This window comes from Legionella maioricensis, assembly GCF_023618015.1.
GTDB classification, from domain to species: Bacteria; Pseudomonadota; Gammaproteobacteria; order Legionellales; family Legionellaceae; genus Legionella; species Legionella maioricensis.
In genome coordinates, this window is record NZ_JAJKBJ010000003.1 from 171542 (window position 1) to 229072 (window position 57531).

Genomic DNA, 57531 nt, shown 5'->3' on the forward strand with positions numbered 1-57531 from the left:
TCGAGGGGAAAGTCCTCGCTGGTTAAGCTGGCGTGTAAATCACTTATAGGTATGGTAAGAAAGCCATCATCATTAATGGCATCGATAATGGTAGTGGCAATTACTCTATCTATGTCGCTCATAGGCGAGAGATCAAGCTGCCAGCGTAAATGATCTTGTAAATTAGTCGTGGTGCAATGTAAATTATCAAAATTGTAGTCGTTATCTTCAAAGTTATTGCGTTTGTTCTGATTATTATAGAGTTGCGACCATTGAAAATCGGTAAATTCATCACTGTCTTGTTGGTGATTTTCCCGTTGAGGCTCTTCTTTTTCTTCAATTGGCGTCGCCTCAAGCATAGGGTTAGATTCAACTATGAGCTGGATCTCTTGTTGTAGGTCTATGGTTGATAACTGCAAGAGTCTTATTGCTTGCTGTAGCTGTGGGGTTAGCGTTAGATGTTGACCGATACTAAGCTGCAATGACGGTTTCATTCAAATCCTCTTTGTTTTCACTGCTATTATTTATCAGTTTAAACGATCCATAAGGATTATCCAGTCTTTACAAGGGTTAATTTAAATTTTAAGAGGTATTAAGCGGTTATTTTTTTAACAAAATGAAGAAGTTAAAGTGTTAAGTAGAAAGGGGAGATTTATTTTAGAGCAATCTGGATAAATATGCCCCAATTCTGGGGCATATCCAATTATTTTACTTTTTTCTCTTTAAAAAGCACGTGCTTACGTACTTTGGGATCGTACATCATAAGCTCCATCTTTTCCGGATGGTTACGTGGGTTTTTAGTAGTGGTTTTATAGTATCCAGTTCCTGCTGTGGATTCCATTTTCACTTTTACAGTAACAGCTGCCATGGCTTATCCCCTTGAATTATACTTTTTCGCCGTTAGCTCTGATTTTATCCAGAACTGCTTTTATGCCTAATTTGTCTATAATACGCATACCTTTGGTAGTGAGTTTCAATGTGACAAATCGGTTTTCTTCTTCAACCCAGAACTTGTGGTTCTGAATGTTAGGCAGAAAGCGTCTTTTAGTTTTATTGTTAGCGTGCGACACTTTGTTACCAGTCATGGGCCGCTTGCCAGTTACCTGACATACTCTAGACATTGTGTTACTCCAAAATAAGTTCTATATCGTGTTCGTCTTTGTAAAATTCGGGGCTTTCGTTAAACAAAATAGCCGGATGTGTAATACAAGAGCGGTTTTATAACAAAAAAACTCAAATATTGCAATATTTTTACTTTGCTTTCCTAAAGAAAGATGTTCATTAAGGAAAAATTAGAAATACCGAGAGAGGTAATTTATCAAATAAATGACTAATGGGGAAGCGTGGATATTGTAAAAAAAATCGAAACATGCTCCATTGTTGCCATGATCGAGTCTTAATTTTTTAAGCAAAAAACTTGGGGGGTAATAAGGGGCTGCACTTTGATTGATGCCGCGTGACAGTTTTACGGCAAAAGAACGCAAAAAAAATTCCTGTTATTCTTTGTCCAGTCTTTAGTAGAAACTTTAAGCAAAACCAGTATAATTTGCTGCTTTTAAATTTGAGTAATTACCATGCAACGTCGGATTAAAAGTTATGTTTTACGTGCCGGGCGAGTAAGTAACCGACAGCAACAGGGGCTGGATCTTTGGTTTAAAGATTATGAATTGCCTATGGGGAATACGCCCTGGTCTTTTTCAAAAGAATTTGGTCGCTCTGCTGAAACGGTAGTTGAGATAGGTTTTGGCATGGGTACTTCTTTATTAAGTATGGCTAAAGATAATCCTCATCTTAATTACATTGGTGTTGAAGTTCATAAAGCCGGTGTGGGGAGCCTGGTGGCTGATTTGCATGATCACCAGTTGTCTAATGTACGGATAGCTGCTCATGATGCTGTAGAAGTATTCCAAACCCAAATAGAAGATAATTCTTTAAGTGGGGTACAGATTTTTTTCCCTGATCCTTGGCATAAAAAACGCCATCATAAAAGACGTTTAATTCAACCCGAATTTATTCAATTATTAGTTAAAAAAATCAGGCAAGGTGGTTTTATTCACTGTGCTACGGACTGGCAGGAATATGCTGAGCACATGTTAGAAGTCTTATCTGCAGAACCGGCCGTACATAATCAGCAATTGGCAGGGGGCTATTCGCCAAGGCCAGAGTCCAGACCACTTACTAAATTTGAACAGCGAGGTGAGCGCTTAGGGCATGGAGTATGGGATCTTATTTTCATTAAAAAGTAGAAAAAAGGGGCTGGTAGGACAGTATCTTTAAGAAAATTTATTCGGTAAATTAACACCGGAAGTAACCACAAAGGAAGTAACATCATGGATTTTGCAAGTGAGATAAATGAAGCAATAAGCTTGGGGCTTGATGGATTTAAACTTTTTATCCAACATAAAATTAGTGAAAATAAAGACTATCTGAAACAATTTTTTTGGTTACCTCAAGACGGCACACAAATGACTGTTTTAAATTATTTGATTGCGGCGCATCAAGAGCAGGAGGGAGAGTTAGAGGCTGAGGAGTGTGAGAGCGATTTGACTGAGTTCATTGATTACGTACTGGAGTTATCTGAGGATAAAAATGTGGGTGAACCTTTGCATCAAGCCATTGTCGCCGGGAAACTTCAATTAGCTTTTCATTTGTTAGGCATTGAACGATGTATAGAAGAAAACAGCAGAGCAAATGTTATTGCCTTATCCGAAGAGATGAGAAAAAAAGCCAAAGCTAATAAATATGATATGGATAGGCGTGATAGTGAGGGGCGTACTTTAATATCATTAATTTTAAATATAAAAAACATAGCATTATTAATAAATATATTAATGAATAAACTTAATATTCACGCCACAACGTCCATGACAGATGCTCGGGTGAGGTTTCAACCAATACATCAGGCTGTAGTACTGGATTTTGCGGACGGGGTGCGTTTGTTGGCTGCTGAGGGAGCTCAATTGGCTAACCCGCTAGGGGTAATGAAAGATACCCCTTTAATCTTGGCTGCGCGTTTAGGAAAAATCAATGCCATGGAGGCTTTACTGGAGTTTCCTGGAGAAAATCTGCAACTGGAAGCAGAAAACAATAATTTATTTGAAGACAAAATGACTGGCCATACCGCCATGGAAGAGCTTTGCGAGCGCATAGCCAATAATAACGAAAAAAATGAAGCTATTCGCGGAGTCGCAATGTTATTGTGTCGGGGCGCAGAACCTCCACTCCGAGAAGAAATGCGTCAATTATTAAGCAGTAATCGGATTGCTTTATTAAAAGCAATCGATAAGTATCTGGAAGATAAACCTGGGCTGGTTGATGCTTTTGTTAATCGTTGCCATGTTACTGACGGTCCTTTACACAATATCGTCTACGCGGATCACTCCTGGGGAAGCTCTATTCGTCATCTATTTGGTACGCCTAGCGAGGCGGCATTTATCGTTGAGAACCTGGTCATTAGAAAATATAATGATTCACAGGTTGAGCAGGCCAATGGCACTCCGCTGTCATTTGCCACAGCCGAGAGTCTAGCACGAGAGAGAAATCATCTTAAATTATATGCTGAGTTTGTCAGACGTTATACCCAGGCCTATGATAGTCAAATATTTACCAACCGCTGGAGTACGATGAGGTGGATGATCGCTGAAGGTCGTTGTGATTGGGCAACGGTTGTAAACTATGCACGAAACCATCCAACAAGTCGAACACGAATTATCTGGGGCGAAATGTTCCATCCCATGCCTAAACTCCATGAAGACATTGAGGAGACATCTGAAAACTCTTCAGAACATACAGTCCGAATGGCTTAGTGACGTGAACCCCTTGCTATATTAGAATACAAGGGGTGTTTTCTTAATCTAATTTATTCTCAGAGTGAATACTCAAAACAGTATCTACTTGCTTAAACTTAATATACCCCCTAGAATTCTAGCTTTCTTAGAAATTGCCAGGAGTAGTAGATGGGGTGGAATGAGCCGGAAAAAGGCAAAGATCCTTGGAAGGGTAAAAATCAACCTCCAGATTTAGACGAAGCCTTTAAGCGTATCCATGAAAAATTAAAGAAGGTTTTTGGCGGCGCTTCGGGGCAAGCGAGTAATAAATCACCCAGCAGTTCAAATGGTGGTTTGTTAGCTGGGGTGGTGATTTTAATCGCATTTGTTCTTTGGGTTCTTTCAGGTATATTTATAGTTGATCCTGCGGAGCAAGCTGTGGTGTTGCGTTTTGGTAAATATGTAGAAACTGTTGGACCAGGACCTCATTGGATACCAAGAGTTATTTCCTCAAAAATAGTAATGAATGTGGATAGAGTTTTAGATTATTCTTATTCTGCTCAGATGCTTACAAGTGATGAGAATTTAGTGGCTGTTTCATTAGCGGTACAATACCGTATTAATGATTTACAACAATATTTGTTTAACGTGGCTAATCCTGAAGAGAGTCTTCAGCAGGCAACTTCTAGCGCATTAAGACAGGTTGTTGGTACCACCACTTTAGATCAGATCATCACTGAAGGACGTGAAGTCTGGGGTAACAGGGTGCAAGATTCTCTAATCAAAACATTAGGCATGTATAAAACGGGTATTTTAATTGTCAATGTGTCTCCTCAACCAGCACGTGCCCCTGAAAGTGTGCAGGATGCTTTTGATGATGCAATTAAAGCACAGGAAGACGAGAAGCGTTTTAAAGAACAAGCTTATGCCTATGCTGCCAAGGTGGTTCCTATTGCCGAAGGAAATGCAAGTCGTATAGAACAAGAGGCTAAGGCGTTTTCCCAACAAGTAGTTTTACGCGCACAGGGCGAAGTTGCTGAATTTTTGGCATTACTTCCTCAGTATATTGCCGCGCCCCAAGTTACTGCCAAACGCATGTATTTAGATACTATGGAAAAAGTATTAAATAATAGCAGTAAAATCATTGTTGATGGTAAAGCAGGTAATTTGCTGTACTTGCCATTAGATAAATTATCCATGAGTCAGTATGGTTCTCAACCTGACAGTTCCAAGGTGAAAAAAGGCGGTGCTGCTGATAGTAGCGACGAAGATAATGAGATGTTAATTGGGCGTAATCTCACCAGACCTACTTATCGCCAAGGGAGGGATTAAGAATGAATGCGACTAAAACAACTTTGGGCATTGTCACATTTTTTATATTATTGCTGTTTTTTACGAGTGTCTTTACGGTGACGCAAGGACAGCAAGGCATTATTTTGCGTTTAGGTCGATTGGTCACTGATAGTCAAACCGATCAAGTGAAAGTATTAGAGCCCGGATTGCACTTAAAAACTCCTTTTATTGAAAATGTACGTATTTTCGATACACGTATTCAAACGATGGATATCAAATCAACTCGTATTGTTACTAAAGAGAAAAAGGATGTCATGGTTGATTATTACGTTAAATGGCAGATTACTAATTTAGCGCAATACTTTAAGTCTACCGGTGGCAATGAATTTAAGGCTGAGACATTGCTAGAGCAGCAGTTAAATACTTTGTTGCGGGCGCAGTTTGGTAAGAGGACTATTTCTGAAGTGGTTTCCGGAGGTCGGGATGACGTAATGGAGCTATTACGTAAAGCAGCGGAAAAGCAAGCCAGTGAACTAGGTATTACTGTTGTTGATGTCCGTATCAAGGGCATAGAGTTGCCTGCCAATACGAGTAATGCAATTTATCAGCGGATGAGGGCTGATATGCAAAAGATTGCCAACAGACATAGAGCGGATGGTCACGCAGCTGCAGAGCAAATTCAGGCTAAGGCAGATGCTGATGTTATGGTTTTATTGGCTAAAACTAAAAGTCAGGCGCAACGTGTTCGAGCAATTGGACAAGCTGAAGCCGCTGCTATTTATGCTAAAGCTTATAGTCAAAATAAAGATTTTTTTGCTTTATACCGTAGCTTGCTTGCGTATGAAAACAGCTTCCGTAGTAGAAAAGATATTTTAGTTTTAGACCAAAGTAGTTCTTTTTTTGATTATTTCAGGCAAGCAACACCAAAAAATGATGGTGTAGCTGCTAAAAATTAATTATAATGTTCGATTTTGCTGAAATTGGGTTCAACTTCAGTCAGCACTGTAAACTAAGAGTAGATCATGGGTAAGAATGTTGTTGTTTTAGGTACACAATGGGGTGACGAAGGCAAAGGTAAAATTGTCGATTTGTTAACTCAAGATGCACAAGTTGTTGTCCGTTACCAAGGCGGTCATAACGCAGGACATACTTTAAAAATTAAAGGGGTGAAAACGATTCTGCGTTTAATTCCTTCCGGTATGCTCAGACCTCATGTGACTTGTTATATTGCTAATGGCGTAGTGCTTTCACCTCAAGCCTTACTCTCTGAAATAAAGGAACTCGAAGATAAAGGGATCAACGTTAGAGACCGTTTACGCATTAGTTTGGCGTGTCCTCTTATTCTTCCTTATCATGTGGCTTTAGATAAGGCACGAGAAGGGCATATGGGCAGTTCCGCCATTGGAACAACAGGGCGGGGTATCGGTCCAGCTTATGAAGATAAAATTGCCAGACGTGCGCTCAAGGTAAGTGACTTATTCCATCCTCAACGTTTTGCTAAAAAATTGACTGACCTTTTGGATTATCACAATTTTGTTTTAACGCAGTATTTTAAACAACCTCCTGTAGCGCTACAGCCTATACTGGATGATGCATTGGTTTGGGCTGAAGAGTTGAAGTCTATGGTTTATGATGTCTCTACATGCTTACATGAGCATAGAGAAAAAGGTGACAACATTTTATTTGAGGGTGCTCAAGGTGTTTATCTTGACATCGATCATGGAACCTATCCCTTTGTTACTTCATCAAATACCTGTGTAGGTTCTGTAATCAATGGTGCCGGGTTTGGTCCCAAATATCTTGATTACGTTTTAGGTATCACCAAGGCCTATACTACGCGTGTAGGCGGCGGTCCTTTTCCCACAGAACTCTCTGATGAGATTGGGAAAAGAATTGCTGAGCGTGGCCAGGAATTTGGCGCTGTTACAGGTAGACCCAGACGATGTGGTTGGTTTGATGCGGCCCTATTAAAGCGTTCTATTGAACTGAACAGCATTACTGGTTTATGTATCACTAAATTAGACGTACTCGATGGTTTGGATGTGCTTCGCATTGCAGTAGCTTACAAAGACAGAAACGGTACTCTTTTATCTCGCCCACCTCAAGCGGCGGATGATTTTGAAGGTTTAGAGCCAGTATATGAAGAAATGCCTGGATGGCAGGAAGATACTGCGGATGTCACGGTAATGAGTGATCTACCCGCGAATGCTATTGCCTATCTAAAGAGAATCGAACAATTACTTGGTATTCCGATTGATATGTTGTCAACAGGGCCAGAAAGAGATTCAACTATTATCTTACGAGATCCTTTTACTGTTTAAGGATGCTTTTAAAAATCAATAACGGGTATAGGGCTGAGCAATAGCTCAGCCTTATACTTACCTCTCATTATTATGTTCGTAAGCGTTGTCAACATAAGGCATCAATCCTGGGTAACATCATTGCAATCAGGAAAGTGATTCAAAATTTGATCCCGGTTGCAAGCAGCTGGGATACAGGCCCAACAAAAAACTCTTCAAAATACTGCCGCAGATTTGCAGAATAGAAAGGAGTTAAATAATGTTTTAGCTTACTATTTTTTACAACTCAATTTGAGCTGATCTCGAATATAGCTATAGGGCTTGGGTTAGTATAGAATTTCGAAAATACTCCCTCTTTCATAATCATAAAGGATTGTTTATGTACGGTAATATAGAACAAGAGCAATTAATATCTCATTCTACTTCAACCCAATCCGTAGAAGTTACCGTGCAAAAGATTGCCGCCAGAATAAAAAAGCAAGGAGATAAACCCTACGCAACAGTAGCTCTACAATTGAAGTTACTTGAACAACTGACTGAGTTTGCCTTTGGTCGTTTTTTAATCCTGAATCAAGGGATCAACGGTTACTGGACGCATTATATGTTAACTCATCCCTGGTTTGGTCGGAAAACTGGAGAAAGTGCTCCTGGAGTTCCATTGACTGAATTAGAGGTCTTTATTCTTGACAAGGCACCCTTGATGCTGGCCACACAAGAACGTTTTGAAATTTTTCTGCAACAAAATCAAGTTGCAGTAAAAAACGATGCCGCACTTTCTTGTATTCCTTGTGGAATGATGGGGGAGCTTCTCTATCTTGATTTTACGGATATCACTCATATTAAATTAATAGGTTATGATTATGATCCCGTTACTTTAGATGAGGCTAAAGACCTTGCTGCAAAGCAAAACTTAGCTCATTTCATAAAGCTTAATCAAGGTAATGCCTGGAAGCTTGATGTGGAAAGCCAATTTGATCTGATTTCCAGTAATGGACTTACAATTTATGAGCCGGATAATCAGAAAGTTACGGAGCTATATCGCCTGTTTTATAATGCCCTAAAACCTGGTGGAAAATTGGTTACCAGTTTTGTTACTCCTCCACTATCCCTGACTAATGAATGTGAATGGGATATGACTAGGCTTAATCAGCAGGATTTGTTACTTCAAAAAATTATTTTTGCAGATATTCTTGAGGCGAAATTTCAATGTTATCGGTCGTCGGCACAAAGTAAACAGCAACTGGAAGTCGCAGGTTTTAAAGACATTCAATTCATTTACGATAAGGCAAAATTATTTCCTACGGTCCTTGCCTATAAATAAGGCGAATCCAAAATATTGATGCTCACTTCCGGATGCGGTAGGGAATGAGTATATTACCGTTTTTATCTAAATGTTCTCCGGATCTTTTTTCTGGATAAGCTAAAAATACCTATTGCTGTTCAAATACCTTTATTCCCCCCTATATCCAATTCCTATTTTTTGACCATATCCAATCTGTTTTCTTCTGAAAACAATAAAAATGCCGTTTTTTTGTCCACATTGTTAATGTTTTGTTAATGTTCGGCTTGTATAATTACGCTAGTTAAATACACAAGAAGGGAAGCTACATCATGTAAAGAGGTAATAAAATGAGAACAGAATATAAAATTGGCGTATGCGTAAAGGAAACTAATCAAGAAAATGGACCTGGGCACGTTTCAGCTTTACTGATCAAGCAAAAAGAAGGGAAAACTAAAGTGTATCACACGAGCTTTTTCCCTTCTATGTTGGGAAGTATCGTCAATGGAATAACTATAGGTTCCATACCTGTTAAAGGACTATTAGCTCAAGACCACATGCAAGATGTAGAGGAAGCCGATCATGTTTTAGTTACTTCTATACCTAAAGAACAATTTCAAAAAGCAAAAGATGGCCAAAAAGAATTTAGTAATGATGTACAGATCGGACGTCGAGTTTATTCGGTTTTTCGTAAGGCAAATCCACTCGCTAACCTTCTAAGTAAGGTGATTAATGGTGCAGGTGGCGCCCAATCAGTAATAGAAAAACATAAGAAGGAAGGTTATTATCCGCCAGAAGATTACTGCGGTATCCATGTATTTGATGACGACCACCCAAAAATTGAAAAAATTCGTGTCGACAACTGTACTAGTTCTGTAACTCATGTTCTACGCAAAGCCGGTTATAACAATTTTCAGAATCCTGGAATACCAACTGACTTTACTTCTGAGCTGGAAAAACACGGCTTTACTAAAGTAGACAAAGAAGAGTTTGTGAAAGAACATAGTAATTCCTTCGAGTTATAACCCCAAATCAGGTACATCATATTTAATAATATTAATGTGGTGTACCTCATTATTCACTTGATTAAAAATTTCATACCTGATACTCAGTAAGCCATAGGCTCCAGTTTTTCTAATTATAAAAGGATTGTAATGTTTTCATTTCTAAAATCTAAAAAAAATAGGGAAGTTAGTACTCCTCCCTTGGATTTATCTGTTAAAAAAAATAAAGAAGGTAGTCTTGATATTTCTGATTCACCCTCTCCTGCACAAGAAATAAAACCCGCTGAAGGGCCAAAAGATAAAGATACTTGGGTATTTATTTGGAGTATGACTGCAGATAACGTGGGGCATGTCGCAGTACAAATAGGCGGGGCTCAGCCCAAAATGAAGGAGGAGGATCCTGGAGAGTATGCCAGCATTCATCCTGATAAAATCCCATCGATGGGATTAACATCAGTATTACCTTTACCGGCCCATATTGCTACAAATCTATCTGAAGATATGGAGAATTTAGGGGGGGAAAAAAATACAGTTTTTATTGATATGGATGGACCTCGAAATGTAAAACCACATAAAGATTCAGGTCCTTTGCAGCCTGACCGGGTATATCATTTTAAAAATCTTGATACTCCTGCAATGAGGGAGCACATTCATAAAACCCATGAAAAGGTAAAAACGGGTGAGGTGAGTTATCAATTATTTCCGAATGTGAATTTGATTAAATTTTTTAAAGACAGTTCAGCATTTATTGCTCAAGACCCAGTTGACATTGAAATGCACCGAAAAATATCTGAGAAAAAAGAAAGTACTGAGCAAGCTTATAATTGCACTACGCTTGTTAGCGACATTTTGAATAAAGGTGGATTGCCCATTAAACACTCTAAGACAAAACCATGGGGTATTACTCCGAATGGATTGGCAGATGAGATAGAGAGAAAAGGCCCTGGAATTTAATATTAGCCAATTAGAGTATCGTAAGGTACAAATTGTACTTGTACCTATAGGTTGAAAGATTTTTTATACTTATAAATCGATAGTTGCGAGTGCATATCAAACCCTAGAGCAGCATCCAGCGCGGATACCATTGGCGTCGCTTGTAAGGCGGTATGTTTCATAGCCTTGTTTTTTCGCTTCGTTGAGTCTGGCATAGTATAGTGCTGTGCCTATACCTTGTTTTCTGTATTGGATTAAGCTGGGATCAAATTGCTGCTCAGCACTGTACAACAGCCAATGGGGATTATTAACCAGGGTAAACCAATTACCTTCGTTAGAGACAAATGGGTAACCAAAATAATTAATCCCAAAATGTTCTAACAAAGGTTCGGCTAGTCGTTTAAATAAGCCAGAGTGCTTGATGCTGGTTTGTTCCACATATCATTGATGGCGTTCCATATGTTCTTTGATTAAGAGATGCTGTTATTGTATTTATTTTCAAAAGAGATTAATTTTTGCTCCAAATTCCATTGTAATGTTGCTTTCTCATTATGAGTAATAAATTCCTTACAGCTATCACTATTTAAATCCGCACACTCTTGAATCAGTTTGGCCTTGCTGGCATCAGCCCATATGCTTTTACCAGGAACAAAGGCATAGGTTAAGGTATTTCTATTGATTTGTTTTAATCCTTCATAATCCAATCCCTGCTTAAGAACCGCCGCCACATATTGACGAGTTAGATTTGTTCTTAATACTCCTTCATCGTCAGTAGATAAAACTACAGGAACACGATGAGAAAGATAAGAATTAAGGGGATGATCGGGACCTGACAGATTAAGTATTTTTAAATTGCTTATGAGATTAATTTCCACAGCTAACTGATGTTTTGCCATATAGTTTAAGGTATCCCCAGCTTTGTCTTCATGGGCTATGGCCGCACCATGGCCGATTCGTTGGGCATGACCTGTAAATAATGCATCACGAATATGATAACCTAAATCTTTAGGTTTCACCGGTCCAGGCTCTAATTCTCCCGCGTGCAGAGAAATGTTTACATTAGGGTATTGTTGATGAAAAAATTGAAAAATAAGCATTTGTTGGTGGTAATCACGCAAAGAGATAATGCCATCTTCTGGTTCTACTAAATTAACACCTACCAAATTACCTTTAGAGCGTGACACTGCTTCAAATGCATTGAGCGTTTGGGCAAAAAGATTATCCTTAGATTGTTCACGAAGAGAATAGTAAAGGAATTTTATTTCTACTTTGCAGGGTTCAGCCTGAGGGTTAGTCTTACATCCTAAATGTTCCCGGGCTTGAGTCAGGGTGCGCTCACTTTCTTCAACGGTCTGGCTAATGTTGTTTTGAAAATCCTTATTAGCCAATAATAACTTTTTCTTTTCGGCATAAGACGGAATATTCTTTATTAAAGTGCCAAAAAGTGTTGATTGAGCATTATCTGGAATGTCCATTATTTCCAAATATTGCTCTTGTTGCGCTGCTGCTCTTTGAATGACATTGGCCAGTAATGCGGAACGATAATCAAACACTATAGGCATATACTTCATAAAGCCATTGAAAAAATGATCGTGTCCTGATTCTTTTCCAGGAATAAAATCCTTCATAGACCAATCTTTTATAATCTGAGAATAAAGCTCCGGTTGATTCAGTATGTCTTTAGATTTAACCCCATTGCAGTTGCGGGCAGTTTTGTTCATTGCCAATGTTTTTTTATCTAAACAATAGTCGCCTTTCGAAGCGAGCAACAACATAGTCTCTGGATAGGGGCCTCCTGCTAAATGATAGTGCAACTCTCCCCCTTTAGGCATCATTTTAAAAAATGCATAAAGTGCCTTAGGATCTGTTTTTATTTGATTAAAATAAGAGGTGACGTTGGCTTGTAATGAAGAAATAAAGAAAATACAAAGCAGAGATAGTATTGGTCTAATAAAAGTCATGGTGATTTTTTTGTCTTTCAGTTGAGAGGAGATTATCGCATAATCTGTCCGAATTCCCAACAGTTTTTATTTTTAATTTGTATTTACAGCTCGAGTGTTGCTTCTAATATAAGACATTGGGGATAGATAGCGTAGGATAAAGCGATGAATAATTATAGTTGGTTTCTACATGCAATAATGATTGTATTTATTAACTATTCATAGCAGAATATTTTTTATCGTTTATTACTCTGGTGAAGATGAATATGACACAAGTACTGCTAAAATCTGCCGTGGCATTCTGCAGTTTTGTTTTATCACTATTGTTAACCGGTTTATATGCTGCTCCTGGTTTTAATGAAGTAACGGAGAAAAGCCAGGTTGATGTGCATATTGGAATTTATGCTCCATTCTCTAGTAAGCATGCGTTTATAGGCAGGAATATGTTAGGGGCTATGGAGATGGCTCGTGATCAACTAAAACCTTCGAACGTTCACTATTCATTTTATACCTTGGATAAACTCCCTGAGCATCGTAATCCAATCAATACGTTACAAAAATTTATCAAGGTGCATCAGATTAAAGTATTGTTAACCGAAGATTCGGTGAATGGAGCATCATTAGCTGCATTTGCAAAACAAAATAATATTATTCATTTTAGTATGGCCAGCGATCCTGCCATTGCTGATGGTAAGAATAATTTTCTGGTCTGGAGCCCCGCTTACGAACAAGCCTCCGTTTTAGTAAAAAAGCTAAAGCAAAAAAAGGTCAACCAGTTAGGTATCATTACCACGAATCACCCATCGCATGAAATTTTAACACATACCGTAGTGAAGCAATTACAAACAGATTCATCCATAAAAATTGCCACCTACGAAAAATACGACACGGGAACCAAGGATTTCTCTGGCCTGATTGATAAAATTAAAGGAAAAAATCCCGATCTGTATTTCATTATGGCTTCTCCTGAAGATATTGAATTAATTCAATCAGAAATGAAGACAGCCCATATCGATAAACCGGTTACCAGTATTATCCAACGAGTCACTCCTAAGGTAATGCAGGTTTTTAACGGTCAATGGTATGTAGATACTCATGAAATGAAACCGGAGTTTGTTAATCAATACCAAGAGGCCAATTTAAATTATCCGGTTACTGAAGCAGGCTATGCTTTTGATGTGTTCCATATACTGAATCAGAGCGTCATCATGGCGATGAAAGTCAGACATGACTTTACCAGTCAGGATCTTGCGGAGCAAATTCATAATCTGGCATTTGGTACAGGAGTAATGGGGCCTTTCAATTTGGATAAAAATGGGGTTTTGTATACTCAATCTGAGGTGAAGCAGGTCAATCAAGGGAAGATACAGACTGCCTAGTTGAAAACAAAAAAAATCAGCAGTTCACTGAACTGCTGATTAAGAATTAGTATCGTATTGACGATTATCTATTTGCTAAAGCCATGCCTTCTAATACAGTTAATGCGGCATAAAGTTGATAATCTTCATGGATTAAGTCCGCTGTTTTGATATTAGACTTTTTAGCGGATGTATTTTCAGGATTACTTTTGTTAATTAAGTGTCCACTAAGCTCGGCTTCACTGAATCCTGTTACATCCGCTTTTTTGTTGGCATCTTTAGGAACATCCAGCTCTTCTACTACGATATCCGGAATAATTCCTTTAGCCTGAATTGAAGTTCCAGACGGAGTATAGTATAGAGCAGTAGTTAGCTTGATCCCCGTTTTGCTATCCAGAGGCAATACTGTTTGAACAGACCCTTTACCGAAGCTTTTTGTTCCCAATATTATGGCTCTCTTATTATCTTTTAAAGCCCCAGCAACTATTTCAGAAGCAGAAGCAGAACCATTATTAATTAAGACGACCATTGGCGCATGATCAATTGCATCTGACGGATTAGGTTTAGCCAAGGCTGTAAATTTTGAGCCGGGTTGACGTCCTTCGGTATAAACGATCATTTCTGGTTTTCCTGATTTGTCATTACCAAGAAAAGCATCAGAAACCTGGATTGCTGAATCGAGTAGACCTCCGGGATTATTTCTTAGATCTAACACCAGTCCTTTTAATTTTCCATTAGATTGTTGTTTTAATTGTTCGATCGCCTGGAGCATGTCTTTGGCAGTTAATGCCTGAAATTGAGTCAGGCGAATATATCCATAGCCGTCGCTGAGCATTTTACTTTGCACACTTTTAATTTGAATGACTTCACGGATTAAGTCAAAAGTTAAAGGTTTGCTTACCCCTTTACGTAATACAGTCAGTTCTATAGTCGAACCTGCTTTACCACGCATTAAATTCACCGCATCTTTAAGAGACAGACCTTGCACAGACTCTTTGCCTAATTTTATGATGTAGTCACCGGATTTGATTCCTGCTTTGAAGGCTGGAGTATCAACCAGAGGAGTAATAACTTTTACTACACCATCTTCCATGGTGACTTCTATTCCTAATCCCCCAAACTCACCACTGGTCGATGTTTGCAGTTCTTTGAATTCTTCTTCATTCAAATAGCTGGAATGAGGGTCTAAACCGCTTAACATGCCACGAATGGCATTATCAAATAATTCTTTGTCATCAATGGGTTTTACATAGTATTTTTTTATTTCACCAATGGCATTAGAAAATCGTTGGACGTCTTCCAATGGAATTCGTTTCGTATTAGAATTATTTGAGTTCGTTTCATCAGCTGAAAAAGCAGTTAAAGGAAGCATTAAACTTAATGCATACACAACTGCTAAAGTACGTGGAAGTATTTTCTTAATAACCATAGCGATCTCCTCGGATGCAAGGCCACAAAATCAGCCGCTTCTTTTTTGTTTTTATTAAATATTGAAATGCAATTTGAGTGCCAGAGGCAAACTTAAGACAGCCAGTCTAGCGGGGACACCGCTTTTCCTCTTAGTCTTATTTCAAAGTATAGACCGTTTTGTTTAATTCCACCGCTATGACCTACACTAGCGATTTGTTCTCTTTGATGAACCATTTGTCCTTTATGTTTGAAAAGCGATTGATTGTGGGCGTATAAGGTCATAAATCCTTGTCCATGGTCAATGATGAGTAGTAAACCATAGCCTTTTAGCCAGTCACTAAATACAACTTTTCCTGGATAGACGGCAGTAACTACCGCCCCTTCGTCGGCAAAAAATGTCACCCCTTGATTCATCTTTTGCAGGGTTCTATGTTCAGTTTGTACTGGGAGCGGCAATTTTTTGCGCATCTGAGCGAAGGGTTTGCTGCTTTGAACAACACTTTGTTGCGTTAATGACTTTAACAAGCGTGATAAGTTGTCTTTGTCTTTTTGAAAGTCTCTTAAAGTGAGTTGATTCGTTTGAATCTCATGATTCAGAGACTGGATTAAAGTGGTATGATAGCTTTTGTTTTGTTGCAACTGCTGTTGATGTTGGGTCAGTTGTTCTTGTAATCGTTGGTTTTTACCTAATTCCTTGTGGAGCTTATCTTTGTTTTCATTGATTTTTTTGCGTGTTTCATCGATTTGATCAATTAATTGCTGACGCGATTTAATAATGTATTGGTAATAAGTCAGAATCCGACTGACTTTATAGGGATTATCCTGATTGAGTAGCCATTTTAGCGGTTGATACTCCCCCATTTGATAACGGGCTCGCACATGGCTTGCTAAGAGTTGCTGTTGAGTCGATAACTGTTGATTTAGCGTATTAACTGAAGCTTGCAGCTCGTTAATTTTACGCTCTTTAGCATTCATATCCAGTTGAATTGAGCGTAGTTTCTGGACACACTCTCCGATTTGTTTTTCTGTTCCGGATAATTCTTTATTTAATACACCCCGTTTATCATGAGCGGAAGCTAAAATTTGCCGCAGATTATTAATTTTGGTATCTAACTGTTTGAGTTTACTCTGGGTTTGGGCGACAGGGGATGTTGCTTTTGCCTGAGGGCAAAAAGAAAACGTCATACTGAGAGCCATTCCATAAAGGTATACGAAACGCTTAGATGAAATTAAGTATTCTTTAATAGGCATGGGCATGGTTTTTTTCCAATAAAACATGGCCTGTCATTTCAGTTGGGGGGGTAATTCCTATGAGGGTAAGCAGGGTCGGCGCTATATCGATTAAACTTCCTGTTAATTGAGTAAAATGCCAATCGCCGCCCACGTAGACAAAAGGAACTGGTTCACTGGTATGGGCCGTGTGGGCTTGATGAGTGTGCTCATCAAACATTTCTTCGGCATTGCCGTGATCTGCCGTAATTAATAATTTGCCTCCCAGCTTGGCAAGTGCCTGCCAAACCTGACTCATGCATTGGTCTAAACATTCAATTGCGTGAACGGTGGCATCAAAATTACCACTGTGCCCGACCATATCGGCATTAGCGTAATTACAGATAATGACATCGTAAGCCTGACTGTTTATTGCTTCAATTAGGGTTGTTGTTAACTCAGGAGCGCTCATCTCGGGTTGTAGATCATAGGTTGCGACTTTAGGTGATTGGATCATAATCCTTTTCTCATTAGGGAAAACAAGTTCGTTTCCACCATTAAAGAAAAAAGTAACGTGAGCATATTTTTCCGTTTCTGCAATACGCAGCTGTCTTAAACCATGCGCTGATAATATTTCTCCCAGGGTATTATTTAAAGGAATAGGGGGAAAGGCACTGAGAGTTGGCAAATTTTTATCGTATTGAGTCATAGTGACAAAGTAAGATAATTGAGGACAAATGGCTCGATTAAATCCATTAAAGGACGGATCTATAAATGCTGAAGTTAATTGCCGTGCTCGGTCCGCACGGAAATTAAAGAATAAAACAGCATCCCCATCTTCAATGGGGGTTGCCTCTCCTATTCGCGTTGGAGGAATAAATTCATCCGATAGATTTTGTTGATAACAGGCTCTTACTGCAATTTGTGCGTCTGTAGCATGGTTTTTACTTTGACCTTCAGTTAATAAAGTATAAACGGGCTTTATTCGCTCCCATCGTTTGTCTCTATCCATTGCATAATAGCGGCCACTAATCGAGCATATTTTACCTACTGGGTGGGCTTGGAGTTCTTTATTTAAACGCTCAATACTTTCAAGTGCACTTTGTGGCGGCGTGTCTCTGCCATCGAGAAATAAATGCAAACAAACAGAGGTGAATTGTTTGCTATCGCAAAGAGCCAATAAGGCAAATAAATGCTGTTCATGACTATGAACGCCACCAGGCGATAATAACCCCATAATATGTAGCGATTTTCCCGTTTTTTGTAAATTATCCAGCATCTCATTAAATAGGGGATTTCTAGTAAATTCGCTTTGGGCTATAGCCTGATTAATTCGAGTAAAATCTTGTTGTATGACTCTGCCTGCACCGATGTGCATGTGTCCTACTTCCGAGTTCCCCATTTGGGCATCCGGTAAGCCAACGGGTAATCCTGACGCTTGCAAAAGAATATGAGGGGCATTTTTCCACCACTCATCCCATTGGGGAGTATGGGCTTGAGCAATTGCATTGTGTTTATTATTTTCGTTATAGCCCCAGCCATCAAGAATCATGAGCACCAGGGGGGCATTTTTTTTCATGAAGATAATCCTAAATTTATCAATACATTGGCTTTTTCAAGATTATACCTATGCTAACTAAAGAGGTATATAGATACTTTAATTCAAAGTCTTAGTGAGACAAAAATATGGTTTGTGAATATTGTGCTATAGTTCATTGGGTAGTGATGTGATTATTATAAATATCCTCATAAGGAATTGAATATGAACAAATTCTCTTCTAGGTTAGGTGTGTTTGCATTAGCTATGGGTATTAGTATCTATGGTTGGACTGCAAATCCTTGTCGGCCGATTGCGCAGGCTTGCATGCAATTAGGTTACTATAAAGGTGGGGCAAAAGTTGGGAAAGGATTAATAGAAAATTGTGTTATTCCTGTGGTAAACAATAACAAAGTTTTATCCAATGCCAGTTTTAGTCCGAGCGTTCTACAACAATGTAATGCTTTCATCACAGCAAAAATGCAAAGCAGACAGTAGCTAAAGGGGCGTCCCCCTAGAACCCGTGGGGTCTAGGGGCATATAGCGTGTCCAATGTAGCCTTAATGACAGTGAGAGACGAGCAGATATGTTCAACTGTCAGCAGTGCTAATTTCACTTAAGATAACAAGCCCTGTCTTTTTTCCGCAGGTAGTTGCAGGCAATTTAAACCAATAGCTCTTATAACTCAATCGCAATTTTGAGTAAGAATGCAATTACCGCTGGGGTCACATTGCTGGATGTTTTGGCAATTATCATTATCATTCCCTGGCTCGAAAATAACCGCTGGTGCTTGCCAACCACTTCCAGGTACGTAGTTGCCAATACTGGGAGCTGTGTAATAATTAAGTTCCTCATCGTCTTGATGATAGCCATAATCTTGATGATATCTATCGTCTGGGTTGTAGTTTCCGCTGTGGTTGTATCCACCGTTTTGATCGTATTCACCACCCAGATGATTTCCTACATTTTGATTGTATCCTCCGCCGCCACCGTGTTCTGCTAAACATGCCGAGCTGGAAAAGAAACTTATTGCCAGAAAAAGAGTGCGGTATATTGGATAATTTCTCGTCGATGTATTCATAATCCACTCCTTTTTAGCATTTTATAAAAGACTATCCTGTTTAAAGTATAGTCTTTTATAGGGCGTTTATGACAAAGATGTTTTATTAGATAAACGATTTGTTCAAGACAATTGGTCCCTTGTTTAATAATTCATTTTTAAATCTTGCTGCGCTACACCAATACAGCAATACTACGTCATCACGAGCGCCAGCGAGAGAGCTCCTGGCATGAGCACTGTGCCCACTTTGGGAGATCCCTCACTTCGTTCGGGATGACGTAGCATTGCTCGAGATGACGTGGTACTGCTCTTGGTGGCGCATCTTTGGTCGAGGCGGTGTATCTTTGATCGAGATGGCGTGGCATTGCTTGATTCGTGATTGGAACTCGAGATGATAGAGTGAAAAAGTTAGATTAAGCGACTGGGCTATTATCAACCTCCTCAGGATTAAATTGGGACAGATAATTAGTTAAACTGAGTTGGATGGTTGAGGTAATTCCGTATTGGTTCTTTAATAATAACAAAGTACTCCAACCCCACCAGCCGCTGGTCATTTTTTTATCGTAAGGATTGGATAAATCCGTTCTTCTATAAAGTTGTTTGTTCACATCATCCCAGAAAAACATTGGAGTAATGTCTAAATTATTTTCATCAGTTAAGGGAGTCACATCAGGAAGCATCTCTAAAACGTGGCTTTGCTCTGGCATGGCCCCCGAATTATAAGCATCAAATAGTTCATCGGCTGATTGTTGCAAGGTTTTTAATAACATTTGTCGGTTTAATTGATTCAAGGGATTGAAATAGGAAAAATCACCATAGATTATCCATTGGTCGCCCAGAGCATTGTGTACGTGTAAGCCGTATTTATTTTCTTCATTATGCATGTAGTTGGATAGTAAAGATCCGAGTACGGCTGGAGTCACCTTATTTTTTAAGTCTCCCCTCGGGGTTCTTAAGTGTCCAGCAGCAAAATGGTCGGATAAATAATGAGCAGCAAAAGCTTCCATGGCATAAGCAAGCTCTAAATCCGAACGTTTACCTGTCTTTTTGGCTTTTAAAGCTTGTTGTAAGGCAACTTGATGCCCATTTTTATAAACACTTATATTATTGGGAGAAAAATGATCGTAATTTTCCAGAGCCAGGAGTAAATAACGACCCGGATAGAGCCACCAGCCATGGCTTGTACATCCCCCGCCAGTAATGCAGTTCACTTGGCGACCAATTTCGTTTCCGACGCGTTTGTAGATGTCCTCAGCTGTTTCGCCTCGTTCTATACCGGCTTCGATTTCACGTATTTCCATTTTTATTACCGAAGTCAGCTCTCTTACTTCACCAACAGCAGCAAAACTTTTGGCAAAAGTTTTAAACGCATCTTTAAATCGAGCTTGTTTTTCCTGTTGATCAAGGCCATGACTGATTGGTTTTCCTAAAACTCCATAAAGATCACCAAGACTGATAATGTCACCGAAAGTCAGGGTTAAGCCATTTTTTAAATGTAAGGGAAGGGCTGCTTCAGGCGCTTGATCTACTTTAAAGCGAAGAGCTACTTGCTGGCCAATCGCCCAATGTTCTGATAAAGCAAAGCCTGCTGACGAGTCGGCATAACTTATTGAGGATGAACATAATCCCCAGCAAAATAACAAAATTGAGGCGGGGAGTGTAGCCAAAGATAAATATTTTTTCATCATGTTCCTCATTAGAAGTAAGACAAAAATTTAACCAGTTTTTTGACTGTGCTCGAAAACAGCTTGGGCGTATAAAATTGGCTGGCGACTCGTTTACTTAGTTCACTTAAGGTTGGGTAGGAGCCTGCTCCAATAATTGTCAGATCACATTGAATTAAGTGTTTCATGAGGAACCTTTGATTTTTGTATAGAATATTGGCAACAAGGAAAGAAATGCTAAGCCAAGTAGGGGTAAAAAGAGTTGTGGAGAAAAAATAATTTTTACATCAGGTGTTTGCCCAATATCAAAAAGATGATTTAACTCCCCTCCAATTGCTGCGTAAATCAAAGAGCCCGGGATGATGCCCAGAAAAGTAGCGAGAATAAAAATTTTGGTTTCAATGCCAAGTAAAGCCGGCACAATGTTAACTACCCAAAAGGGAAAGAGAGGAATTAGGCGTAATACGAGCAAATAAGCAAATGCATCATGTTGAAAACCGCGACGCATTTTTTTTACCCATTGAGCAGTCCGTTTCGTCATCCAATCACTTAAAGCGAATTTAATAATAAGAAAGATTAGGGTTGAGCCTATAGTGGCGCTAATAACCACATATAGAGCTCCCCAAAGGACGCCGAAGAAAAGTCCTCCTGTCAAGGTCAGAAAAAGAGCTACAGGAATAGAGGCTACAATACAAAGGATATAAATCGTCATGAATAGGACAACGGCGTAAATATAATGGCTATCCGTCCAGGATGTTAATTGTTTGTGATGTAATTTTAAGCTGGAGTAGGTTAAATATTGATTGAGATGGAAAGAGTAGAAAATAAAAAATAACACAGCTAATAGCAGCAGGGGCCAAAGACGGCGTAGGACACTAAAAGTCATTAGTTTTATCTCCCTGGTGCTGTTAATGACGAGCAGTGATTGAGCGTTTTGATAATTAATAGGTACTAATAATGAAGTTTTTAAACAATAAGGTCAATCGATTTATTAGTGGTACTTAAATTTTTGCATTAAAAAGGGTAGACTATGAGCCATTTTTGAATGTAGGAAGAGTGGTTTTGGAGCATAAATTACCTCAGCACATCGCCATAGTTATGGATGGTAATGGGCGTTGGGCTGAAAATCGTGGTTTGGCGCGCATCGAAGGACACAAAGCAGGTGTTGAGTCAGTTAAAAAAATGATTCGTTGTTGTTTGGAAAAAAAAATTCCCTGTCTTAGTTTATTTGCGTTTAGTTCTGAAAACTGGTCGAGACCAGCTGAAGAAGTCAATTTTCTCATGAAGTTGTTTTTAGAGGCTTTAAGAAACGAGTTAGCAGAGTTAAATCAACACGGCATCCGAATGCATTTTACTGGAGACAGAAGTCTTTTATCTGCTGTTTTGCAAAAACAAATGCATGAAGCGGAGACATTGACGCGCAATAATCAACAATTAATTTTGAATGTGGTAGTTAATTATGGCGGGAAGTGGGATATAGTAACTGCTGCAAAAAAGATGACCCAAGCTGTAGTTAATGGTCAGTTGACTTTGGATGAGATCAATGAAGAAGCCTTTGCTCAATTCCTGGATACTGATGGTTTGCCTGAGCCGGATCTCTTTATACGGACCAGTGGCGAGTTACGAATTAGTAATTTTTTCCTTTGGCAGCTAGCTTATACAGAGCTTTATTTTACAGAAGTCCATTGGCCAGACTTTAATGAACATGAGTTGAGTTTGGCATTAGCATCTTTTAGTAAACGCAAAAGACGGTTTGGACTCGTTTCTCCATCTAAATAAGGGCACCATCATGTTTATGCAACGCTTAATCACCACACTTGTTCTCGTGCCTTTGGTTTTATTGATTCTTTTTTATGCCCCTGCCTGGTTTTTAGGCGGGGTTGTCTTGTTGATTCTTTTGGTTGCTGGCAGAGAGTGTTGGGGGTTAATTCCATTAAATACGCTGGCTTTTCAAATCGGTTTCCTTGTTCTCCTGGTATTCGGTTTGTGGGCTTGTGGTTATTTGTTTTCTTATTGGTTAATTCTCGGGCTAGTAGTTTGGGCATTAAATTGTATTGCCATATTAACTTTCCCCAACTCGCAACATTATTGGGGCTATCCCGCTGTAGTGGCTGGGGTTTGTTTTCTGCTCTTGCCTTTATTTTTGCAAAGCCTTATTCATCTTTATTATTTACCTCAGGGTAAAACCTTACTTGTTTATTTACTTTTTTTAATTTGGGCTTCCGATATAGGTGCCTATATCACCGGTAAGCGTTGGGGAAAGCATAAATTAATTCCTCAAGTAAGTCCCGGCAAGTCATGGGAAGGCGTAGCTGGTGGCGTTATTTTAGCGATGGTTGTTGCGGTAATTGGTTTTATTTGTTTTAAACCAAATTATATTGTCTGCTGGTTTGGCTTAGCACTGGCTACCGTGATCATTTCTATTTTTGGTGATTTATTTATCAGTATATTAAAACGACGTTGTCATTTAAAAGATACGGGTACTCTTATTCCTGGTCATGGCGGTATTCTAGATCGATTGGACAGTTTGATTGCTGCTTTGCCTTTATTTTATTTTGGATTAACTTATATACCGCGGGGAGTTTAATTTCCAGCGTATTAACTTTGGGATAGCGCCATGCTTATAACCCTTCTGTATTTTTTATTAGCTTTATTATTGCTGGTCATTGTGCATGAGTATGGTCATTTTCAAATTGCGCGTTGGTGTGGCGTAAAAGTATTACGCTTTTCTTTTGGTTTTGGAAAAGTACTGGCTCGCTGGCACGATAAAAGAGGAACTGAGTATGCCTGGTCGCTGATTCCTCTGGGTGGCTATGTCAAAATGCTTGATGAGTCTGAAGGGAACGTAGACGAAAAAGAAAAGCATTTGGCCTTTAATAATCAATCCGTACTAGTGCGCATTGCCATTGTATTGGCCGGCCCTCTATTTAATTTTATTTTTGCTTTTATAGCCTTGTGGTTTGTTTTAGTTATTGGGATGCATTCTCTAGCGCCGATGATTGAGTCGGTGAAGCCAAACAGCATTGCTGCAAAGGCGGGTTTGACACCAAAAGAAGAAATTATCGCTCTTAACGATGTTAAGATAAACAGTTGGCGCGACTTTCAATACGCGATGATGCCTTTAGTTGGTTCTCAGGAAACAGTCAGTTTAACCGTTAAATCTTTAGTTGACGGGCATCAAAGTGTGGTGTCTCTTCCTTTAGCTAATTGGAAGTTGGATGATAAAAGACCAGATCCCCTTAAAAGTCTGGGGATAGAGCCATTTATTCCAACGGTACCGCCGGTGATTGGGGAAGTGGTGCCTGATTCTCCAGCTGAAAAGGCGGGATTGCACGTTGCTGACAAAATTTTAAGCGTGGATGGTAAGCCTTTTGATGATTGGCTGTTTTTAGTAGATTATGTTCGGGTGCGTCCTGATACTCGATTGACTCTTCAAATCCAAAGAAGGGGAACAGTGCAAAATATTGAGTTACTTACTGGTAGTCAACAGAATCAAGGTAAAAATGAGGGATTTATTGGGGTGCGCTCGCAAAAAGTAGATTGGCCTGCTCATTGGTTACGTTTGGAGCGCCAAAGCCCGCTAGAAGCTATTGGTACTGCTTTCAAGCAAACCATTCACCTTACAGGAACTACGTTTACTTTAATGAGCCGACTGATTACGGGAAAGCTGGGGCTAAACAGCATTAGTGGTCCTGTAGGCATCGCCCAAGGGGCTGGTGATTCGGGACGTGGCGGATTAGTATCTTATCTGTTTTTTCTTGCTTTAGTGAGCATCAGCTTAGGGGCTTTAAATTTATTGCCTATTCCTATGCTGGATGGCGGGCATTTGTTGTATTATGTGGTGGAAATTATTAGACGCAAGCCTTTGTCGGATGGGGTTAAATCCATAGGTCTTTATATTGGTTTATTTCTCTTGGTTGCCTTAATGTTCGTAGCGCTTACTAATGATATCTCGAGATTAACTGGCTAGGATAAAAGAATAACTTTCGCCTGAAGTGGCTCTGCTTTGATTGAGTAATCACAGGGCACTTATTGTTCCTTAAGCTTTTGCAATGGAACAACGTAGTGAGGGATGTAACAAGATGGGGCCAGAGCGATAATGTGATTAAAATAGCTTATTAGCGATAGAGAAACTTGACAGCTGTTTCTACTTCCTATAAAAGGGTTTCAATTTTTGGCGTGACTGAATCGATTCTTAAATTCAAGAATGCACGTAGTACTGGACGTAAAATAATAATGAAAAAAGTCGGTAATAAATTAATTTTAGGTGTTTGTTGTTCCACTCTTTTAGCTTGGTCTGCACAGACTGCAGCCGAAGGAGGCTTTATTGTTCGTGGTATAAAAGTTACCGGTTTACAAAGAGTATCTACTGGAACGGTATTAAACTATATTCCTGTTCAAGTAGGTGAGGAAATAAGTCCTGGCTCAACGGGACAAATCATTCGCACTCTTTATGATACAGGCTTTTTCCAATCTGTCTCGCTTGAGCGACAAGGCAATATATTAATTGTTAATGTGGTAGAAAGAGCAACTATAGGAACGATTACTATAGTGGGAAATAAAGAAATTCCTGCTGATAAAATGAAAGCTTTTCTCAAAGAAATGGGATTAGCTAAAGGTCGCGTATTTCAAAAATCCTCTTTAGAGCGTCTGGAGAAAGAGTTAAAGCAGGCATACACCGCCAGAGGAAAATACAATTCGCGTATTGAGACCCGAGTGACTCCTTTAACGGACAATAGAGTTGGCATTACCGTTACTGTTTCTGAGGGGCGAGTCTCGCGAATCAGAGAAATAAAAATCATTGGTAACCATGACTTCTCCACTAACGAATTACTCCCTGAATTTGCATTGACAACGAGTAATATTTTTACCTATTTTACTAAAAAAGATCAGTATTCCAAAGCAGGGATGGATGCTTCTTTAGAAGCCTTACGCTCTTTCTATTTGGATAGAGGCTATCTGAAATTTAATATAGTTTCATCACAGGTCTTATTGTCTCCAGACAGAAAAGACGTTTATATCAACATTCATGTTGAGGAGGGTCCTCAATATCGTTTTGCAGGCTACGCATTAGCTGGTCGGACGGTATTGCCTAAAGAAAAACTTGAATCTCTGGTGCAAGTCAAAAAAGGCGATGTCTTTTCCCGTAAAAAAGTGACGGAATCTATCTCGGCGATTGGTTTGGCTTTAGGGGATGTAGGTTATGGCTTCCCTGCTATTAGCGCTGATCCGCGAATAGATGAGAATAATAAGACAGTGTTCATCACGTTCATGGTTGAGCCTGGTCGTCATGTTTATGTGCGTCGCATTAATTTTCATGGTAATACCAAAACCGGCGACTTTGTCTTACGAAGTATGATTCGTCAGGATGAAGGTGGGTTATTATCGTTACATAATATTAAAGAATCTGAACGACAATTACGTTTATTGGGTTATATAAAAAATATTGATGTTAAAACCAATCCTGTAGCCGGAACGAACAATCAAGTTGATTTGGATGTGCAAGTAGAAGAGGCGCCTTCTGCTGAGGCGAGTGCTTCCATTGGATACGGTACTAATGGTTATCAATTTAATACTTCAGTGACTCAACATAATTTCATGGGTACTGGTCGTTCCATGGGAGCTACGTTTAATGCTACCAAATGGGGACAGGATTATTCATTGAATTATTATAATCCCTTCTATACGGAGACTGGCATTGGCCGGGGAGCAAGCCTGTATTATTCTAAAATTGATCCCAAAAATCTAAATGTTAGTACGTTCAGCTCTGATCGCTATGGTGTTGATGTCAGTTATAATTTCCCTCTGGGAGAGGCAAGTAGCTTCCAATTGGGTTATGGATACCAGGATGTGAATATCAAAACTGTAGGTCCGGTAATTCCGATTCAGAATTTTGTTAATTTATTTGGTTCACATTTTCAGGAGGTCCGTCTGACTTCAGGCTGGAGTCGAAACAGTTATGATCAACTGCCTTATCCGAACAAAGGAATAAATCAACAAGCAATTGCGGTTGTGGCCTTGCCTTCAACCTCACAATCATTAACTTATTATAAGAGTTCTTATCAAGCACATGCGTATTATCCCTTAGGCCGCGGATGGATATTTTCCATTTTAGGGAACGTAGGCTATGGGAATACCTTCGATAGTAACGGTCTTCCATTTTTTGAAAACTATTATGCTGGGGGAACGGCTCAGCCTGGCCAGGTTCGCGGCTATGATAGTTATTCTTTAGGCCCAATAGATAATTTTGGAAATGCTATAGGTGCCAACTTCCTGGTTAACGGAAGTGCTGGTCTTGTTTTACCTTATCCTTTAAGCCGAGATAACATAAGAACTACTATTTTTGCGGATGCCGGTAACGTATTTTCAAGAGCGACTCCTGCCGCTTTAACTGGCGTTTTGGAAGGGCCATTACGTTACTCTGCGGGTATATCCTTAGAGTGGCGCTCTCCTTTTGGACCATTGGCATTTAGTATTGCTAAAGCCTTGAACCCACAACAGTTTGATAAAACACAGTTTTTCCAATTTGCTCTGTCTTCAGGTTTTTAGAAGAAGGAAACGACTGGGCAGCCTTGAGGAAAAGGACATCTGCAAAAGACTCATGTATCTGAACTTTTGCAGATCTTGCTACCCTGTCTTAACGCTCTGATAAAGGAATCAATATAAAGAACAATATTTCCAAATAAATTACAATTTTTAGTAACTTTTAGGGATTTGTTGAAAAGTAGTGCTGTACATATCGCAACCTTTTTCGAATTGTGCTAGCATCACGATCTTTAAATTAGGAGATGATTATGAAGCGTATTGGTGCGGTCTTAGTCGCATTGGTTTTTAGTTTAGGTGGCACAAGTTTATTTGCCGATTGGGCGAAAATTGGCGTGGTTGACCTACAAAAGATCATGCAGACTTCTAGTCAGATGAAAACTATCCAACAAACGTTGGAAAAAGAATTTAAGCCTCGTCGTGACAAACTGGTGGCTGTAGAAGCTAGCTTGAAAAGTGATATGGAAAAATTCAAGCGTGATAGCGCTATTATGAGTGCTACTCAAAAGAAAGAGCTTGAAAAGAAAATTGTTTCAGCACAACAGCAATTTGAGCGTGATGGACAACAATATCAGCAAGAATTAAGTACTGCTCATAACGAAGCGATGGAAGGTCTATATACTAAAGTTCGTGCAGCAATCGGCAAAATTGCTAAAGACGAAAAATATGACATTATTGTTCAGAAAGATGCTGCTCCTTTCAGTACTGAAGCTCTTGATGTAACTGATAAAGTTATTAAAGCAATTAATTAGTCTGGCGAAGATGAGTTGCTGACTTTAGCGCAATTAGCAGATTATTTAGATGGCGTGTGGCATGGTAATGCCAATCACGCCATTTTTAGTTTATCCTCCTTGAGTCGCGCTACTTCGAGGGATGTGGCTTATTTTGACAATCTACTCTTGCAAGAGAGCTTGGAGTCCACTGCTGCAGGGGTGGTCTTGCTCAAATCGGAACATAAGCCCTTGTGTCCAGTAAATGCTATAGTTGTATCCAATCCATTGATAGCAATGAATGAAGCTGCAAAATATTTAGCCATTGCTCAAAAAAATAGTTCGGGAATACATCCCACTGCCCAAATTCATCAATCCGTACAGTTAGGCCAAGGAGTATCCATAGGGGCTAATACGGTGATCAATGAACAAGTTCAATTGGATGATGGTGTTTGTATCGGCTCTAATACCGTAGTTGAATCCGATGTTCGTATTGGAAGAGGCAGTCAAATAGGTCATGGAGTGATGATTTACTCAGGTAGCCAAGTGGGACAAAATGTTGTACTGAGTGATGGGTGCATTATTGGCGCTTCACCGTTTAACTATTTGAAACATCATGGAACTTGGCAGCAAGGACCGGCTGTAGGTGGGGTAATTATTTCTAACAAAGTGCACATTGGCGCGAATACGGTCATAGATAGAGGTTCATTTAGCGACACTTATTTGGCCGAGGGGGTTTGTATCGATAACCTCGTACAAATTGCTCATGATGTGATTATTGGAGCTAATACTGCAATAGCTGGATGCGCCGCTATTGGGGCTCATGCCCTGATTGGTTCTGATTGTATTATTGGCGGTGCAAGTTGTATCGCAGCAAATGTCCGATTGTCCAATGATGTAGTAATCACTGGCATGTCTACGGTAAGCAAGTCAATTGCTAAAGCAGGAATTTACTCTTCAGGGACTTTAGTTCATGAACATCAACGTTGGCGTCGCAACGCGGCGCGATTTAGACGTTTAGACGATTATATAACAAAACTTGGAGCATTAGAGAAGAAAATAGAAAGCTCTTGATTCTAATGGAAATTTATTGTCTCCCCATTAATATCGTAGATTTTTTCCAGCCAAACTCGATTTAGAAAAATAATGAAGTGATAATTTTTGCAATTTACGATTGATTAGAGCGAATTAAAACAAGATAATGCTCTTTCTTCTAAAGAAAATGATGATTAAATGAGAAACAGGTATGAGTGAGCTTATAGATATAAATGAAATTTTCAGTTTGTTGCCACACCGTTATCCATTTATTTTGGTTGATAGAGTGATAGATTATAAAACATTCGATTATTTGACAGCAATTAAAAATGTGACTATCAATGAAAATTTTTTTACAGGCCATTTTCCCGAAAATCCCATAATGCCTGGTGTGCTAATTCTTGAAGCGTTGGCGCAAGCTTGCGCTATTTTATCCAGTTTATCTCGTGAACCTGCTGAAGGACATCAGGTGCTGCATTTTTTTGCAGGTATTGATAATGCTCGATTTAAACATGTAGTTATCCCAGGCGATCAATTACGTCTGGAGGTGACCTTTATTGGCAAGAAAAGAGATTTTTGGCGTATGCATGGCGAGGCTTATGTAGGTGATAAACTAGCGTGTTCCGCAGACTTATTAAGCGCAGCAAAGGAAATTAAAAAGTGATAGATGAAAGAGCAATGATTCACCCATCTGCAAAATTGGCAAAAGGGGTATCAATAGGCCCTGGAACAGTAATAGGTGCGGACGTTGAGATCGGTGAAAATACTTGGATAGGTCCTCATGTAGTTATTGAAGGCCCTACAACCATTGGTAAAAACAATAAAATTTTTCAATTTGCCTCAGTAGGTGATGAGCCTCAGGATATTACCTATAAAGGAGAGCCAACGCGTTTGGAAATTGGTGATAATAATGTCATACGCGAGTATTGCATGATTAGTCGTGGCACGGTGAAAGGCGGGGGTGTTACTCGAGTCGGTAGTGGTAATTTTCTAATGGCTTATTCTCACATAGGTCATGACTGTATCATTGGTGACCAAATTATTATGGTTAATTATGCTGCTTTGTCAGGTCATGTAACCGTCGATAATTTTGCCATTATTGGTCCTTATGCTGCGGTACATCAATTTTGTCATGTAGGAGTTTATGCGTTTATTGCACGAGCGACCTATGTGACCAAAGACGTTTTGCCTTATGTGATGATTGCAGGGCATACCACCTCTGCATGTGGCATTAATACAGTAGGTTTACGCAGACGAGGATTTTCATCCTCAGCAATTGATTGCCTGCGACGTGCTTATAAAATCATTTTCCGCAAAGGACTGACAGTACAACAAGCGGTTACTGAGTTGGAATTAATGCAACAGGAATGTCCTGAAGTAATTCCTATGATTGATGCATTAAACCAATCTACTCGCGGTATAGTGAGATAAAATAATGATTGCCCCGTATTTAGCGGTAGCCTTAGGCGGTTCTATCGGGGCAGTGGCGCGTTATGCCATAGTGATTTTTGCGCAAAATACATGGGGTTTACAATTCCCTTATGGTACTTTAATAGTCAATACGGTAGGATCTTTTCTGGCCGGCTTTTTTCTTGCCTTATTAATTGGCCGTTTTAATGCGGAAGTGTATGTGCGCTTATTCTTTTTTACCGGCTTCCTGGGCGCCTTCACTACTTTTTCCAGCTTTGCAGCGGAAACGTTGTTTATGTTCGAACAGGGGCAATGGCTAAAATTGCTGATGAATATATTAGTAAATAATGTCGGCTCATTAGCAATGGTGTTAATAGGAACTGTATTGGCACGCTATTTTGTTTTAGGTCATTTGGATCAACTTTAATTATTTGAGTGGTAGCATATGTTAGATAGTCAATTACTACGGGATAAGACAGAATTTGTAGCATCTCAATTATTAAAACGGGGTTTTAAGTTGGATGTTGCTGCCTATAGTGCTTTAGAAGAAAAACGTAAGGCCTTACAGGTGGCTACCCAGGCGTTACAAAATGAACGAAATATGCGTTCAAAAGCTATAGGTGAAGCAAAGTCTCGTGGTGAAAATATAGAGCCTATGCGTGAAGAGGTGAGCCGTCTCGCCACTGAGTTAGAGCAAAATAAAACAGAATTGGAAGCAGTACTACAACAAATTGAGGCAATGGCTTTAGTCATGCCTAACATTCCGCATGAGTCAGTACCTGTGGGTAATGATGAACAGGACAATCAGGAAATAAGACGCTGGGGAGAGGTCCCTGTGTTTGATTTTCAAGTTAAATCTCACGATGAATTGGGTGAGTCTTTAGGACAAATGGATTTTGCCCTGGCAGCAAAGATTACCGGAAGTCGTTTTGTGGTGATGAAAAATCAATTAGCCAGATTGCATCGCGCTTTAATTCAATTTATGCTGGATATTCATACTCAAGAACATGCCTATCAGGAAATCTATGTACCCTACATAGTTAATGCTGACAGTTTGTATGGAACGGGCCAATTACCCAAATTTGAAGAAGACTTATTTAAATTGACCGGCGATAACGCTTATTATTTGACCTCAACAGCGGAAATCCCAGTAACTAATACCGTCCGCGATACTATTTTGCCGGCCGAAACACTTCCTGTTCGTTATGCCTGCCATTCGCCTTGTTTTCGCAGCGAAGCCGGCTCTTACGGGAAAGATACCAAAGGAATGATAAGACAGCATCAATTTGAGAAAGTGGAATTGGTCTGGATTACTAAACCACAAGATTCCTATGCTGCTTTAGAGCAATTAACCGCGCATGCCGAAACAATTTTACAGCGCCTGAAATTACCCTATCGAGTACTTACACTTTGTACGGGTGATATGGGTGCTGGTTCTGCCAAGACTTATGATCTGGAAGTGTGGTTACCCAGTCAGAATACCTATAGAGAAATTTCATCTTGCTCTAACATGGAGGCCTTCCAGGCACGCCGCATGAAAGCGCGCTACCGCAACCCGGAAACCAATGAGATGGAACTGGTTCATACTTTAAATGGCTCCGGATTGGCTGTAGGCAGAACTCTGGTGGCTATTATGGAAAATTATCAGGATAAAGAGGGTAATATTCATATACCGGATGCGTTAAAACCCTATTTACCCGGAGTGGACGTCATTTCAAATTCGAAGTCGTAATGAAACAAGTGGGTTATTTGAATTCGTTTTTGATTAGGGGGATATAGTTTGGGGAGAGGTGGAACATTAAAATGTGTTATAGGCTCCCCAAATAAAAACCGATGAAACTTTTAGCTCATAATGATTCAACCCCCATTTGCTGAACGAAGAGAAAAATTTTATGAGATATTTGATAGGGAAATTAAAATCTAAAAACTATGTTTTTTTTCTGTTAATTAATTTTTTCGCCTTATCGCCTCAGGCATCAATAGCGCTACAAGCAACACAACCCCTGGTTCCAAGATACGTTTCAGGTGTTGAGTCCATTCTTAACTCTCATCAATACATACGAGAACATGACGCCCCTCTTTATTGGAAATTAAGCCCCTATTATATTTCGCAACCTACTGATTGTGCGTGCTCACTTGCTTCTGTTGTGATGATTATTAACGCTATTCGCAGTAGTCAGCCGTTAGCTGCAAATCAACAATTAGCAACCACCGATAACATTTTAAAACGTGTAGAGGATAAATCATGGCAGGACAATGTTAAAAAAGGTGGTAACGGGGTAACACTGGATGAGGTGAAACCTTTGATGTCCAAAGCATTAAAAGCCTATGGATTAAAGAATTTCACCGTCGAAGTAATTCATACTAAAAACACTTCAAAAGAAACGGCAGAAAAATTACATCATGACTTAATGGGGGCGGAACAGACTGGTCATGTATTTATTATTGCAAACTTTAATCAGAAATTTATTTCAGGGACAATGAGCGTAGGGCATTTTTCTCCCATTGGTGCTTATGATGCCCAAACAAAACGCGTGCTTATTATGGATACGGACCGAGAGCTTTTTGAACCTTATTGGGTCCCGGAAAAACTGTTCCTGCAAAGCATGTCGACTATAGATGAGGATGCTCACAACTGTCGAGGATACTTACTGATTAAAATTGATCATTAACATTTATTATTTTCTACGGATAATCAAGATAAGCTAACCTGGGTGAAAGCGCATAGGCGTCGAGCTAAAGAAATTTTGTTTGTTATCAAGCCCTTTAATATCAAAAGATATAAATATATACCGTTCGGGCTGAGGGACGTTTACGCCGTCTTCAAGCCTCTACGCCAAGACCAGAAACTCAGCCCGAACGGATGGAGGATAGGTATGCCTAAACGCCTTCGTCTGGCTACGAGCTGTACCCCGGGATGATGACCTGCCTTGGTGAGACGCGATTAAATAAAAGACAAAGTTAAAGGCACCACTTCTTCCTGGAAGTTACCGGTTAATATGGAATCTGCGGCCTTTGGTTGTGGTGCGCTTTGAAAACGGGGTGACCAGTTTGTTATTATTTCAGTTTTAAACTTGTCCAAAAATTCTTGCGCCACTTCCTTATAGTTTTCCGGTTTCAGATTTCCCTTTTTAACCAGGGTTAAAGCAATAAAAAATGATTCAATGTTATGCTGGTGCCCTTCTAACCATTTTCTGACGTCCCGGCAAGTATAATTATTTTTCACCACATCTGATGCATACTGGATTAATTCGGGAGCTATTTCTATTTTGTCTTCTTTCTGCTGCACTTTTTACCCCTTAGAGCAATAATTTCAAATTGGGCGGAATATACATCATCATGTCGAAAAAATAAACTTTTTAGAGAGTTGTTGATAGTATAAATGCCATTCCAAACCCGATATGGCGAAATGTTGATATAAGAGTGGGGATCAATATCTCCCCTAGTTGGCGAAACTATTATGGTTGGATGCTTGTTATTGGTCAATTTTCACTCTCTGGATTTTTAAACTAAAGAGGTTAATATAAAGAATAACTGTTTTTTGACGTGCAACTCATAGAGACGTTAAAAAGGAAATATCAGGAGTAATTATGCCTACCAGTACGAGAGAAAAGATCTACTCATGTATCAAGCATTATCAAGACGCTCAAATAAACGGCAAAAAAGATGTAGACAAACAGATACAGATTTATACGGACGACAGCGTTTTTATCAGTTTTCCGGTGCCTGGAGTTGTTGGCTTAAGTAAGGTGCGCGTATTGCAAGGTAAAAAGGAAATATACCAGGCATTTGCAGAGTACAATAATTTTATCAAAGCTTTTGATGAAATCAGCATAGTCAACAAAAATTTGATGATTGACTCCACAACGCTTAGAGGTGGTTTTGTTATGGAGATAACTACAAATCGTGCTGGTGAAATAAAAACGTATCTTAATTGCCTTCAAATGCAATTCAATAGCGAGATGAAAGTCGTACAGTCATTAAATTGGCAAGGCGAAGTGGATAATAAAGATGTTTTAAAGTCTATTTAATTCTGACTTGTTTCCCACCTGGGAGTTCAACAATTAATAAAGCGTTAGTCGACTATCAACCGTCTTAATCCAATTGAATTCTCTTTTTGAAAAAGCTAAAAACGTTTTTAATTTTTTCGAACCTCAAGAAGAACCTCAAAAAGAACTGCAAAAAGAGTTGCCCACTCGCGAATTTAATAGTTTGAATTTTGCTATGACTCGTGAACAGATAGATAGATTCTTTAAAAAGAAAGAACCCTATAGGAGTCCATTAAAAGAAAGCGAAATAAAACTAATTGCTGAAAGAAAAGCATTGGTAAGCCCTATCGCTGATTTGAACTTCCGTAACAAATTAACAGGGTGTTTATTTGGCAATCCAAATACCGGAGAAGAGTTTGATATATCTTACAAGCAAGCAGTTCCATCATTATTGGATTTTAGTCAGTTTAAGGTAAGATCAATGAAAAAAAATGAGCAGGTGAGTGATGAGTTGGTGAATGGTCTCCCTGCAGATTTGGCTAAAAAGTAAATAATTTTGCCCTTTAAGAAAACCTTGTTAACCCTGCGTAGGCAAGTCAGACAATCATGCGTTCATTAAATGTTGCAAAGCGTCTACGTTTTGCAACATCACCAATGGATTGCAGCTCAAGTTAAAATAATGTTTAATTCAAAGATAAATGTAATAGAAATAGAGATGAAGAACTATTTCTAGCATTATTATTCAGTCATCAAAAAGGAAAATGGCTTATGATCGGTTTAGGGGGTGGGGTTAGGCTTTTGGGCAGAATGTTTCGGATCTTCTATCAGAATATAAAAGCGTCCTATCAGATTACGAAAATGCCAGTCCCTATTGTCGCAATTTTAGGAGCATCCATGGCAAAACAAGAAGAGAGTTATGTTCAGGATGCACGATTATTAGCGAGAAAATTGGTTGAACAAAAAGTATCAATTGTAACCGGTGGCGGAACTGGAATTATGGAGGCTGCCAATCAAGGTGCACTTGAAGCTAATAGTTTGGAAAAACGATCATTTGGTATAGCTGTAGGAGCATTCAACTTAAAAAATAATCCTTTTTTAGCCGATACCATCAATGTTGATTATTATTTAGTTCGCAAAGTTATTTTGCTCAATTATGCTTCGGGATATATTTTTTTCCCTGGTGGTTTTGGTACTCTCGATGAACTTTTTGAAATCATTACCATGCTCAAATCAAAACAAGTTGAACTATATAGAATAAATGAGAATGAACTGCCTAAACAATTACCTATTATTTTGCTAGGAAAAGAATTTTGGCAGCCATTGTTAGATTGGATCATTAATTTCCCGCTAAAAAATAACTTGATTTGTGATGAGGATATAGAAATGCTTCATATCACGGATGACCTTGATGAAGTAGTACAGATCATTAAAGAGAGGTGCTTTAGCGTTGAAATGAAACGACAAAAAATTCACACGGTTATTCGCTGAATAAGCTATATGAGCTTATCCGCACAACAGCTGCGGATAAGTAAAACGAGGTAGGCCTAGGCCACATTGTTTGAGAGTTGTTTTACCAAGTCATAAAGAAACGCTTGAGATTCATAGAATGATTCGATGCTTATCCGTTCATCACGGCCATGGGCTCGAAAGTCATTTCTATCCAAAAATAATCCCATTACTCCATAGGTAGGAATTCCAATTGCTCGCAGATAACGTCCATCTGTTGCGCCAGTCACCATAATTGGAATGGTAGGGACTGAAGGCCAATAGGTTTGAGTTAACTGAGCCATTGTTTTTAATATTTCCGGGCTAAGGGGAGAGCTTGGACCTCTGGATAGTTTGCCAATTCGTTTTAGGGCAACTTGGGGATCGTTGATAGCTTGCTTCAGAGATTGCTCCACCATTTCAGGTGAATCCTCAGGAAGAACACGGCAATTTATCGTAACAGCGGCCAGTTGCGGTAATGCATTCATAGCATGCCCCCCTTCAAGAAGGGTAGGAGTACACGTGGTTCGCAAAAGAGCATTCCATTGAGGCGAGTGAGCTGCTAAACGGTTCATGGCTGGCTGCGAGCCCTTGCTTGCTTCAATCATTTCTGTTTTTAGTGGGCCTGTCTCAATAGCCGCCATCTGTTTAAAATAGGCAGTGGTGACCTCATTGGTTTTTAAAGGAAAATTAAATTTTGCCAGGCGCTCTAAAGCCTCAGCAAGACGATAAATGGCATTATCGTTAGTAGGCAGTGAACTATGACCACCTTTATTGCGCACTTCAAGAGTGTAATTGATTATGTATTTTTCACTTACTTGAATATTTTGCGATATTTTTTTTCCATTAGTTAAGTCACCCCATCCGCCTTCATTAAGGGCAAAGTCAGCCTCAATTAAATTTCTTTGATTCTTAATCAGCCATCTAACTCCATTGTATGGGCTACTTCCTTCCTCATCCGCCGTCAAGGCAACAATGATATCGCGTTTGGGTTTAAATCCTTCGTGCTTGTATTGGATTAAGTTTGCTATCCAAATAGCCGCTTGCGCTTTGTCATCCAAAGAGCCTCGTCCATAAAAATACCCTTCTTTTTCAGTAAGTTGGAAAGGATTCATGCTCCAGTCGGAGGGTTTGGCTTCAACAACGTCTGTATGGGCGAGTAGTAATAAAGGTTTTTGTTCCCCGGTTCCTCGATAACGAACGACCAGGTTGGCTTTTTGGGGACTGGCACCGCCTACAAAGATGTCTTTATCAGAGAAACCCGCTTCTTTTAAGCGTTTCACGGCAATTTCGACTAATGGGGTTGTTGAGCCGGTAGTGAATCCGGATTGCACTTCGATAAATTGTTTATAAATGGCGCGTGCACGTTGCTGTTCGTCCACCGGTCGAGTGGTATTCGCTTCTGTTGCACCCGTAAGCAGGGCCAGAACGATGGAACATGAAATTTGAGTTATTTTTTTCGAAATCATAGACCAAATCCATTCAAAGAGTTAATAGTTTTTTGGAGAAAATAGACTATAAAGTAATCCGAGTAAAAAGCAATGAAAGCAAATACCGTTTATTAAAATTGCAACCTAATGCACTCTTAAATTAACGTCTATACTTTTCATAAATCAATTATAAAATAATAATATGGATTGGAATTTCTCATTAATAATATCTCTTCTTGCCTTCTTATTTTCACTATTCTCGTTTGGATATAATTTCTTTCATAGGAATAAACTCATTGCAAAATTATTTAGATTGTCCTGTGGAAAAGATTCTATAAAACAAATGAGATAGTAAAATAGATATAGGTAATTATGAAACTCACATTACGCTTTGCTAATGTGGGCTGCGCTAGCTATAAAATAATTTTCAATATGGTCGGAGTGACAAGAATCGAACTTGCGACCCCTGCCTCCCGAAGGCAGTGCTCTACCAGGCTGAGCTACACTCCGTTGTATGATGTTTTTCTCTTACGCTATATCTTTTTCTAAAGACTTGGGCGGTAAAATTGAAAGGTTATTCAATTTTACCTTTCTAAAAGGGCTATATTAATAACTTCTTTCCAAAGCAAATTTAGCCAGCTCAACGAGTGCATCTTTATATTCTGACTCAGGAAGTATGGCTAAAGAAGTCAATGCAGAATCAATTTCTTGAGCGGCTGTTCTTTTTGTAAATTCAATGGCTTTTGTTTCTTCAAGCGCTACAAGAATTTCCGGTAAAAAAATCAAACTGCCCAATTGTAAACTTTCCTTGATTTGCATTTGTTGTTTTTCAGTACCATTTTGCAAGGCATGGATAAGAGGAAGAGTCGCTTTCCCATCGGCTAAATCGTCACCTATATTTTTACCTATAGTTTTAGAATCAGAACAATAATCCAAGGCATCATCAATAAGCTGAAAAGCATTGCCTAAATGTAAACCATAAGCATACAGGCTGTGCTGTATTTCCAGCGACGAATTGCTCAGAATCGGTCCTATGCAGGCTGCCGCAGCAAATAAAAGGGCTGTTTTAGCGCGAATGACATCAAAATAATCATCAAAATTCAGCGCAGGATTATGGCGATTGGCCAATTGTTTCACTTCGCCGCAACTGATTTGGTGAGAGGTTTTGGCCAGCAGGTTAAGAATCTCGGTAATGCCCACTTCTACCATTAATTGCACGGATTGGGTAAAGAGATAATCACCGACCAGAACACTGGCTTTTGAACCCCAAATACTGTTAGCGGTTTGCCGGCCTCGTCTTAAGGTTGATTCGTCTACTACATCATCATGCAATAAGGTGGCGGTATGAAAAAATTCAACCATGGCCGCCAGGGAAATATGATCCCTTCCTTTATAACCACAAGCATTACTTGCCAGTAGAACAAGCAAAGGGCGTAATCGCTTGCCTCCACTTTCAACTATATGTTGGGATAAATCATGGATTAACCCTACTTCAGATTGGATTTTATCAATAATTAAATTATTAACCGCGTCGAAATCTTCACTTACCAGCGCGCGTATACGGTCAATAGTCATTAGAAGTCCTCTACTATTTAATCTTTGCATGCTAAGGTGGAGCATGCTAATTGTCAAGGGGAAGGGGGAACTTGTTGGGTGGAAAGGAGTATTATCCACTTAATTTTGTTTGTTACTCTGGTATTTAATTTTGGTTTTTTTATACAGCGTTTCTGTCCTGACTTGAGAATGATGATTAATCAAGCAGGACAAAAATTTTATCAGCAGTGGGTACTATAAACCTGCGTATGGTTTCTTTACACGTTGAAACGAAAGTGCATTACATCGCCATCGCATACGATGTAGTCTTTGCCTTCAAGACGTAATTTCCCCGCTTCTTTAGCCCCTTGTTCGCCGCGACAACTAATAAATGCTTCATAAGCTATAACTTCAGCGCGAATAAAACCTTTCTCAAAGTCAGTATGAATAACTCCTGCCGCTTGAGGTGCTGTCGCACCCTTATGAATAGTCCAGGCTCTAACCTCTTTTACACCGGCGGTAAAATAGGTTTGTAAACCTAAAAGCTCATAACCTGCTCTAATAACTTTATGTAACCCGGGTTCGCTTAAGCCCAGATCGGTCATAAATTCTTGGCGATCTGCATCCTCCAACTCAACCAGTTCAGCTTCAGTCGCAGCACATAAGGCGACGATGCTGGCGTTTTCCTGCGCTGCAAGGGCCTGTACTTTCTCCAGAAGAGGGTTGTTTTCATAGCCATCATCATCCACATTAGCGATATAAAGTACTGGTTTTGCCGTAAGTAAAAAGAGGCGACGGGAGACCTGCTCTTCTTCAGGAGATAGTCCCAATGTGCGAACGGGATGACCTGCGTCAAGATGGGCTTTAATTTTTTCCAGCGTTTTCATTTCAAAAATGGCTTCTTTATTGCCACTTCTACTGTTCTTTCCAGCTTTTAGCATGGCTTTATCTAAGGTATCCATATCGGCTAAAGCCAGTTCGGTATTAATCACTTCGATATCGCTAATGGGATCTACTTTTCCTTCCACATGAATGACATCAGTGTTTTCAAAACAGCGGACTACATGAGCAATGGCATCTGTTTCCCGGATATTAGCCAGAAATTGATTGCCCAAACCTTCGCCACTGGATGCCCCTTTCACTAAACCGGCAATATCAACAAACTGCATGGTGGCTGGGAACACTTGCTGTGGCTTTACTATTTCGCTTAAGGCATCAAGCCGTGGATCGGGAACAGTTACTATGCCTACATTGGGCTCAATGGTACAAAAGGGATAATTCGCTGCTTCTATACCGGCTTTAGTCAGTGCATTGAATAATGTTGACTTACCTACATTGGGCAAGCCCACGATTCCGCATTTAAATCCCATGAGTAAATACCTCTGTTAAGTGTTTAATTGATTCATTGCCCGGGCTATATCGCCAGACAACAGGTAAGGCATTATTGCTATGCCTCTATCTATAGAGTCATAAATCTGCTGCCTGTCATGTACTGAGGGCTTCGTCAGAACATACTGATGCACTAAGTCTTTATGGCCAGGATGGCCTATACCAATACGTAAGCGGTGGAATTCAGGGCTTCCCATGTGAGCTGTAATATCGCGTAGGCCATTATGCCCTCCATGACCGCCACCTGTTTTTAGTTTAATGCGCCCAACAGGTAAATCCAGCTCATCATGAACGACTAATAACTCTTCCGGTTGAATCCGATAGAACTGGCTAATTGCTCTGGTAGGTTGACCACTATGATTCATGAAGGTTAAAGGTAAAGCCAATTTACAGGGATGCTGATTAAGTTCCAGGTCAGCCAGATCCGCTTGCATTTTTTTATCGACTTTAAAATGGGCACTATGGCGTTGTGCCAATGCAATGACCAGCCATCCACCGGCATTATGCCTGGTTTGTTCGTAGGCTGAACCTGGATTGCGTAAACCGATGATTAGTTTAATGGCCATGGACTGTGAATTCTTTGTTATATTTAGATTAAGTTGTTTGTGATAGAGCGTACAGGATCTATCTGAGTATTATCGTCGGTACTTATCTATTCACCGAAGGTACAATCCCGGCTGCGTGCAGCCGGGTTATAGTCTAGAAATTTAAAGCGAGGAATTATTCCGCACTTTCTTCTTCATCAGTAGTTGGGACAGCTGACGCTGCAACAACTGCTGTTTCTTCTTCCTCTACTGCTCCGACTTTAGGTGCATGAATACTAACTACAGGAGCATCATGACTGCCGTCTGTTACATCAATGGTCAGGCGAACACCTTTAGGTAATTTCAGATTAGATAAATGAACTACATCATTCATACCTACTTTAGTCATATCTACTTCAATAAATTCAGGTAAATCTTTAGCTTGGCAACGAATTTCGACTTGAGTCATTGTATGGTTAATCAGACCACCTGCTTTCACGCCAACAGATTGTTGCTCATTGGTGAAATGAAGAGGTACCAGTTTAACCAAAATATCTTTTGCTGAAACGCGTTGTAAATCCATATGCATTACGATTGGCTTGTAAGGGTGACGTTGTAATGCTTTTAAAATAACATGCTCTGCTTTTCCATCGACAGTAATATCGAAAACACTGGAGTAAATACTTTCAGTTTCCAATGCTTTAATTACTTTATTATGTAGAAAATGGATAGACTTAGGTTTTTTATCTCCGCCGTAAATAACTGCAGGTACTTTATTTTCAAGACGACGTAGGCGGCGGCTCGCACCTTTCCCCATATCCGTTCTTGATTCGGCTTCTAAAAGAATAGTTGACATGATGATAAACTCCAAAAATTTAAGGATCCCTTATTTAATCCGCGACCAGATTAAACACCCGAAAGGCATTAAAAAATCGGGAAAGGGTGGCGAAGTATACAATATTTTAAAATGAACTTGAAGTCATAGCCATAATTTCATAGAATATGGCACTTTGTTGCAATTGTAATAGCCAATCAGGCGAGTTGGAGAAGAGTTATGTATGCGGTAATTAAAACTGGCGGTAAGCAATATACCGTAAAAGAAGGTGATGTGCTCAAGATTGAATTGCTGCCTGAAGATGTTGGCAACGTAATCGAATTTGCAGAGGTGTTGATGTTGGCCGATGGTGATAAAATCGTTTGCGGCACGCCCTTTGTAGCTAAAGCACTAGTTAAAGCTGAAGTACTGGATCACGGACGTCACAAGAAAGTAAAAATTATTAAGTTCCGTCGTCGTAAGCACCACATGAAACAAATGGGGCATAGACAATATTATTCGCAAGTTAAAATTACTGCGATTAGCAAGTAAGAGGGGATAGCAATGGCTCATAAGAAGGCAGGTGGTAGTACTCGTAACGGCCGCGATTCGAATCCAAAGTTTCTTGGTGTAAAACGTTTTGGTGGTCAGTTTGTGAATGCGGGTGAAATTATTGTAAGACAACGTGGCACACGTTTCCATCCAGGAGCTGGTGTTGGTTGTGGTCGCGATCATACTTTATATGCCTTGGTTGAAGGTTTGGTACAGTTCACTGTCAAAGGTGAAAAGAATCGCAAATATGTAACAATAGTTGCAGAACAAACAGAAGAAGCTGCAAGTTAATTTGATTGTTATTGAGTATTTAACCCCGGTAACGGGGTTTTTTTTTAGGTTTAAGGTTTGTTATGAGATTCGTCGATGAAGCAATTATTAAAGTAGATGCCGGTAATGGTGGCAATGGTTGCTGTAGTTTTAGGCGTGAAAAATTCATCCCTCGTGGTGGCCCGGATGGGGGCGATGGTGGTGATGGCGGCAGTATTTATTTTGAAGCGTCCAGTGATTTAAACACTTTGGTTGATTTTCGATACATGCGTCATTACAAAGCCCAAAATGGCCAACAGGGCATGGGGGGGAATTGCAGCGGGAAAAAAGGCGAGGATTTAACTCTCAAAGTACCAGTGGGCACTATGGTTTATGACGTGGATACTGGGGAGTTACTGGGAGATATAAATAAACCTGGCGAGCCTGTTCTGATCGCTCAAGGCGGATTTCATGGCCTGGGAAATACCCGTTATAAAAGCAGTGTTAATCGCTCTCCCAGACAAACCAGCCCGGGAAGTCCTGGCGAATCCAGGCACTTGCGTTTGGAACTTCGGGTATTGGCTGATGTGGGTTTATTAGGACTCCCTAATGCTGGAAAATCCACTCTGATTCGGGCGGTATCCAGTTCCAAAGCCAAAGTAGCAGACTATCCTTTTACAACCTTGCACCCAGGGCTAGGGGTGGTAAGTGTTTCATCCCACAAGAGTTTTGTGATGGCTGATATCCCAGGCCTTATTGAAGGGGCTGCTACGGGGGCCGGACTCGGTCATCGGTTTTTAAAACACTTGTCACGTACTTGCGTTTTGTTGCATGTGATTGATGTTGCTCCTCTGGACGATAGCGATCCTGTTGCTAATGCCAAGGCAATTATTAATGAACTTGCCGAGTACAGTCCGGATCTGCTGAATAAACCACGATGGTTGGTTTTGAATAAAATAGATATGTTACCCGATGAAGCGAGCAGAGAAGAAAGAATACAGGCCATAGTGAAAGGCCTGAAGTGGAAAGATAAGGTCTTTGCCATTTCTGCTATAAGTGGCCAGGGCACCCAGCAACTTTGTTATTCATTGATGCAATTGATTGATGAGATGAAAGAGTCGGAAGCTTAACCATTCTGCAGCATGAAATAATACGGAGGGACTGCGATAGGGAATCTGGTGAGTCTCTCTGCCTTCTTGGCTTTGATTGCTGTAATGGATGCTTAATTGTGTTTGGCCTTTGGCGGGTTGTTGTGACCAATATTCCACTAAGCCGCTAAGATGAAAAGATAAATTTGTTTTATTCGTTGAGTGGAAATTTAATAGATGATGAACTCCTGGTTTGGTGAGGATAAACTGTAATAAACCTCCAGTGGCTTCATCGATGATATTTATTGGTTCATTAAGACTTAATACAAGGTCTCGCAATTTATCAGAGGCCTTTTGATCTATTGTAGCGATAATATGAGGAGCTAGAATAGGATCTACAATGCTTCTTGCCTCTTCGACCAAATCGCTGGTACAACGGACTTTAAACTCAATGTAAGGTGTATCCAGCCTATATCCTGTCTGACAGTCCAGATCAGTGAGTGCATCCTCTAAAGTTTGCCCTATTTCACTTTCCGCCACCCCAAAAATTCGCCATTTGAGAATTTGTTTACTGCTGTGTTGGGTTTTTTGGAGTAAGGGAAGTGCGAAGTGATTAAACATTGGCAGGCATTCACGGGGAGGGCCAGGCAATAATACAAATATTTTACCGTTCCAATGATAATAACAACCCATTGCCGTACCATTAGGATTCGGTAACAGTTTGGCTTGCTCCGGAAAAAGACATTGCTGTAAATTTCCCTGGTTTATTATCACATTTGCAGCGTGCAGACGACTTTGAATGTGCGCCAATGCTTCGGCATGTTGAACCAGAGTTACTCCAGTAAATTGAGCCAACGCGAAACGAGTAAGATCATCTGTGGTTGGCCCTAGCCCGCCAATTAAAATGATGATGTCGTGTTTTTCTGCTAAAAAGTGCAAACAAGTGAGGATGTCTTTTTCTTTATCACTGCAAGATAGCTGAACTCCTAGTGATAACCCTTCGGAGCTGAGAATATGAGCAATTTCATGACTATTCGTATTCAGTGTGTCGCCATGAACTATTTCATCACCCGTTGCTAGAATGGCTATTGTCATTTTAGATTGTTCCAATAATTAGATTCATGAAGTAAATTCTATAGCAGAATTTGAAAAATCAGTAATAATTAATAGAGGGAATGTTGACTTTTAGTGCGTCGTTGGGTAATTACTTGAAATGAATTATATTATTCGATATGCCTATTTTTGATTTATTTGGGAGTGAGGGAAGTTTTATGCAATTTTCTAGTAGTTATGTGGCACATGTACCCGACACTCAAGGATTAATTAATTATTCAGCGGAAGAAAACAAAGTCTGGACTATTTTATTCGAAAGACAGATGAAATTATTACCCAATAGAGCCTGTGATGAATTTATATCCGGATTGCAGACTTTGGGTATTACAGCAGACGCTATTCCCCAATTACCTGAGTTGAGCCAACGATTAAGCGAACAAACAGGTTGGCGTGTTGCTCCAGTTGAGGCCTTGATTTCTGCTCGTGAATTTTTTGAATTATTGGCTGAAAAACGTTTTCCGGCGGCTACTTTTATTCGTCGCGAAGAAGAGTTGAATTACGTGAAGGAACCCGATATTTTTCATGAGATATTTGGCCATTGTCCGATGTTAACGGACAAGGTCTACGCCGATTTTGTTCATGATTATGCGTGTAAAGTATTAACCTTTCCTGAGTCCGACTGGGCATTGTTGCAAAGAATGTTCTGGTTTACTGTAGAGTTTGGTTTAATTAATACAGCCAAAGGACTAAGAGCTTATGGTGGAGGAATACTATCTTCTATTAGTGAAACGGTCTACTCTGTAGAAAGCGATATTCCATTACGTGTATTATTTGATCCTATTGTCGCGTTCCGTATGCCTTATCGCATCGATATGTTGCAACCTGTATATTTTGTTATAGATGACTATCAGACGTTATATAATTTTGTGCTCTCTAACATTGGAGAGTTATTAATGAGAGCCCGTGAGCTTGGCGAGTTTCCTCCACTTTTCGCGGTCGATCCTGATAACCCCAATATCCATATTAGAGCGTGTTAATGAAAAGATTGCATGAAACACGCCAGTAGTAGAGAATTTTACCTAGTGTGAGAGGTGCCATGAATAGAATATCTATGTATTGTAATGACAGACGACTCTTGTTAACATCGACCAACGCGGTTTGTTCATTGGCTGTTAGGTCAAGGAGCATCATTTGATTAAAGTATTAATTGTTGATGACCATGCATTGGTTAGAATGGGTATTCGACGATTGCTTGAAGATATGTCGGACGTAGATGTTGTTGCTGATGCTGAAAGTGGTGAGCAAGCCTTGGTATTAGTAAAAACACACGCTCCTGATGTAGTGCTTTTAGATATGAAAATGCCTGGCATTGATGGCTGGGAAGTCACTCGTCGCTTAAAAAAGTCAAATCCTCACATTAAAGTAATTGCGGTTACGGCCATGTGTTCTGATCCTATCCCAACTCGTGTTTTGCAATTAGGGGCTATGGGCTACCTGACAAAAGAATCAGGAGCTGAAGAAATGGCTGCTGCAATCCGAAAAGTAGCTAAAGGTGAAAAATATCTTAGTGCTGAAATTGCACAAAAAATGGCAATTAATAGTTTACAAGAAGCTCAAGACTCGCCTTTTGATATGTTATCAGAGCGAGAAATGCAAGTCATGCTGATGATCACCAGCGGTATGAATGTTCAGGATATTGCCGACAGGCTGTTTTTAAGCAGCAAAACTATTAATGGATACAGATACCGCATGTTTGAGAAGCTAGGTATTAAAAATGATGTAGAGCTTACTTATTTAGCCATGAAACATCGCATCATAGAGCACCCATCAGATTTAATGCAAGACGAGTAATTTTTTTATTCCATGAATATTCAACACCCTTCGGCTGAATTAGCCTTATTTCTCACCAAACTTCCCAGTGAGCCGGGTATTTATCGCATGTTGGATGCGGAAGGCATCGTTCTTTACGTGGGCAAGGCTGCGAACTTAAAAAAAAGGGTAACCAGCTATTTTAATAAACAAAATACGGGGGCAAAAACCCGTTCTTTAGTCAATCAAATTGCGTCCATTGAAATCTCAGTTACCCGAAGTGAAACTGAGGCTTTGCTTTTAGAGAGTAATCTGATTAAAGCGTTAAGGCCTAAATACAATATTTTATTGCGGGATGATAAATCCTATCCCTATATTCATCTTTCCAATCATCCTGAATTTCCTCGCATTGAGCTTTATCGAAGTAAGAAAAAACCGCTTTCTGGCGATTTTTTTGGTCCCTATCCGAGTAGCATGGCAGTCAAAGAAACCATAGTGACTATTCAAAAGGTATTCAAAATTCGCAATTGCCGTGATAACTATTTTAATGCACGATCACGCCCTTGTTTGCAATATCAAATCAAACGTTGTACTGCCCCTTGTGTGAACTATATTACCCCTGAAGATTATCGGCAGTCAGTAAATGACGCGATGCGTTTTTTACAAGGTAAATGCCAGGTCATTCTTGATGAGCTGACTCAGCGCATGGAGACGGCAGTCAATCAATTAAATTTTGAAGAGGCTGCACTGCTGCGCGACCAGATTAAGAATTTGCGCCTGGTGCAAGAACAGCAAGCGGTCGTACAGCTGCGAGGTGATGCGGATGTGATCGCCATAGACGTACGCCCCGGCTTTGCTTGTATTCAATGCGTGACGATTAGAGAAGGGCAGGTATTAGCCAGTCAAAGTTTTTTCCCTACGGTACCTAATAAAGGATTTGATGAAACACCAGACAATGACGCGTTATGGCAACACACCTTTGAAGCATTTATTGGTTTTTATTATTTAGATAATCCGGAAAGGATTCCCGCTTTAATTATTACGAATCAATCACTCCTGGATCACCATACCCTGGAAGAGGCTTTGTCGCAACAGCGTGGCAAATCATGTAAAATTCAAGTTAATCCACGCGGAATTAAATCCCGTTGGATGGATTTTGCCCTAAATAATTTACGTATTTCCGTAGCAGAGCATGTAAGTAGATACACAACCGTAAAAGCACGCTATCAGGCATTAGAACAATTGTTATCGCTTCCTAAAAGCATAGAGCGGATGGAATGTTTTGACATTAGCCATACACAAGGAGAGGCCACAATCGCGTCTTGCGTTGTGTTTGATGCTCAAGGACCTAGTACTAGTGAATACAGGCGCTTTAACATTGAGGGTATTACTCCCGGAGACGATTATGCGGCTATGGAGCAGGCAATCACCCGGCGATTCAAACGTTTGGTAGAAGCACAATCTTTGCCTGATGTATTAATTATTGATGGAGGTAAAGGGCAGGTTGCGGTAGCACAACGAGTTCTTGCCTCTTTGAATGTTGCGGATGTAACTCTATTGGGGGTGGCCAAGGGACCGGGGCGTAAAGCAGGATGGGAAAAGCTGATCCTGGTTAATGAGGCCAGGGAGTTTACTTTACCTGAGGATTCAAAAGCGTTGCATCTGTTGCAACATATTCGCGATGAGGCACACCGATTTGCTATTACTGCCCACCGCAAAAAGCGCCAGAAAGTACGTCTTGATTCTACTCTGGAAAGTATAGAGGGGGTCGGAGCAAAGCGCAGGCAGGCTTTACTTCATCGTTTTGGCGGGTTGCGTGAACTTGCGAAAGCTTCAATGGAAGAGATTGCAAAAGTTCCAGGCATTAGCGAAAGTTTAGCGCAACGTATCCATCAACATTTTCATGGATAATGATTCACTAGTTTTTTGTTTTATTTGCTGGATATTCTAGTACTGGGACGAGCTCCAAATTAGGAAAAAGGCAATGTTTTTCTTGTAATTATTAAGTCCTGTCAATTTATGATATAATAAAGGCCACTTTGCTGAATTTAATAGCGGTCATTGTGTTAGGGCGATTATGTACTCACTTTTTGAGCAACTCTCTTATCCAAGTGAAATTAAGGATTATCTTTTTTTAAGCAGCGTTGACAGTCTAGAGAATCACCGATTTCTTACAAAAAAAAAGATAACTCATGTGATCAGCGTGATGGAAAATCCTCCAAGGTTACAAGATAATTTCCCTGACATTCAACAATTAGTCATTCCCATCCCGGATTCAAAAGATATTGATTTAACAGTCTATTTTGAATCTGTTTTTCTCTTTGTTAAAGATACTGAACCTCATCAAAAAAGAATATTAATTCATTGTGAAAAAGGGATTTCTCGGTCAGCCAGTTTTGTCATTGCCTGTTTGATGTATGAGCGGCATTGCCAAGGAACTATTGTAAATTATGAAACCACATTGCTCTCTGTAATTAAAGAGAGAGCTATTGTTGCGCCTAACCCCGGTTTTGCACAACAATTAAAACGATTAGCCCATGATTTGAATGAACAATTATCTTCACTCCAAAGACAGCCATTGACTACACAATACCTGATAGAGCAATTTTTGACTCCCAGAGAGTTATGTCAATTAAGTGGTACGAATAGATTTTTTTACGACCAGATTTCTTTTAGAATAAATGATATTTGGAAAAAACACCTAAGTCGTGATTTTCCGATAGTTGCAAAGGATTTACAGTTTTTTTGTGATAATGAAATATCTTTGAAAAATATTTATCTGGCGTGCAACTATTTTAAAAAAGTGGGATTGCCAAAAATTACCTTACCTTATCTGCTGGGTTATTTGGGTAATGCAGAATTAGCGCTTTCTGTTTTGCAAGGTGAAGAAGCCTTACTCCAGCTATTAGCTGGAGCAGTGCATGGTTTTCAATTAGGTGTAATTAAACTGCACCTCTCGGAGAGTGCATCTATAAAAGCTGTGCAGACTCTTTTGGAGCATGCAACTGCTGCAAATAATTTGCCATTGCTAAATTATCTTGATGGAAAATTTTCTCAAATAAGTTGGAACTTTGTAAATGCCAATGGCAATAATTTACTTCATACCGCAGCGCATTATGGTAGTTATGAGGTCTTTGTGTTTTTAGTGGAGACGAAACAATTAGATCCCTATCAATTAAATAACGCCAATTCTAACTTATTAGCAAGTTTATCCTATTCCCGTAATCCGCGACTGATTGAATACATCCATATGCACTTGAGCAGTCTTAATCCTCTCCACGCCAATAATGCCAATATAACGCCTTATCAGATTGCGGAGAAAAATAACAATCAAATAATATTGGAAGCTTATAACAGCTGGCCGGCTGCGCTTTGTTTAAAGATGTAGAAATAATCAGCGGTAGCTTTAGCATCAACTAAAGTAAAAGGTCTATGCCTCCATCCTCAGATCCGTTTTTTCTGGAAATATATCTTTTTTATCCATTTTAGCCGTTTCACCACTACTTCGCATAAAAACGAATCCATCGTCCTGCTCGGAATAAGTCAGAGAAAGCACCTCAGTTGTTTCAAGCTTGGCTTCTTTTATTATTTCATTCCAAAAAGGACTCATATTCTCATAATCAAATAGGGTAAATTTACTTAGTCTTATTTCAAGATGGTCAGGGAGAAACTTAGCCTGATGCAACCCGTACAATGTTTGTATAAATTGACTTAAAGTAGGAGTGTAATGCCCACTGCAATTATCAATTAGAATCTTGGCTTGTTGCTCTTCGTTATCCCATTGATACTCTATCCATCCGGCAGATTGAACTTGTTTTCCCGCTTTGAATTGTGAATGGACAGTCGGATTTCCTAGATATAATGCGCCGTTTTTGCCAACGGCAAACATATAACGATTCTCAGGAACTAATTCATTTGAAGTCTCATAACGCCAACGGTTTACTTTATCGATTTTTATTTTATGATTATTATGGGTTTCTTTATCAAAAAAAGAGTACATAAAAAAAATTCCGCTAGTATTATGTTCATCTTCTAATGCTTTGTCCTTACTTACGCTTGCAAGATTATCTGTACGTCTATTAATTCGATTACGCATGATCTTCACCTATAACTTCATTAATCCTCCTTGCTCATCTATTGATCCTGGCTGTATCTCATTATAGTTATTTCATGTTAAGAAAATATTAACCGGGAATTTCCTGCGCAGGACTGGTAAAGCCTTTTTGTTATAACAGCAACAACAGTTAAATTAAGAGGGCTTGGTGTAAAGTGAACTTAGAAAACGGAAGAGCGGCAAAATTTAGTCGAGAGTGTCTTAAATTTACCGCCATGTGTTATTTTAAGATCTTTAATTTATTTCAAGTACTCATTCAATTATTTTAGTTGGTATCACGGTATAGATTTTTTGCGAAAATTCATAAAAGTTCCGTGTATTTCTTCATTATTTATCATAATATTGGAAGCAATGGTGGCATTTTTAATGGCTGAATTACTTGTTCAGAAACCTTGGTTTTTTTCGCAGCCATAAATCTATGGTGAGTCTGGGTGTAGGATGTTTGGGTAAGTATTATTTTTAAAAGTAACCTCTCAGTAACCGTGGAAAAACGTCCCTTCCTTCGAGATGACACTTCCAATACTTATTGAGAAATTATTTTTTAATTTTTTAACTAATTGAAAAATATAGGTTTATTTTTTATTTATTCGCAACTTGCATTTTTTACGCCCATTTAATTTTTTTTAATCAAATAATGACAACAAAATTTGAGATTAGAGACTAAACTTATTATAAAAATGACCGACAAAAAGAGAAGAAAAAAAGAAACTTAAATTTAAGCACAAATCTTGCATGTAAATATAAAAAAAATAGGCATGAGGGGGCAGCACGATGAAAAAAATAATTCTAACAGCATTCATGATGTCAATGGTGGCTGTAGTTAATGCTGCTGGTTTTTACGGGACAGCATTATGTGGCTATCCTCAGTATGATTGCATTAAAGTCGGTTCGGGAGACAGTTGGGAAAAACTCTTCCCTGATCCGGAGCAAAGGGATTTAGTACAAAGGGTCAATCGCAGCTATAACAGTCTATGGACTGGGAGAGTAATAGCTGTTCCTAAAAATTTAGCCCATATCAATATTTTCGATATCGCTCCTTTCCCTGTTAAATTAGAGGGGGAATCTGAAAAACAAATTATCGTCGATCAGGAAAAATTGGCCTGGGGTGCTTATGATGCTCAGGGAAATTTAGTATGGTGGGGGCCTATATCATCAGGACGAGATAAATGTTCTGATTCTAATCGCTCATGCAGAACATTAACTGGAATTTTCAGAGTATTCAGTAAAGAGGATTCCAGATGTACCTCAGATGTCTTCCCCATAGGAAAGGGCGGTGCCAAGATGCCTTTCTGTATGTATTTCCATAAAGGATTTGCTTTGCACGGTTCTGATGATATACCAGGACAAAGAGCAAGCCATGGATGTGTTCGTATGTTTATTCAAGATGCCAAATGGTTGAATTTAAATTTTGTTGAGTTATCCAGTGAGCGCAACAATTTTATGGGTACCAAGGTAGTTGTTCGTCCGTTAAACGACAGTGAGAAAAGAATATGAACATAATAACTAAAAAAGGGGCATTCACAATATCATTAATCGTTTTGGCTGGTTTGCTTAGTGCGCCTACCCAAGCACGCTCTAAAAAAAATGATGAAACTCGAGAACAGGCTGCACTCAAGGATAATGCACGTTACCCTATTGGCTGTACTCCTGTAGGATATCAGGAAAGTTTAAAGATCATCTCTTTGTTCCCTGGAAAAGAAGGGGCCCTGCAATCGATGTATTTTTTCTTTAATAAATTACCTGAAACGGTCAGCTTGTATCAAATGCGCGAGAAAGACAGTGAATATTCTACCCGCTATAACCACACTATCAGGGGAAATTCCTGGGCAGTTTTGGCCACAGGCGAGCCTTTAGTCAAATTTATTTGTACTTTAGGGGATGGCAAAACATCATATGGGAAAATAGTCGATTGTGCTGAAACGATTAAAATTTGTGAATACGTTCATGTAAAATTTGGATTGAATAATAAAGGTAATTTCTGGATAGTAGATAGTAATACAAGAAACGGGGCCGTCAATGAAGTGGTACATTATGGCATAATACCTGGAGTATAAAGTGCCATTGCAAGAGGGGAATCTTCATGAAATCACTAGTACCTTGGATTTGTTTTTTCGTTGCATCAGCCAGTCAACAGGCTTTTGCTGACGACAACTTTAACGCTTATCGCTTAGGCAATTACAATAAAGCTGCTGAGCCTTTGCTGAGTAAATCAGGAAAAGATGCGGTAGCCGACTATTATTTAGGTCGATTGTATCTTTATGGCTATGGCCAATTAAAAAATAATGACTTGGCCCTGCGTTATTTTGTTAAATCTGCAGAAAAAGGTTATTTACCAGCCGTCCAATTGATGGCCAAATACAGTTTACTTCAAGATAAAAATCCTGAACAGGCAATTCGCTGGTTTAAACAGGCAGCTGCTGCGGGAGATGTTAATGCCCAAATGTTTATGGCCGCTGCTTATTTATACGGTATTGGTGTCAAGAAAAATGATGATGCTGCCCGACGCTTTTATATCGATGCAGCAAAAAATGGTAATGCCACCGCGCAATTTGCATTGGCAGAGAATTTTATCGATAGCCGTCATTCAGGTAATGGCAAATTAGGTTTAATCTGGTTAAATAAATCGGCTAATAATGGTAATCCTCGTGCACAAACAATGCTTGGTCGTCTCACTATTGAAGGCAAATTAGTGACTAAAGATAAGGATGCGGGAGTCGAGTTATTAACGAAAGCTGCCTCACAAAACTATGCTCCTGCAATGGTGGCCTTAGGTGATGCCGCATTAGCAGACAATAAACCAGAGGACGCCGTTAAATGGTATAATAAAGCAATTGCTGTTCATGACCTCAACGCTTATCTGCATTTAGCTCATGCTTATTTGCAGGATAAAAGTCCAATTTATAATGTAAATTCAGGATTTTTATGGACTTTAAAAGCTGCTCAAGAAGGCTTAACTGAAGCAAAAAGTGAGTTAGCTAATTTGTATCAAAAAGGAATTGGAGTCAGTGCTGATCCCTCTTTAGCAAAACAATGGGCCGATCAGGCTGTTCAAGATGCCAAGAAAAAGACCCAAATATCTCCCTTAGCGCAAGCGGCATTATGGTTGAGTAATGATTCAACAGATAAATTGGAAGAAACCAACTATCAGATGAATGGGATATTGAGTGCGTGGAAAAATCCTACTGTATTAAGAAATAATACGTACAATCAAGCACCTCAAATGGACGTGATTCCTCGCCAACAGATTTATAAGCCACAGTTTGAACTGACGCAGCCTAATGAGGTTCCTATCAATAATTTCTATGATGCGCTCGTCACTAAAACTAAAGATGATTTACCGGCGAATCAATGGACTTATCCCAGCTATCGTTTAAATCCTCAAATAGAAGCCTTAGAAAAAGCGACCAGCCCAGTTGTTGCGCGCTCTAATTTGCCAGCACCTTACATGGATGCTAATTATTATGATGACGATGATTTTTCCAATGTCAGTTTAATGGATCTTTGGACCCCCGGTTGGCAGCAACAACTGAATTATATGTCCGTGTTCAGTCAAATGTATTTCAAAGCGATATTAGGCGACTCCCAATCGCAATTTGAAATTGGGCAGATGTTTCAGTATGGCTTGGGTGTTGCTCAAAATGATGCAGCCGCAATTGTATTCTACCAAAATGCCGCAGAACAGCAGCACTTGGCAGCAGTATATAACTTGGGTATCTTGTATTTAGAACATGCCAAAGATGAAAAAGATTATCAAACAGCCTTAAATTGGCTTACTGATGGAGCTTTTAAAGGCAATAAAAGATGCCAATACGTTCTTGCCAGAATCCTTAGTGATGGAAAAGTGGGGCCGGACGGTAAAGAGTATATTAAGCCCAATCGCGAGCAAGCGCTATCCATGCTTTATCTTTCAGCGGCGAATAATTATGGGCCTGCGGAATATGAGTTGGGTGAACATTTGGCGCGAGAGTTTAATCATGGCTTAAGTGTTGATGTTAAAAAACACCAGCTGGCCTTGATACGCCAACTCTATCAAGGGGCTGCCGCAAATGGAGTTGCCCAGGCTCTGTTACCTCTGGCATTTTATAATGCCATGGATGAGGATAAACAAAGACAGGCTAATGCGTTTACTGTTGCTGAAGAGCAAGCACAAACAGGTGATGAGAAAGCAGCATTATTACTGGGGATGCTCTATGATCGCGGAATAGGAGTAGCCAGTGATCCCTCCAAAGCCATGTATTGGTATCAGCAATCAGGTCAAAATCCAGTAAGTCAATTTATTCTGGGTACTTATACTACCGAGGGTAAAGGAATTGCCAAGGATAAAGAAAAAGGTACCGATCTTCTTCAACTCTCAGCTGAGGCCAAATTCTCTTATGCTGATTTTAATTTGGCGGTACTTAAACGACAAGCCGAGCAGGATTTCTTACCCGAATTAGTTAAGGCTTATCGTTTGGGCAATAGTCATGCTGGTATCGTTTTAGCGGATTATTATTTATCAGAAAATAATGACCCAGAACATTCTGATACGGAGAAAATGGCACAAGCGAAGCAAATTTATCAAGGTCTCGCAGAAAAGGGAGATCAGTACGCTCAATTAAAATTGGCTTATATGTTGGAAAAAGGATTAGGCGCGGCTCCTGATCCTGTTGCCGCTCAACGCTGGTATACCGCCTCTGCCGAGCAGGGTAATCCCGTTGCGCAATATTTACTGGGACAATTTTATCAGCTTGGGGTGGTTGGAGAGCCTGATTATACCTTGGCAAAAGAATGGTATAAAAAATCTGCAAATCAGTTATCAAAAGCATCAGTTGCTTTAGGATTCCTCTACGAAACGGTAGAGGATAACTATGCTGATGCATTAAACGCCTATCAACGGGCAGCAGATAAAGGGGATGTATTGGGTGAGTATAACCTGGCCCTAATGTATGAGTACGGCAAAGGGGTACCAGTCGATTACGCTAAAGCGAAGTCCTTGTTTATTGAAGCAGCCAATAAAGGGGTTGATGAAGCGATGAATCAGCTGGGGGGCATGTATTTTTATGGCCTCGGTCAGGAACGCAATGAGCAGCAAGCTTTAGCCTGGTACAAAAAGGCTGCTGCTTTAGGTAATGGGAACGCCTTGTATTCACTAGGATTGTTATCAGAAACAGGAGTGGGTACTAAACTTGATTTTCCTGATGCCTTGAAATACTACCAGCAAGCCTCTGACCAAGGAAATGAAAAAGCGATGTTGGCTCTGGCGAGAATGTACCATTATGGGTTGGGCGTACCAAAAGATAACAAAATATCAGCCAGTATTTATCAGAAATTAGCTGACAGGCAGAATGCTTATGCTCAATATCAATTAGGTACTTACTATTTGGAAGGTACATCAGGAGAACGCCTACCAGAAAAGGCGATGCAACTATTAAAGCAAGCCAGTGAAAATGGAAGTCCGCAAGCTCGAAAAATATTACAGCGAATGGAAGCTCAAGCTCAAGGACGGGTGAGTTTTATTGAACCGGTGCTGATGAATCGCGCCCGAGCATCATCTGGTGAATCTGCTGACTTGATGTATCTTGATGCCTTAAATGAGTGGAATAGAGGTGATGAGGTTTTATCCAGGATGATTTTACAGCGGTTGGTCACTCAATATCCCAACTTTGTTCCTGCTAAACGGGTTTATGAGAAATTGAACGAAGCCAAGCGAGTTAGTATTTACGGCTAGCTAATAATGAATGCTTAATAAACAGGGGGCATAGTACCCCTGTTTTTTTCTCTTGGTTTATCCTTAAGCAGCCATTGTGCGCGGGCAGTGGAAAAATTAAGACAACAGCAATTAGTCGCGTAACGCCTGTATGTTTTTGTTCATACCAATCGGTTTCGAGAGGATTTAGCGCAACACTTTCAATCCATTGAGGTGGGGTTTATTAATCCAACCGATGATTTGCGTATCATCACCAAATTTGCAAAAAAATGTTTACGGCATATTTTTAGACCCGGATATCATTATCCTGGACAATTGGATATGTTTCATCAGTCCAGTGATGAATCGTTAGAAAAGATGGAGCAATTAATGTTCATTTTTGAAAAAAATAATCAAAAATTTGGGCGCAGTACCATTCGTCTGGCGGCAGAGGGATACTCTAAACCCTGGCCTTAATATTAAACTTTCTTACGTTTTGGGTCAGTAACATGTGCTCCAATTCAAACCTTTGATAATGCGGCTGTCTGCTTATACCAGTAGGGGGATTCATTTAAGTTGCTTCTGTTAGCAGGATTAGAAATTGGGTCGTTTCAAACCTTCTTTAAGCAGAAACACTAACGATTTTTATAAAAAATGTGTCAGTCAAGACTGTCTTTTTAAAATATTTGTTGTTACCATAACCACCCCCTTCTTATTTTTATTTATCCCCTCCTTGTGGATAAGCTTCTTTTCCTACTCAAGCGTCAGTTTCTCTCATTTCAGTTAAAATGAATCAAAATCCTTATAAAACAAGGCCTATCCGCATTCTGGGTTTCTTTGGATATTGAATAACTTATCCACATTTTCTGTGGATATCTCTGTGAATAGATACTGGTTATCTAGGAACATCATGAGTTTAAATAAGTGCATCAGCTTTTATCAACGGATAAGGAGATAGCCACAGAGGTTGTAGCAACAATTAATGTGTAGCCCGTTAGCATCATTTCAAAGTCAAGCATAATGCCCCTTATTTATTGCTTAATTAATTCAGATCTAAATGAATAACGATTTTTAGCAGTAATTTGGCTTTGGGGAAGTGTATCGCTTTTGTTTTCTTGTTTATAAATTTCAGTATCGAGCCAAGCTACCGTTCGACAAATTAATATCTCAACAACATTGTTGAACAGGAGCATCGGTTTATCAAAAAAATCACCAAAGCGATGATGGGTTTCAAGGCCTTTCATTCAGCACAAACTCCTTTATCAGGGATGGAGCTACATCATCTGTTGAGGAACAACCAACATCAGCAATCAGAAAATATGACTGTTTTTGAACAATTCTATGCCTTAGCGGCTTAACCATGCCCAAAACAACTGCGTTTATCATTTGGAAAACTTTTTGCGACA

At 39.6% G+C, this 57531-nt stretch carries 56 protein-coding genes, 1 tRNA gene and 1 pseudogene (1 of these 58 running past the window's edge); 36 read left to right on the forward strand and 22 right to left on the reverse strand.

From position 1 onward, the window contains the following. The 3 genes from LOX96_RS04485 to rpmB form a co-directional block, all read right to left on the reverse strand. On the reverse strand, positions 1-473 hold the beginning of the coding sequence (locus LOX96_RS04485) for an RNA polymerase factor sigma-54 (RefSeq protein ID WP_250419361.1). The gene continues 925 nt to the left of window position 1, outside the view; the window shows 473 of its 1398 coding nt (coding positions 1-473); its start codon is at positions 471-473; its stop codon lies off the left edge, out of view. Between the two features lie 209 nt (positions 474-682). Then, positions 683-847 carry a 50S ribosomal protein L33 gene (gene rpmG, locus LOX96_RS04490; RefSeq protein ID WP_006872450.1) on the reverse strand — a complete coding sequence of 55 codons (165 nt, stop codon included), beginning with the start codon at positions 845-847 and terminating at the stop codon, positions 683-685. A gap of 16 nt (positions 848-863) precedes the next feature. Next, positions 864-1100, reverse strand: coding sequence for a 50S ribosomal protein L28 (rpmB, locus tag LOX96_RS04495; RefSeq protein ID WP_173236133.1), 237 nt, complete (start codon positions 1098-1100; stop codon positions 864-866). 453 nt (positions 1101-1553) lie between these two features. Here rpmB and trmB point away from each other — a divergent pair, with 453 nt between their 5' ends. From trmB to LOX96_RS04535, 8 genes are all read left to right on the forward strand, one after another. Next, entirely contained in the window at positions 1554-2225 is a 672-nt protein-coding gene (trmB, locus tag LOX96_RS04500) for a tRNA (guanosine(46)-N7)-methyltransferase TrmB (RefSeq protein ID WP_250419359.1), read from the forward strand. A gap of 84 nt (positions 2226-2309) precedes the next feature. After that, positions 2310-3785 (forward strand): Dot/Icm T4SS effector AnkC/LegA12, encoded by a 1476-nt coding sequence (ankC, locus tag LOX96_RS04505; protein ID WP_250419357.1) that lies wholly within the window; start codon positions 2310-2312, stop codon positions 3783-3785. A gap of 150 nt (positions 3786-3935) precedes the next feature. After that, positions 3936-5078, forward strand: coding sequence for an FtsH protease activity modulator HflK (hflK, locus tag LOX96_RS04510; protein WP_250419356.1), 1143 nt, complete (start codon positions 3936-3938; stop codon positions 5076-5078). A gap of 2 nt (positions 5079-5080) precedes the next feature. After that, positions 5081-5995, forward strand: coding sequence for a protease modulator HflC (gene hflC, locus LOX96_RS04515; RefSeq protein ID WP_250419354.1), 915 nt, complete (start codon positions 5081-5083; stop codon positions 5993-5995). 66 nt (positions 5996-6061) lie between these two features. Next, positions 6062-7360: an adenylosuccinate synthase gene (locus LOX96_RS04520; RefSeq protein ID WP_250419352.1), complete on the forward strand. Its 1299-nt coding sequence runs from the start codon at positions 6062-6064 to the stop codon at positions 7358-7360. 358 nt (positions 7361-7718) lie between these two features. Continuing rightward, positions 7719-8660 carry an SAM-dependent methyltransferase gene (locus LOX96_RS04525; RefSeq protein WP_250419350.1) on the forward strand — a complete coding sequence of 314 codons (942 nt, stop codon included), beginning with the start codon at positions 7719-7721 and terminating at the stop codon, positions 8658-8660. Between the two features lie 308 nt (positions 8661-8968). Further along, on the forward strand, positions 8969-9643 hold the full coding sequence (locus LOX96_RS04530) for a hypothetical protein (RefSeq protein WP_250419348.1): 675 nt from the start codon (positions 8969-8971) through the stop codon (positions 9641-9643). Between the two features lie 129 nt (positions 9644-9772). Further along, a complete protein-coding gene (locus tag LOX96_RS04535) occupies positions 9773-10576 on the forward strand; it encodes a hypothetical protein (RefSeq protein ID WP_250419346.1) in 804 nt (267 codons plus the stop codon). A gap of 96 nt (positions 10577-10672) precedes the next feature. Here the strand turns inward: LOX96_RS04535 and LOX96_RS04540 are convergent, their stop codons facing one another. Together LOX96_RS04540 and LOX96_RS04545 are read right to left on the reverse strand one after the other, a co-directional pair. After that, positions 10673-10993, reverse strand: coding sequence for a GNAT family N-acetyltransferase (locus tag LOX96_RS04540; RefSeq protein ID WP_250419344.1), 321 nt, complete (start codon positions 10991-10993; stop codon positions 10673-10675). Positions 10994-11025: 32 nt separating this feature from the next. After that, the gene (locus tag LOX96_RS04545) at positions 11026-12516 is read right to left on the reverse strand and encodes an adenosine deaminase family protein (protein WP_250419342.1); all 1491 of its coding nucleotides are present in this window, start codon (positions 12514-12516) and stop codon (positions 11026-11028) included. A 245-nt stretch (positions 12517-12761) separates the two neighbouring features. Here LOX96_RS04545 and LOX96_RS04550 point away from each other — a divergent pair, with 245 nt between their 5' ends. Next, on the forward strand, positions 12762-13874 hold the full coding sequence (locus tag LOX96_RS04550; RefSeq protein WP_250419340.1) for an ABC transporter substrate-binding protein: 1113 nt from the start codon (positions 12762-12764) through the stop codon (positions 13872-13874). A gap of 64 nt (positions 13875-13938) precedes the next feature. Here LOX96_RS04550 and LOX96_RS04555 read toward each other — a convergent pair whose 3' ends face one another. The 3 genes from LOX96_RS04555 to gpmI form a co-directional block, all read right to left on the reverse strand. Continuing rightward, positions 13939-15282 carry a S41 family peptidase gene (locus LOX96_RS04555; protein ID WP_250419338.1) on the reverse strand — a complete coding sequence of 448 codons (1344 nt, stop codon included), beginning with the start codon at positions 15280-15282 and terminating at the stop codon, positions 13939-13941. 92 nt (positions 15283-15374) lie between these two features. Beyond that, a complete protein-coding gene (locus LOX96_RS04560; RefSeq protein WP_250419767.1) occupies positions 15375-16460 on the reverse strand; it encodes a murein hydrolase activator EnvC family protein in 1086 nt (361 codons plus the stop codon). 43 nt (positions 16461-16503) lie between these two features. Further along, positions 16504-18051 (reverse strand): 2,3-bisphosphoglycerate-independent phosphoglycerate mutase, encoded by a 1548-nt coding sequence (gpmI, locus tag LOX96_RS04565; protein WP_250419336.1) that lies wholly within the window; start codon positions 18049-18051, stop codon positions 16504-16506. A 183-nt stretch (positions 18052-18234) separates the two neighbouring features. On the opposite strand from gpmI, the gene LOX96_RS04570 reads away from it, so the two are divergent. After that, positions 18235-18507 carry a hypothetical protein gene (locus LOX96_RS04570; RefSeq protein ID WP_250419334.1) on the forward strand — a complete coding sequence of 91 codons (273 nt, stop codon included), beginning with the start codon at positions 18235-18237 and terminating at the stop codon, positions 18505-18507. 187 nt (positions 18508-18694) lie between these two features. Here the strand turns inward: LOX96_RS04570 and LOX96_RS04575 are convergent, their stop codons facing one another. From LOX96_RS04575 to LOX96_RS04590, 4 genes are all read right to left on the reverse strand, one after another. Continuing rightward, positions 18695-19090: a hypothetical protein gene (locus LOX96_RS04575; RefSeq protein WP_250419333.1), complete on the reverse strand. Its 396-nt coding sequence runs from the start codon at positions 19088-19090 to the stop codon at positions 18695-18697. 392 nt (positions 19091-19482) lie between these two features. After that, positions 19483-20757, reverse strand: coding sequence for a phospholipase (locus LOX96_RS04580; protein ID WP_250419331.1), 1275 nt, complete (start codon positions 20755-20757; stop codon positions 19483-19485). A gap of 8 nt (positions 20758-20765) precedes the next feature. Further along, complete coding sequence (locus LOX96_RS04585) at positions 20766-20921, reverse strand: hypothetical protein (protein WP_250419329.1); 156 nt, start codon at positions 20919-20921, stop codon at positions 20766-20768. Then, positions 20918-21619: a TVP38/TMEM64 family protein gene (locus LOX96_RS04590; protein WP_250419327.1), complete on the reverse strand. Its 702-nt coding sequence runs from the start codon at positions 21617-21619 to the stop codon at positions 20918-20920. The genes LOX96_RS04585 and LOX96_RS04590 overlap by 4 nt, the downstream gene beginning before the upstream one ends. A gap of 176 nt (positions 21620-21795) precedes the next feature. Between LOX96_RS04590 and uppS the strand changes: the two genes are divergently transcribed. From uppS to LOX96_RS04645, 11 genes are all read left to right on the forward strand, one after another. Continuing rightward, on the forward strand, positions 21796-22512 hold the full coding sequence (gene uppS / locus LOX96_RS04595; RefSeq protein ID WP_250419764.1) for a polyprenyl diphosphate synthase: 717 nt from the start codon (positions 21796-21798) through the stop codon (positions 22510-22512). Between the two features lie 10 nt (positions 22513-22522). Further along, a complete protein-coding gene (locus tag LOX96_RS04600; RefSeq protein WP_250419326.1) occupies positions 22523-23320 on the forward strand; it encodes a phosphatidate cytidylyltransferase in 798 nt (265 codons plus the stop codon). 30 nt (positions 23321-23350) lie between these two features. Next, on the forward strand, positions 23351-24703 hold the full coding sequence (rseP, locus tag LOX96_RS04605; RefSeq protein WP_250419324.1) for an RIP metalloprotease RseP: 1353 nt from the start codon (positions 23351-23353) through the stop codon (positions 24701-24703). Between the two features lie 266 nt (positions 24704-24969). Beyond that, the gene (bamA, locus tag LOX96_RS04610; protein WP_250419322.1) at positions 24970-27282 is read left to right on the forward strand and encodes an outer membrane protein assembly factor BamA; all 2313 of its coding nucleotides are present in this window, start codon (positions 24970-24972) and stop codon (positions 27280-27282) included. 245 nt (positions 27283-27527) lie between these two features. Next, complete coding sequence (locus LOX96_RS04615; protein WP_250419320.1) at positions 27528-28028, forward strand: OmpH/Skp family outer membrane protein; 501 nt, start codon at positions 27528-27530, stop codon at positions 28026-28028. A 15-nt stretch (positions 28029-28043) separates the two neighbouring features. Beyond that, a complete protein-coding gene (gene lpxD, locus LOX96_RS04620) occupies positions 28044-29060 on the forward strand; it encodes a UDP-3-O-(3-hydroxymyristoyl)glucosamine N-acyltransferase (protein WP_250419318.1) in 1017 nt (338 codons plus the stop codon). Positions 29061-29232: 172 nt separating this feature from the next. Further along, a complete protein-coding gene (fabZ, locus tag LOX96_RS04625; RefSeq protein WP_250419316.1) occupies positions 29233-29685 on the forward strand; it encodes a 3-hydroxyacyl-ACP dehydratase FabZ in 453 nt (150 codons plus the stop codon). Next, positions 29682-30452: an acyl-ACP--UDP-N-acetylglucosamine O-acyltransferase gene (gene lpxA, locus LOX96_RS04630; RefSeq protein ID WP_250419314.1), complete on the forward strand. Its 771-nt coding sequence runs from the start codon at positions 29682-29684 to the stop codon at positions 30450-30452. Before fabZ ends, lpxA begins: the two co-directional genes overlap by 4 nt. A gap of 1 nt (position 30453) precedes the next feature. Continuing rightward, entirely contained in the window at positions 30454-30858 is a 405-nt protein-coding gene (gene crcB, locus LOX96_RS04635) for a fluoride efflux transporter CrcB (RefSeq protein ID WP_250419762.1), read from the forward strand. Between the two features lie 18 nt (positions 30859-30876). After that, on the forward strand, positions 30877-32163 hold the full coding sequence (gene serS, locus LOX96_RS04640; RefSeq protein ID WP_250419312.1) for a serine--tRNA ligase: 1287 nt from the start codon (positions 30877-30879) through the stop codon (positions 32161-32163). A 160-nt stretch (positions 32164-32323) separates the two neighbouring features. After that, positions 32324-33103 carry a phytochelatin synthase family protein gene (locus tag LOX96_RS04645; protein ID WP_250419311.1) on the forward strand — a complete coding sequence of 260 codons (780 nt, stop codon included), beginning with the start codon at positions 32324-32326 and terminating at the stop codon, positions 33101-33103. A gap of 272 nt (positions 33104-33375) precedes the next feature. Here the strand turns inward: LOX96_RS04645 and LOX96_RS04650 are convergent, their stop codons facing one another. Next, a complete protein-coding gene (locus LOX96_RS04650) occupies positions 33376-33720 on the reverse strand; it encodes a hypothetical protein (protein ID WP_250419309.1) in 345 nt (114 codons plus the stop codon). A gap of 301 nt (positions 33721-34021) precedes the next feature. On the opposite strand from LOX96_RS04650, the gene LOX96_RS04655 reads away from it, so the two are divergent. The 3 genes from LOX96_RS04655 to LOX96_RS04665 all read left to right on the forward strand — a co-directional run bounded on the left by LOX96_RS04655 (position 34022) and on the right by LOX96_RS04665 (position 35908). Next, positions 34022-34462, forward strand: a complete 441-nt coding sequence (locus tag LOX96_RS04655; RefSeq protein ID WP_250419307.1) for a hypothetical protein — start codon at positions 34022-34024, stop codon at positions 34460-34462. 73 nt (positions 34463-34535) lie between these two features. Then, entirely contained in the window at positions 34536-34970 is a 435-nt protein-coding gene (locus LOX96_RS04660) for a hypothetical protein (protein ID WP_250419305.1), read from the forward strand. Positions 34971-35188: 218 nt separating this feature from the next. Further along, positions 35189-35908, forward strand: coding sequence for an LOG family protein (locus LOX96_RS04665; protein ID WP_250419303.1), 720 nt, complete (start codon positions 35189-35191; stop codon positions 35906-35908). Positions 35909-35964: 56 nt separating this feature from the next. Here the strand turns inward: LOX96_RS04665 and LOX96_RS04670 are convergent, their stop codons facing one another. From LOX96_RS04670 to LOX96_RS04695, 6 genes are all read right to left on the reverse strand, one after another. After that, positions 35965-37374 carry a M20/M25/M40 family metallo-hydrolase gene (locus LOX96_RS04670; RefSeq protein WP_250419302.1) on the reverse strand — a complete coding sequence of 470 codons (1410 nt, stop codon included), beginning with the start codon at positions 37372-37374 and terminating at the stop codon, positions 35965-35967. Between the two features lie 394 nt (positions 37375-37768). Next, positions 37769-37845 (reverse strand) — tRNA-Pro (locus LOX96_RS04675). Between the two features lie 96 nt (positions 37846-37941). Continuing rightward, on the reverse strand, positions 37942-38910 hold the full coding sequence (locus LOX96_RS04680; RefSeq protein WP_250419300.1) for a polyprenyl synthetase family protein: 969 nt from the start codon (positions 38908-38910) through the stop codon (positions 37942-37944). A gap of 236 nt (positions 38911-39146) precedes the next feature. Beyond that, entirely contained in the window at positions 39147-40238 is a 1092-nt protein-coding gene (gene ychF, locus LOX96_RS04685; protein ID WP_250419298.1) for a redox-regulated ATPase YchF, read from the reverse strand. 15 nt (positions 40239-40253) lie between these two features. After that, a complete protein-coding gene (pth, locus tag LOX96_RS04690; protein WP_250419296.1) occupies positions 40254-40823 on the reverse strand; it encodes an aminoacyl-tRNA hydrolase in 570 nt (189 codons plus the stop codon). Between the two features lie 154 nt (positions 40824-40977). Then, positions 40978-41637, reverse strand: a complete 660-nt coding sequence (locus LOX96_RS04695) for a 50S ribosomal protein L25/general stress protein Ctc (RefSeq protein WP_250419294.1) — start codon at positions 41635-41637, stop codon at positions 40978-40980. A gap of 198 nt (positions 41638-41835) precedes the next feature. Here LOX96_RS04695 and rplU point away from each other — a divergent pair, with 198 nt between their 5' ends. From rplU to cgtA, 3 genes are all read left to right on the forward strand, one after another. Next, positions 41836-42147 (forward strand): 50S ribosomal protein L21, encoded by a 312-nt coding sequence (rplU, locus tag LOX96_RS04700; protein ID WP_250419292.1) that lies wholly within the window; start codon positions 41836-41838, stop codon positions 42145-42147. A 12-nt stretch (positions 42148-42159) separates the two neighbouring features. Beyond that, positions 42160-42438, forward strand: coding sequence for a 50S ribosomal protein L27 (gene rpmA, locus LOX96_RS04705; protein ID WP_250419290.1), 279 nt, complete (start codon positions 42160-42162; stop codon positions 42436-42438). A gap of 62 nt (positions 42439-42500) precedes the next feature. Then, a complete protein-coding gene (gene cgtA / locus LOX96_RS04710) occupies positions 42501-43526 on the forward strand; it encodes an Obg family GTPase CgtA (RefSeq protein ID WP_250419289.1) in 1026 nt (341 codons plus the stop codon). Here the strand turns inward: cgtA and LOX96_RS04715 are convergent. Beyond that, positions 43482-44579, reverse strand: a complete 1098-nt coding sequence (locus LOX96_RS04715) for a competence/damage-inducible protein A (protein ID WP_250419287.1) — start codon at positions 44577-44579, stop codon at positions 43482-43484. The genes cgtA and LOX96_RS04715 overlap by 45 nt on opposite strands. A gap of 176 nt (positions 44580-44755) precedes the next feature. On the opposite strand from LOX96_RS04715, the gene phhA reads away from it, so the two are divergent. The 4 genes from phhA to LOX96_RS04735 all read left to right on the forward strand — a co-directional run bounded on the left by phhA (position 44756) and on the right by LOX96_RS04735 (position 49734). Then, positions 44756-45574: a phenylalanine 4-monooxygenase gene (gene phhA, locus LOX96_RS04720; protein ID WP_250419285.1), complete on the forward strand. Its 819-nt coding sequence runs from the start codon at positions 44756-44758 to the stop codon at positions 45572-45574. 154 nt (positions 45575-45728) lie between these two features. Next, the gene (letA, locus tag LOX96_RS04725; protein ID WP_250456351.1) at positions 45729-46388 is read left to right on the forward strand and encodes a two-component system response regulator LetA; all 660 of its coding nucleotides are present in this window, start codon (positions 45729-45731) and stop codon (positions 46386-46388) included. A gap of 12 nt (positions 46389-46400) precedes the next feature. Further along, positions 46401-48257 (forward strand): excinuclease ABC subunit UvrC, encoded by a 1857-nt coding sequence (gene uvrC, locus LOX96_RS04730; protein ID WP_250419281.1) that lies wholly within the window; start codon positions 46401-46403, stop codon positions 48255-48257. Positions 48258-48423: 166 nt separating this feature from the next. Then, the gene (locus tag LOX96_RS04735; protein ID WP_250419279.1) at positions 48424-49734 is read left to right on the forward strand and encodes a dual specificity protein phosphatase family protein; all 1311 of its coding nucleotides are present in this window, start codon (positions 48424-48426) and stop codon (positions 49732-49734) included. Positions 49735-49776: 42 nt separating this feature from the next. On the opposite strand, the gene LOX96_RS04740 is transcribed toward LOX96_RS04735, so the two are convergent. Next, complete coding sequence (locus LOX96_RS04740; RefSeq protein WP_250419277.1) at positions 49777-50442, reverse strand: hypothetical protein; 666 nt, start codon at positions 50440-50442, stop codon at positions 49777-49779. Between the two features lie 789 nt (positions 50443-51231). On the opposite strand from LOX96_RS04740, the gene LOX96_RS04745 reads away from it, so the two are divergent. The 4 genes and pseudogenes from LOX96_RS04745 to LOX96_RS04760 all read left to right on the forward strand — a co-directional run. Continuing rightward, complete coding sequence (locus LOX96_RS04745; protein ID WP_250419275.1) at positions 51232-51954, forward strand: L,D-transpeptidase; 723 nt, start codon at positions 51232-51234, stop codon at positions 51952-51954. Continuing rightward, a complete protein-coding gene (locus LOX96_RS04750) occupies positions 51951-52514 on the forward strand; it encodes an endopeptidase IV (protein WP_250419274.1) in 564 nt (187 codons plus the stop codon). The genes LOX96_RS04745 and LOX96_RS04750 overlap by 4 nt, the downstream gene beginning before the upstream one ends. 26 nt (positions 52515-52540) lie before the next feature. Further along, complete coding sequence (locus LOX96_RS04755) at positions 52541-56167, forward strand: SEL1-like repeat protein (protein ID WP_250419273.1); 3627 nt, start codon at positions 52541-52543, stop codon at positions 56165-56167. Between the two features lie 48 nt (positions 56168-56215). After that, positions 56216-56596: pseudogene (locus LOX96_RS04760) on the forward strand (DinB/UmuC family translesion DNA polymerase); the annotation flags it as partial. Between the two features lie 560 nt (positions 56597-57156). Here LOX96_RS04760 and LOX96_RS04765 read toward each other — a convergent pair. Continuing rightward, entirely contained in the window at positions 57157-57369 is a 213-nt protein-coding gene (locus LOX96_RS04765) for a hypothetical protein (protein ID WP_250419271.1), read from the reverse strand. Between LOX96_RS04765 and LOX96_RS04770 the strand changes: the two genes are divergently transcribed. Beyond that, positions 57349-57483: a hypothetical protein gene (locus LOX96_RS04770; RefSeq protein WP_431606662.1), complete on the forward strand. Its 135-nt coding sequence runs from the start codon at positions 57349-57351 to the stop codon at positions 57481-57483. The two genes, LOX96_RS04765 and LOX96_RS04770, sit on opposite strands and share 21 nt — an antisense overlap. The last annotated feature ends 48 nt before the right edge of the window (positions 57484-57531 follow it).

What these genes read in the sequence shown, in the direction of transcription:
- LOX96_RS04665 (WP_250419303.1), top strand. Translation starts at nt 35,189, where the DNA reads ATGATCGGTTTAGGGGGTGGGGTTAGGCTTTTGGGCAGAATGTTTCGG.
- LOX96_RS04755 (WP_250419273.1), top strand. Translation starts at nt 52,541, where the DNA reads ATGAAATCACTAGTACCTTGGATTTGTTTTTTCGTTGCATCAGCCAGT.
- LOX96_RS04585 (WP_250419329.1), bottom strand. Translation starts at nt 20,921, where the DNA reads ATGAAACACTTAATTCAATGTGATCTGACAATTATTGGAGCAGGCTCC.
- pth (WP_250419296.1), bottom strand. Translation starts at nt 40,823, where the DNA reads ATGGCCATTAAACTAATCATCGGTTTACGCAATCCAGGTTCAGCCTAC.
- rseP (WP_250419324.1), top strand. Translation starts at nt 23,351, where the DNA reads ATGCTTATAACCCTTCTGTATTTTTTATTAGCTTTATTATTGCTGGTC.
- LOX96_RS04670 (WP_250419302.1), bottom strand. Translation starts at nt 37,374, where the DNA reads ATGATTTCGAAAAAAATAACTCAAATTTCATGTTCCATCGTTCTGGCC.
- phhA (WP_250419285.1), top strand. Translation starts at nt 44,756, where the DNA reads ATGCAATTTTCTAGTAGTTATGTGGCACATGTACCCGACACTCAAGGA.
- LOX96_RS04575 (WP_250419333.1), bottom strand. Translation starts at nt 19,090, where the DNA reads ATGAATACATCGACGAGAAATTATCCAATATACCGCACTCTTTTTCTG.
- LOX96_RS04555 (WP_250419338.1), bottom strand. Translation starts at nt 15,282, where the DNA reads ATGGTTATTAAGAAAATACTTCCACGTACTTTAGCAGTTGTGTATGCA.
- LOX96_RS04590 (WP_250419327.1), bottom strand. Translation starts at nt 21,619, where the DNA reads ATGACTTTTAGTGTCCTACGCCGTCTTTGGCCCCTGCTGCTATTAGCT.
- LOX96_RS04680 (WP_250419300.1), bottom strand. Translation starts at nt 38,910, where the DNA reads ATGACTATTGACCGTATACGCGCGCTGGTAAGTGAAGATTTCGACGCG.
- LOX96_RS04530 (WP_250419348.1), top strand. Translation starts at nt 8,969, where the DNA reads ATGAGAACAGAATATAAAATTGGCGTATGCGTAAAGGAAACTAATCAA.
- LOX96_RS04645 (WP_250419311.1), top strand. Translation starts at nt 32,324, where the DNA reads ATGAGATATTTGATAGGGAAATTAAAATCTAAAAACTATGTTTTTTTT.
- LOX96_RS04535 (WP_250419346.1), top strand. Translation starts at nt 9,773, where the DNA reads ATGTTTTCATTTCTAAAATCTAAAAAAAATAGGGAAGTTAGTACTCCT.
- hflK (WP_250419356.1), top strand. Translation starts at nt 3,936, where the DNA reads ATGGGGTGGAATGAGCCGGAAAAAGGCAAAGATCCTTGGAAGGGTAAA.
- rpmG (WP_006872450.1), bottom strand. Translation starts at nt 847, where the DNA reads ATGGCAGCTGTTACTGTAAAAGTGAAAATGGAATCCACAGCAGGAACT.
- trmB (WP_250419359.1), top strand. Translation starts at nt 1,554, where the DNA reads ATGCAACGTCGGATTAAAAGTTATGTTTTACGTGCCGGGCGAGTAAGT.
- LOX96_RS04525 (WP_250419350.1), top strand. Translation starts at nt 7,719, where the DNA reads ATGTACGGTAATATAGAACAAGAGCAATTAATATCTCATTCTACTTCA.
- cgtA (WP_250419289.1), top strand. Translation starts at nt 42,501, where the DNA reads ATGAGATTCGTCGATGAAGCAATTATTAAAGTAGATGCCGGTAATGGT.
- uvrC (WP_250419281.1), top strand. Translation starts at nt 46,401, where the DNA reads ATGAATATTCAACACCCTTCGGCTGAATTAGCCTTATTTCTCACCAAA.
- LOX96_RS04545 (WP_250419342.1), bottom strand. Translation starts at nt 12,516, where the DNA reads ATGACTTTTATTAGACCAATACTATCTCTGCTTTGTATTTTCTTTATT.
- gpmI (WP_250419336.1), bottom strand. Translation starts at nt 18,051, where the DNA reads ATGAAAAAAAATGCCCCCCTGGTGCTCATGATTCTTGATGGCTGGGGC.
- hflC (WP_250419354.1), top strand. Translation starts at nt 5,081, where the DNA reads ATGAATGCGACTAAAACAACTTTGGGCATTGTCACATTTTTTATATTA.
- LOX96_RS04580 (WP_250419331.1), bottom strand. Translation starts at nt 20,757, where the DNA reads ATGATGAAAAAATATTTATCTTTGGCTACACTCCCCGCCTCAATTTTG.
- serS (WP_250419312.1), top strand. Translation starts at nt 30,877, where the DNA reads ATGTTAGATAGTCAATTACTACGGGATAAGACAGAATTTGTAGCATCT.
- LOX96_RS04695 (WP_250419294.1), bottom strand. Translation starts at nt 41,637, where the DNA reads ATGTCAACTATTCTTTTAGAAGCCGAATCAAGAACGGATATGGGGAAA.
- LOX96_RS04600 (WP_250419326.1), top strand. Translation starts at nt 22,523, where the DNA reads ATGTTTATGCAACGCTTAATCACCACACTTGTTCTCGTGCCTTTGGTT.
- LOX96_RS04550 (WP_250419340.1), top strand. Translation starts at nt 12,762, where the DNA reads ATGACACAAGTACTGCTAAAATCTGCCGTGGCATTCTGCAGTTTTGTT.
- ankC (WP_250419357.1), top strand. Translation starts at nt 2,310, where the DNA reads ATGGATTTTGCAAGTGAGATAAATGAAGCAATAAGCTTGGGGCTTGAT.
- LOX96_RS04740 (WP_250419277.1), bottom strand. Translation starts at nt 50,442, where the DNA reads ATGCGTAATCGAATTAATAGACGTACAGATAATCTTGCAAGCGTAAGT.
- rpmA (WP_250419290.1), top strand. Translation starts at nt 42,160, where the DNA reads ATGGCTCATAAGAAGGCAGGTGGTAGTACTCGTAACGGCCGCGATTCG.
- fabZ (WP_250419316.1), top strand. Translation starts at nt 29,233, where the DNA reads ATGAGTGAGCTTATAGATATAAATGAAATTTTCAGTTTGTTGCCACAC.
- LOX96_RS04770 (WP_431606662.1), top strand. Translation starts at nt 57,349, where the DNA reads ATGGGTTTCAAGGCCTTTCATTCAGCACAAACTCCTTTATCAGGGATG.
- LOX96_RS04570 (WP_250419334.1), top strand. Translation starts at nt 18,235, where the DNA reads ATGAACAAATTCTCTTCTAGGTTAGGTGTGTTTGCATTAGCTATGGGT.
- rplU (WP_250419292.1), top strand. Translation starts at nt 41,836, where the DNA reads ATGTATGCGGTAATTAAAACTGGCGGTAAGCAATATACCGTAAAAGAA.
- LOX96_RS04615 (WP_250419320.1), top strand. Translation starts at nt 27,528, where the DNA reads ATGAAGCGTATTGGTGCGGTCTTAGTCGCATTGGTTTTTAGTTTAGGT.
- LOX96_RS04735 (WP_250419279.1), top strand. Translation starts at nt 48,424, where the DNA reads ATGTACTCACTTTTTGAGCAACTCTCTTATCCAAGTGAAATTAAGGAT.
- LOX96_RS04520 (WP_250419352.1), top strand. Translation starts at nt 6,062, where the DNA reads ATGGGTAAGAATGTTGTTGTTTTAGGTACACAATGGGGTGACGAAGGC.
- ychF (WP_250419298.1), bottom strand. Translation starts at nt 40,238, where the DNA reads ATGGGATTTAAATGCGGAATCGTGGGCTTGCCCAATGTAGGTAAGTCA.
- LOX96_RS04655 (WP_250419307.1), top strand. Translation starts at nt 34,022, where the DNA reads ATGCCTACCAGTACGAGAGAAAAGATCTACTCATGTATCAAGCATTAT.
- LOX96_RS04715 (WP_250419287.1), bottom strand. Translation starts at nt 44,579, where the DNA reads ATGACAATAGCCATTCTAGCAACGGGTGATGAAATAGTTCATGGCGAC.
- LOX96_RS04560 (WP_250419767.1), bottom strand. Translation starts at nt 16,460, where the DNA reads ATGGCTCTCAGTATGACGTTTTCTTTTTGCCCTCAGGCAAAAGCAACA.
- LOX96_RS04745 (WP_250419275.1), top strand. Translation starts at nt 51,232, where the DNA reads ATGAAAAAAATAATTCTAACAGCATTCATGATGTCAATGGTGGCTGTA.
- LOX96_RS04765 (WP_250419271.1), bottom strand. Translation starts at nt 57,369, where the DNA reads ATGAAAGGCCTTGAAACCCATCATCGCTTTGGTGATTTTTTTGATAAA.
- LOX96_RS04750 (WP_250419274.1), top strand. Translation starts at nt 51,951, where the DNA reads ATGAACATAATAACTAAAAAAGGGGCATTCACAATATCATTAATCGTT.
- bamA (WP_250419322.1), top strand. Translation starts at nt 24,970, where the DNA reads ATGAAAAAAGTCGGTAATAAATTAATTTTAGGTGTTTGTTGTTCCACT.
- rpmB (WP_173236133.1), bottom strand. Translation starts at nt 1,100, where the DNA reads ATGTCTAGAGTATGTCAGGTAACTGGCAAGCGGCCCATGACTGGTAAC.